Source organism: Pseudomonas frederiksbergensis, assembly GCF_003732665.1.
GTDB classification, from domain to species: Bacteria; Pseudomonadota; Gammaproteobacteria; order Pseudomonadales; family Pseudomonadaceae; genus Aquipseudomonas; species Aquipseudomonas frederiksbergensis_G.
Genome location: NZ_MOBP01000027.1, coordinates 1 through 57,671 on the forward strand (window position 1 = coordinate 1; position 57,671 = coordinate 57,671).

53 protein-coding genes (1 of these 53 running past the window's edge) are annotated in these 57,671 nt (G+C 59.7%); 28 read left to right on the top strand and 25 right to left on the bottom strand.

Translation table 11 applies throughout. The features are described from left to right. Positions 1-211 precede the first annotated feature (211 nt). The gene (tyrS, locus tag BK665_RS32230) at positions 212-1,411 is read right to left on the bottom strand and encodes a tyrosine--tRNA ligase (RefSeq protein ID WP_123410505.1); all 1,200 of its coding nucleotides are present in this window, start codon (positions 1,409-1,411) and stop codon (positions 212-214) included. Positions 1,412-1,621: 210 nt separating this feature from the next. Between tyrS and BK665_RS32235 the strand changes: the two genes are divergently transcribed. Beyond that, a complete protein-coding gene (locus tag BK665_RS32235) occupies positions 1,622-3,040 on the top strand; it encodes a peptidoglycan DD-metalloendopeptidase family protein (RefSeq protein ID WP_123410580.1) in 1,419 nt (472 codons plus the stop codon). A gap of 3 nt (positions 3,041-3,043) precedes the next feature. Further along, positions 3,044-4,135, top strand: a complete 1,092-nt coding sequence (locus tag BK665_RS32240; RefSeq protein ID WP_123410506.1) for an anhydro-N-acetylmuramic acid kinase — start codon at positions 3,044-3,046, stop codon at positions 4,133-4,135. A gap of 67 nt (positions 4,136-4,202) precedes the next feature. Here BK665_RS32240 and erpA read toward each other — a convergent pair whose 3' ends face one another. Then, positions 4,203-4,553, bottom strand: a complete 351-nt coding sequence (erpA, locus tag BK665_RS32245) for an iron-sulfur cluster insertion protein ErpA (RefSeq protein WP_007947969.1) — start codon at positions 4,551-4,553, stop codon at positions 4,203-4,205. Positions 4,554-4,721: 168 nt separating this feature from the next. After that, positions 4,722-5,756, bottom strand: coding sequence for an N-acetyl-gamma-glutamyl-phosphate reductase (gene argC, locus BK665_RS32250; RefSeq protein WP_123410507.1), 1,035 nt, complete (start codon positions 5,754-5,756; stop codon positions 4,722-4,724). 135 nt (positions 5,757-5,891) lie between these two features. Between argC and hemJ the strand changes: the two genes are divergently transcribed. From hemJ to coq7, 6 genes are all read left to right on the top strand, one after another. Beyond that, positions 5,892-6,320, top strand: coding sequence for a protoporphyrinogen oxidase HemJ (gene hemJ / locus BK665_RS32255; RefSeq protein ID WP_123410508.1), 429 nt, complete (start codon positions 5,892-5,894; stop codon positions 6,318-6,320). Positions 6,321-6,353: 33 nt separating this feature from the next. Further along, positions 6,354-7,322, top strand: a complete 969-nt coding sequence (locus tag BK665_RS32260; protein ID WP_123410509.1) for an NAD(P)H-dependent flavin oxidoreductase — start codon at positions 6,354-6,356, stop codon at positions 7,320-7,322. Between the two features lie 92 nt (positions 7,323-7,414). After that, positions 7,415-8,398: a DUF805 domain-containing protein gene (locus BK665_RS32265; protein ID WP_123410510.1), complete on the top strand. Its 984-nt coding sequence runs from the start codon at positions 7,415-7,417 to the stop codon at positions 8,396-8,398. A gap of 62 nt (positions 8,399-8,460) precedes the next feature. Then, a complete protein-coding gene (locus BK665_RS32270) occupies positions 8,461-9,249 on the top strand; it encodes an SDR family NAD(P)-dependent oxidoreductase (RefSeq protein ID WP_123410511.1) in 789 nt (262 codons plus the stop codon). A gap of 81 nt (positions 9,250-9,330) precedes the next feature. Continuing rightward, a complete protein-coding gene (locus BK665_RS32275; RefSeq protein ID WP_053162884.1) occupies positions 9,331-9,669 on the top strand; it encodes a histidine triad nucleotide-binding protein in 339 nt (112 codons plus the stop codon). A 198-nt stretch (positions 9,670-9,867) separates the two neighbouring features. Further along, complete coding sequence (coq7, locus tag BK665_RS32280) at positions 9,868-10,515, top strand: 2-polyprenyl-3-methyl-6-methoxy-1,4-benzoquinone monooxygenase (protein ID WP_123410512.1); 648 nt, start codon at positions 9,868-9,870, stop codon at positions 10,513-10,515. A gap of 179 nt (positions 10,516-10,694) precedes the next feature. Here the strand turns inward: coq7 and speD are convergent, their stop codons facing one another. Both speD and BK665_RS32290 read right to left on the bottom strand, forming a co-directional pair. After that, positions 10,695-11,489, bottom strand: a complete 795-nt coding sequence (speD, locus tag BK665_RS32285) for an adenosylmethionine decarboxylase (protein ID WP_123410513.1) — start codon at positions 11,487-11,489, stop codon at positions 10,695-10,697. A 239-nt stretch (positions 11,490-11,728) separates the two neighbouring features. After that, positions 11,729-12,151: an OsmC family protein gene (locus BK665_RS32290; RefSeq protein ID WP_007941657.1), complete on the bottom strand. Its 423-nt coding sequence runs from the start codon at positions 12,149-12,151 to the stop codon at positions 11,729-11,731. 249 nt (positions 12,152-12,400) lie between these two features. Here BK665_RS32290 and crp point away from each other — a divergent pair, with 249 nt between their 5' ends. Continuing rightward, positions 12,401-13,045 (top strand): cAMP-activated global transcriptional regulator CRP, encoded by a 645-nt coding sequence (crp, locus tag BK665_RS32295; RefSeq protein WP_123410514.1) that lies wholly within the window; start codon positions 12,401-12,403, stop codon positions 13,043-13,045. Here crp and BK665_RS32300 read toward each other — a convergent pair. The 4 genes from BK665_RS32300 to BK665_RS32315 all read right to left on the bottom strand — a co-directional run bounded on the left by BK665_RS32300 (position 13,042) and on the right by BK665_RS32315 (position 16,368). Beyond that, positions 13,042-13,743 carry a lipoate--protein ligase family protein gene (locus tag BK665_RS32300; RefSeq protein ID WP_123410515.1) on the bottom strand — a complete coding sequence of 234 codons (702 nt, stop codon included), beginning with the start codon at positions 13,741-13,743 and terminating at the stop codon, positions 13,042-13,044. The genes crp and BK665_RS32300 overlap by 4 nt on opposite strands. Positions 13,744-13,882: 139 nt before the next feature. Continuing rightward, positions 13,883-14,719 carry an indole-3-glycerol phosphate synthase TrpC gene (gene trpC / locus BK665_RS32305; protein ID WP_123410516.1) on the bottom strand — a complete coding sequence of 279 codons (837 nt, stop codon included), beginning with the start codon at positions 14,717-14,719 and terminating at the stop codon, positions 13,883-13,885. Further along, positions 14,716-15,765 (bottom strand): anthranilate phosphoribosyltransferase, encoded by a 1,050-nt coding sequence (trpD, locus tag BK665_RS32310; protein WP_123410517.1) that lies wholly within the window; start codon positions 15,763-15,765, stop codon positions 14,716-14,718. The genes trpC and trpD overlap by 4 nt, the downstream gene beginning before the upstream one ends. A 9-nt stretch (positions 15,766-15,774) precedes the next feature. Continuing rightward, positions 15,775-16,368, bottom strand: a complete 594-nt coding sequence (locus BK665_RS32315; protein ID WP_123410518.1) for an aminodeoxychorismate/anthranilate synthase component II — start codon at positions 16,366-16,368, stop codon at positions 15,775-15,777. A 47-nt stretch (positions 16,369-16,415) separates the two neighbouring features. On the opposite strand from BK665_RS32315, the gene BK665_RS34565 reads away from it, so the two are divergent. Together BK665_RS34565 and estP are read left to right on the top strand one after the other, a co-directional pair. Beyond that, entirely contained in the window at positions 16,416-16,691 is a 276-nt protein-coding gene (locus BK665_RS34565; RefSeq protein ID WP_185076716.1) for a hypothetical protein, read from the top strand. Between the two features lie 84 nt (positions 16,692-16,775). Next, a complete protein-coding gene (gene estP, locus BK665_RS32320) occupies positions 16,776-18,686 on the top strand; it encodes an esterase EstP (protein ID WP_123410519.1) in 1,911 nt (636 codons plus the stop codon). A gap of 169 nt (positions 18,687-18,855) precedes the next feature. Here the strand turns inward: estP and trpE are convergent, their stop codons facing one another. The 10 genes from trpE to BK665_RS32375 form a co-directional block, all read right to left on the bottom strand. Further along, complete coding sequence (trpE, locus tag BK665_RS32325; protein ID WP_123410520.1) at positions 18,856-20,337, bottom strand: anthranilate synthase component I; 1,482 nt, start codon at positions 20,335-20,337, stop codon at positions 18,856-18,858. A gap of 71 nt (positions 20,338-20,408) precedes the next feature. After that, entirely contained in the window at positions 20,409-21,227 is an 819-nt protein-coding gene (locus BK665_RS32330; protein ID WP_123410521.1) for a phosphoglycolate phosphatase, read from the bottom strand. Continuing rightward, the gene (rpe, locus tag BK665_RS32335) at positions 21,224-21,898 is read right to left on the bottom strand and encodes a ribulose-phosphate 3-epimerase (protein ID WP_123410522.1); all 675 of its coding nucleotides are present in this window, start codon (positions 21,896-21,898) and stop codon (positions 21,224-21,226) included. Before rpe ends, BK665_RS32330 begins: the two co-directional genes overlap by 4 nt. Before the next feature lie 116 nt (positions 21,899-22,014). Continuing rightward, positions 22,015-23,163, bottom strand: a complete 1,149-nt coding sequence (locus tag BK665_RS32340) for an iron-containing alcohol dehydrogenase (RefSeq protein WP_123410523.1) — start codon at positions 23,161-23,163, stop codon at positions 22,015-22,017. A gap of 245 nt (positions 23,164-23,408) precedes the next feature. Next, positions 23,409-24,233: an ABC transporter permease gene (locus BK665_RS32345; protein WP_123410524.1), complete on the bottom strand. Its 825-nt coding sequence runs from the start codon at positions 24,231-24,233 to the stop codon at positions 23,409-23,411. 12 nt (positions 24,234-24,245) lie between these two features. Beyond that, entirely contained in the window at positions 24,246-25,493 is a 1,248-nt protein-coding gene (locus BK665_RS32350) for an ABC transporter permease (RefSeq protein WP_123410525.1), read from the bottom strand. A 181-nt stretch (positions 25,494-25,674) separates the two neighbouring features. Next, positions 25,675-26,718, bottom strand: coding sequence for an ABC transporter substrate-binding protein (locus BK665_RS32355; RefSeq protein WP_123410526.1), 1,044 nt, complete (start codon positions 26,716-26,718; stop codon positions 25,675-25,677). A gap of 49 nt (positions 26,719-26,767) precedes the next feature. Next, positions 26,768-27,892 (bottom strand): ABC transporter ATP-binding protein, encoded by a 1,125-nt coding sequence (locus BK665_RS32360; protein WP_123410527.1) that lies wholly within the window; start codon positions 27,890-27,892, stop codon positions 26,768-26,770. A gap of 447 nt (positions 27,893-28,339) precedes the next feature. Continuing rightward, positions 28,340-28,969: a response regulator gene (locus BK665_RS32365; protein ID WP_123410528.1), complete on the bottom strand. Its 630-nt coding sequence runs from the start codon at positions 28,967-28,969 to the stop codon at positions 28,340-28,342. A gap of 198 nt (positions 28,970-29,167) precedes the next feature. Further along, a complete protein-coding gene (locus BK665_RS32375) occupies positions 29,168-31,564 on the bottom strand; it encodes a PAS domain-containing sensor histidine kinase (protein WP_123410530.1) in 2,397 nt (798 codons plus the stop codon). Positions 31,565-31,637: 73 nt separating this feature from the next. Here BK665_RS32375 and BK665_RS32380 point away from each other — a divergent pair, with 73 nt between their 5' ends. Then, positions 31,638-32,630 carry an alpha/beta hydrolase family protein gene (locus BK665_RS32380; protein ID WP_123410531.1) on the top strand — a complete coding sequence of 331 codons (993 nt, stop codon included), beginning with the start codon at positions 31,638-31,640 and terminating at the stop codon, positions 32,628-32,630. Between the two features lie 142 nt (positions 32,631-32,772). On the opposite strand, the gene BK665_RS32385 is transcribed toward BK665_RS32380, so the two are convergent. Genes BK665_RS32385 through BK665_RS32395 form a run of 3 tightly spaced genes read right to left on the bottom strand, consistent with a single transcriptional unit; the run spans position 32,773 to position 35,229 of the window. Continuing rightward, on the bottom strand, positions 32,773-33,540 hold the full coding sequence (locus tag BK665_RS32385) for a DnaJ domain-containing protein (RefSeq protein ID WP_123410532.1): 768 nt from the start codon (positions 33,538-33,540) through the stop codon (positions 32,773-32,775). 1 nt (position 33,541) lies between these two features. Then, positions 33,542-34,213 carry an N-acetylmuramate alpha-1-phosphate uridylyltransferase MurU gene (gene murU / locus BK665_RS32390; RefSeq protein ID WP_123410533.1) on the bottom strand — a complete coding sequence of 224 codons (672 nt, stop codon included), beginning with the start codon at positions 34,211-34,213 and terminating at the stop codon, positions 33,542-33,544. After that, the gene (locus BK665_RS32395; protein ID WP_123410534.1) at positions 34,210-35,229 is read right to left on the bottom strand and encodes an aminoglycoside phosphotransferase family protein; all 1,020 of its coding nucleotides are present in this window, start codon (positions 35,227-35,229) and stop codon (positions 34,210-34,212) included. The genes murU and BK665_RS32395 overlap by 4 nt, the downstream gene beginning before the upstream one ends. 131 nt (positions 35,230-35,360) lie before the next feature. Between BK665_RS32395 and BK665_RS32400 the strand changes: the two genes are divergently transcribed. From BK665_RS32400 to BK665_RS32450, 11 genes are all read left to right on the top strand, one after another. After that, positions 35,361-38,201: an LPS-assembly protein LptD gene (locus BK665_RS32400; protein WP_123410535.1), complete on the top strand. Its 2,841-nt coding sequence runs from the start codon at positions 35,361-35,363 to the stop codon at positions 38,199-38,201. Continuing rightward, complete coding sequence (surA, locus tag BK665_RS32405) at positions 38,176-39,498, top strand: peptidylprolyl isomerase SurA (protein ID WP_185076718.1); 1,323 nt, start codon at positions 38,176-38,178, stop codon at positions 39,496-39,498. Before BK665_RS32400 ends, surA begins: the two co-directional genes overlap by 26 nt. Beyond that, positions 39,495-40,484 carry a 4-hydroxythreonine-4-phosphate dehydrogenase PdxA gene (gene pdxA / locus BK665_RS32410; protein WP_123410537.1) on the top strand — a complete coding sequence of 330 codons (990 nt, stop codon included), beginning with the start codon at positions 39,495-39,497 and terminating at the stop codon, positions 40,482-40,484. Before surA ends, pdxA begins: the two co-directional genes overlap by 4 nt. Then, positions 40,481-41,299, top strand: coding sequence for a 16S rRNA (adenine(1518)-N(6)/adenine(1519)-N(6))-dimethyltransferase RsmA (rsmA, locus tag BK665_RS32415; RefSeq protein WP_123410538.1), 819 nt, complete (start codon positions 40,481-40,483; stop codon positions 41,297-41,299). The genes pdxA and rsmA overlap by 4 nt, the downstream gene beginning before the upstream one ends. 123 nt (positions 41,300-41,422) lie before the next feature. Beyond that, positions 41,423-41,803: a Co2+/Mg2+ efflux facilitator ApaG/CorD gene (gene apaG / locus BK665_RS32420; protein ID WP_123410539.1), complete on the top strand. Its 381-nt coding sequence runs from the start codon at positions 41,423-41,425 to the stop codon at positions 41,801-41,803. Then, positions 41,803-42,684: a symmetrical bis(5'-nucleosyl)-tetraphosphatase gene (locus BK665_RS32425; protein WP_123410540.1), complete on the top strand. Its 882-nt coding sequence runs from the start codon at positions 41,803-41,805 to the stop codon at positions 42,682-42,684. Before apaG ends, BK665_RS32425 begins: the two co-directional genes overlap by 1 nt. A gap of 33 nt (positions 42,685-42,717) precedes the next feature. Beyond that, positions 42,718-43,047 carry a thiosulfate sulfurtransferase GlpE gene (glpE, locus tag BK665_RS32430; RefSeq protein WP_123410541.1) on the top strand — a complete coding sequence of 110 codons (330 nt, stop codon included), beginning with the start codon at positions 42,718-42,720 and terminating at the stop codon, positions 43,045-43,047. Between the two features lie 296 nt (positions 43,048-43,343). Continuing rightward, positions 43,344-45,266, top strand: coding sequence for a PrkA family serine protein kinase (locus tag BK665_RS32435; RefSeq protein ID WP_123410542.1), 1,923 nt, complete (start codon positions 43,344-43,346; stop codon positions 45,264-45,266). 118 nt (positions 45,267-45,384) lie between these two features. After that, positions 45,385-46,656, top strand: a complete 1,272-nt coding sequence (locus BK665_RS32440) for a YeaH/YhbH family protein (protein ID WP_123410543.1) — start codon at positions 45,385-45,387, stop codon at positions 46,654-46,656. Next, positions 46,653-48,215 carry a SpoVR family protein gene (locus BK665_RS32445; RefSeq protein ID WP_123410544.1) on the top strand — a complete coding sequence of 521 codons (1,563 nt, stop codon included), beginning with the start codon at positions 46,653-46,655 and terminating at the stop codon, positions 48,213-48,215. The genes BK665_RS32440 and BK665_RS32445 overlap by 4 nt, the downstream gene beginning before the upstream one ends. A gap of 65 nt (positions 48,216-48,280) precedes the next feature. Beyond that, a complete protein-coding gene (locus tag BK665_RS32450) occupies positions 48,281-49,510 on the top strand; it encodes a multifunctional CCA addition/repair protein (protein WP_123410545.1) in 1,230 nt (409 codons plus the stop codon). A 94-nt stretch (positions 49,511-49,604) separates the two neighbouring features. On the opposite strand, the gene folK is transcribed toward BK665_RS32450, so the two are convergent. Beyond that, positions 49,605-50,123, bottom strand: coding sequence for a 2-amino-4-hydroxy-6-hydroxymethyldihydropteridine diphosphokinase (gene folK / locus BK665_RS32455; protein ID WP_123410546.1), 519 nt, complete (start codon positions 50,121-50,123; stop codon positions 49,605-49,607). Next, entirely contained in the window at positions 50,114-50,470 is a 357-nt protein-coding gene (gene folB / locus BK665_RS32460) for a dihydroneopterin aldolase (RefSeq protein WP_008051601.1), read from the bottom strand. The genes folK and folB overlap by 10 nt, the downstream gene beginning before the upstream one ends. Positions 50,471-50,544: 74 nt before the next feature. On the opposite strand from folB, the gene plsY reads away from it, so the two are divergent. Then, the gene (gene plsY, locus BK665_RS32465) at positions 50,545-51,114 is read left to right on the top strand and encodes a glycerol-3-phosphate 1-O-acyltransferase PlsY (RefSeq protein WP_123410547.1); all 570 of its coding nucleotides are present in this window, start codon (positions 50,545-50,547) and stop codon (positions 51,112-51,114) included. A 35-nt stretch (positions 51,115-51,149) separates the two neighbouring features. Here the strand turns inward: plsY and tsaD are convergent, their stop codons facing one another. Further along, positions 51,150-52,175: a tRNA (adenosine(37)-N6)-threonylcarbamoyltransferase complex transferase subunit TsaD gene (gene tsaD / locus BK665_RS32470; RefSeq protein ID WP_123410548.1), complete on the bottom strand. Its 1,026-nt coding sequence runs from the start codon at positions 52,173-52,175 to the stop codon at positions 51,150-51,152. A gap of 199 nt (positions 52,176-52,374) precedes the next feature. Here tsaD and rpsU point away from each other — a divergent pair, with 199 nt between their 5' ends. The 4 genes from rpsU to BK665_RS32490 form a co-directional block, all read left to right on the top strand. Then, positions 52,375-52,590, top strand: a complete 216-nt coding sequence (rpsU, locus tag BK665_RS32475; protein ID WP_002551877.1) for a 30S ribosomal protein S21 — start codon at positions 52,375-52,377, stop codon at positions 52,588-52,590. Positions 52,591-53,066: 476 nt separating this feature from the next. Then, on the top strand, positions 53,067-55,043 hold the full coding sequence (dnaG, locus tag BK665_RS32480; protein WP_123410549.1) for a DNA primase: 1,977 nt from the start codon (positions 53,067-53,069) through the stop codon (positions 55,041-55,043). Positions 55,044-55,110: 67 nt separating this feature from the next. Next, positions 55,111-56,961 carry an RNA polymerase sigma factor RpoD gene (gene rpoD / locus BK665_RS32485; protein WP_123410550.1) on the top strand — a complete coding sequence of 617 codons (1,851 nt, stop codon included), beginning with the start codon at positions 55,111-55,113 and terminating at the stop codon, positions 56,959-56,961. Between the two features lie 123 nt (positions 56,962-57,084). Beyond that, a protein-coding gene (locus BK665_RS32490; protein ID WP_123410551.1) for a bifunctional diguanylate cyclase/phosphodiesterase crosses the window boundary here: on the top strand, positions 57,085-57,671 show its 5' portion. 3,160 nt of this gene lie beyond the right edge of the window; the window shows 587 of its 3,747 coding nt (coding positions 1-587); its start codon is at positions 57,085-57,087; its stop codon lies beyond the right edge, outside the window.

The window sequence follows — 57,671 nt, forward strand, 5'->3', positions numbered from 1 at the left end:
ATCTCTCGTTAGCGGGAGGCGAATTCTACAGCGTTACTCGCTGCTGTCAACACCTCTTTTTCAACCCCCTTTGCGCTTCGATGACCTGAAGCAACTCGCTGCCGAAACCTGCGTAACTCTTTGTTTACCAAGGAGTTTTCCGTTTCGACTGCGCCGGAAGTGGGGCGAATTATAGACTTCCAGAATCTGCCGTCAAGCCCTGATTTCAGCTTTATTCGGATTTGAGCGTAATACGCGCAAATGCCTTCTTCCCGGCCTGGCAAACGTGGGTCGCACCAAGTACGTATATAAAGGTGCGATCGACAACCTCACCATCTATACGCACACCACCAGAATTCAGAAGATCGCGGGCCACTGCCGAATTCTTCACCAGACCAGCCTTATTAAGGACGGCGGCGATTGGCATATCTTCAGTAGCGGTCAATTCGATCTCTGGCAGATCATCTGGCAGCTCGCCGTCCTTCATACGGTTACCTGCTGCACGGTGAGCATTGGCCGCAGCCTCTTCACCATGAAAGCGCGCAACGATCTCTTCAGCCAGCTTGATTTTGATGTCCCGCGGATTGGCGCCGGCTTCGACATCAGCCCGGAACGCATTGATCTCATCCATGGAACGGAAGCTAAGCAATTCGAAGTAACGCCACATCAGCGCATCCGGAATGGAAACCAGCTTGCTGTACATCACACCCGGCGCTTCCTGGATACCGACGTAATTGCCCAACGATTTGGACATCTTCTTCACGCCGTCCAGACCTTCGAGCAGCGGCATGGTCAGAATGCACTGAGGCTCCTGGCCATAACCCCGCTGCAGCTCACGCCCCATCAGCAGGTTGAACTTCTGGTCCGTACCGCCCAACTCGACATCCGCACGCAAAGCTACCGAGTCATAGCCCTGAACCAGCGGATAGAGGAACTCATGAATGGCGATGGGCTGATTGGTCGTGTAGCGCTTATCGAAGTCGTCACGCTCAAGCATACGAGCGACGGTGTACTGCGAAGTCAGGCGAATGAAATCGGCCGGACCCATTTGATCCATCCAGGTGGAGTTAAAGGCCACCTCGGTCTTGGCCGGATCCAGAATCTTGAAGACCTGAGTCTTGTAGGTCTCGGCGTTTTCGAGAACCTGCTCACGGGTCAGCGGAGGACGGGTAGCACTCTTGCCACTCGGATCGCCGATCATCCCGGTGAAGTCGCCAATCAGGAAGATCACCTGGTGACCCAGCTCCTGGAACTGGCGCAGCTTATTAATAAGCACCGTATGACCCAGGTGCAAATCCGGCGCAGTTGGATCGAAGCCCGCCTTAATACGTAGCGGCTGGCCACGCTTGAGCTTTTCGATCAGCTCGGACTCGACCAACAGTTCTTCCGCACCACGTTTGATCAGCGCTAGCTGCTCTTCAACCGACTTCATAACAGACCCGCAAGGCTCAGATTCAAAGGGAACCAACCATACAAGATCGCGCACCAAATACAAGTTTTGCCCGGCGCACGCACGCCAATCCACGGACAGAGCATCCGCGGCTTGCTTCAGAGATGATTTGGTTATATTTTATACAGTTATTTCATCTTCATCATGTCATTCATCTTTTCCAATTCATCTTTTTCAAAGTCAAAATTACCTATGACCACAGAACCGTCTAAAGCGCCGCCGCTTTACCCGAAGACCCACCTGCTTGCCGCAAGTGGTATCGCCGCCCTTCTCAGTCTGGCTCTCCTGGTATTTCCTTCCAGTGATGTTGAAGCCAAAAAGACAACCCTGAGCCTTGAACTGGAAAGTCCTGCTGAACAACTGACACAAGATCAAGACGCTGCTGACGCCGTCCAAGCCACAAATGAACCCGCAGCTTCCCCTTTCGCGCAGATCGAAGACAGCGCCGAAGACACCCAGGAAACCGCCCAGGCAGCCCCTGAGCCAGTGGTCGAACCGAAGAAGGCCCCCAACCACAAGGAAGTGATCGTTGGCAAAGGCGACACCCTCTCGACCCTGTTCGAAAAAGTCGGCCTTCCAGCCGCATCGGTGCACGAAATCCTGGCGAGCGACAAACAGGCCAAGCAGTTCAGCCAGCTCAAGCACGGCCAGAAGCTCGAGTTCGAACTGAACCCTGAAGGCCAGCTGACTAACCTGCACAGCAAGGTCAGCGACCTCGAAAGCATTACCCTGACCAAAAACGATAAGGGTTATGTCTTCAACCGCATTACCGCCAAACCGACCGTGCGCTCCGCCTATGTTCATGGCGTGATCAACAGCTCGCTGTCGCAGTCCGCTGCGCGCGCGGGCCTGTCCCACAGCCTGACCATGGACATGGCCAGCGTGTTTGGCTACGACGTCGACTTCGCCCAGGACATTCGTCAAGGTGACGAATTCGACGTGATTTATGAGCAGAAAGTCGTCAATGGCAAGGCGGTCGGCAATGGCCCGATCCTTTCCGCACGCTTCACCAACCGCGGCAAAACTTACACCGCCGTGCGTTACACCAACAAACAAGGCAATAGCAGCTACTACACTGCTGACGGCAACAGCATGCGCAAGGCGTTCATCCGCACCCCGGTGGACTTCGCCCGCATCAGCTCGAAATTCTCCATGGGCCGCAAACACCCGATCCTGAACAAGATCCGCGCCCACAAAGGCGTCGATTATGCGGCGCCACGCGGCACGCCGATCAAGGCTACCGGCGACGGTAAAGTGCTGCTGGCCGGTCGCCGCGGTGGCTACGGCAACACCATCATCATCCAGCACGGCAACACCTACCGTACGCTGTATGGCCACATGCAAGGCTTCGCCAAAGGCGTGCAGACCGGCGGCAGCGTCAAGCAAGGCCAGGTGATTGGCTACATTGGCACCACCGGCCTGTCCACCGGCCCGCATTTGCACTATGAGTTCCAGGTCAATGGGGTGCATGTCGACCCGCTGGGCCAGAAGCTGCCGATGGCTGATCCGATCGCCAAGGCCGAGCGCGCACGCTTCCTCGCGCAAAGCCAGCCGCTGATGGCGCGGATGGATCAAGAGAAGGCCACCATGCTCGCTTCGAGCAAACGCTAAGTAATGGCGCTCTATATAGGTGTGATGTCCGGGACCAGCCTCGATGGCCTGGACATTGCGCTGATCGAGCAAGCCCCGGCGATCAAGCTGATCGCCACTCACTACATCCCCATGCCTGAATCCCTGCGCGCCGAGCTGCTTGGGTTGTGCGCCAGCGGCCCGGACGAGATTGCCCGCTCCGCCATTGCCCAGCAGAACTGGGTGACACTGGCGGCACAGGGCATTCACACCCTCCTTGATCAACAAAACCTGAAAGCCGAAGACATTCGCGCGATTGGCAGCCACGGCCAGACCATTCGCCACGAACCGGCACGCGGGTTCACCGTGCAAATCGGCAACCCTGCCCTGCTGACCGAGCTGACCGGCATCACCGTGGTCGGTGATTTCCGCAGTCGCGACGTCGCTGCTGGCGGTCAGGGCGCACCACTGGTTCCGGCCTTCCACGAGGCTTTGTTTGAAGAACAGCCTGGCAACCGCGCGGTGTTGAACATTGGCGGTTTCAGCAACCTGAGCCTGATCGAACCTGGCAAGGCTGTTGCTGGTTTCGACTGCGGCCCGGGGAATGTGCTGCTGGATGCCTGGATTCACCAGCAACGAGGCGATAATTTCGACCGCAACGGCCAATGGGCGGCCAGCGGCAAGGTTGAGCCGACCTTGTTGAGCGAACTGCTCAGCGATCCCTTCTTCGTGACCCAAGGCCCCAAGAGCACCGGCCGTGAAGTGTTCAATCTGCCCTGGCTAATGCAACACCTGTCGCACCTGCCTGCCTTCGCTCCTGAAGACATACAGGCGACCCTGCTCGAACTGACTGCCCTGACCATTGTTGAGTCACTGCAAAGTGCCCAATCAGATACCCGTGAACTACTGGTCTGCGGCGGCGGCGCCCACAACGCTACGCTGATGGCCCGCTTGGCGAGCCTGCTACCGAACGCCAACGTCAGCAGCACCGCCGCTTACGGTGTCGACCCAGACTGGGTCGAAGCCATGGCCTTCGCCTGGCTGGCCCATTGTTGCCTCGAAGGCATCCCGGCCAATCGCCCAAGCGTCACCGGCGCCCGCGGCTTGCGCGTACTCGGCGCCATCTACCCCGCTTAAAGGCCAGACAGCAAAACGCCGCAGGATCATGAAACCCTGCGGCGCCTTGTAATTCGGTGATGCGCGATCAGATCGAGAACGAAGAACCGCAGCCACAAGTGGTGCTGGCGTTCGGATTCTTGATCACGAAGCGCGAACCTTCCAGACCTTCCTGGTAATCCACCTCGGCACCTGCCAGGTACTGGAAGCTCATTGGATCAACCACCAGACTCACACCTTCGCGCTCGACGATGGTGTCGTCATCGGCCACTTCTTCATCGAAGGTAAAGCCGTACTGAAAACCTGAACAACCACCGCCCGTAACGAATACGCGCAGCTTCAAGCGATCATTCCCCTCTTCATCGACCAGGCTCTTCACCTTGTGCGCGGCACCGTGGGTGAATTGCAAAGCCGTGGGGGTGAAGGATTCGACGCTCATGCTAACTATCTCCCGGCGTTACGCCGCCATAATGCGTGATGACGGGCATTATCCGCTTCTCCTAGAAAATTGGTCAACTATTGTTACGGTATATCAATCGAACCAATTGCCCATCTGGAATGCAAAAAGGCCCTTGCGAAGGGCCTTTTTGCTGAGCGGGATAAAGCCTTACGGCAGCATGCCCGCGTGGGACAGGCCCAGACGCTCATCCAGCCCGAACAGGATGTTCAGGTTCTGCACCGCCTGGCCCGACGCGCCCTTGACCAGGTTATCGATCACCGACAACACCACCACCAGGTCACCATCCTGTGGACGATGCACGGCGATACGGCAAACGTTGGCACCACGCACGCTGCGGGTTTCCGGGTGGCTGCCGGCGGGCATCACATCGACGAACGGTTCGTTGGCATAGCGCTTTTCAAACAATGCCTGCAGATCCACCGAGCGATCGACGACGGTCGCATACAGCGTCGAGTGAATGCCGCGAATCATCGGCGTCAGGTGCGGAACGAAGGTCAGGCCAACGTCCTTGCCCGAGGCGCGACGCAGGCCCTGGCGAATTTCTGGCAGGTGACGGTGACCTTTGACGGCGTAGGCCTTCATGCTTTCTGACGTCTCGGAGTACAGCGAACCGACCGCCGCACCGCGACCAGCGCCGCTGACACCGGATTTGCAGTCAGCGATCAGGCGAGAAGTATCCGCCAGACCTGCTTCAAGCAATGGCAGGAAACCCAATTGGGTTGCGGTTGGATAGCAACCCGGCACAGCAATCAGGCGCGCTTGCTTGATTTGCTCGCGATTCACTTCCGGCAGACCGTAGACCGCCTCTTCCAGCAGCTGCGGCGCACCGTGCGGCTGGCCGTACCACTTGGCCCACTCATCGGCGTCTTGCAGGCGGAAGTCCGCCGACAGGTCGATGACCTTGGTCCCGGCGGCCAGCAACTCCCCGGCCAGGGCATGAGCAACACCGTGCGGCGTGGCGAAAAACACTACGTCGCAGGCGCCCAGAGTCTTGATGTCCGGAACGCTGAACGCCAGGCCGTCGTAGTGGCCTCGCAGGTTCGGGTACATGTCAGCCACGGCCAGACCGGCCTCGGATCGGGAAGTGATCACAACCACTTCCGCTTGCGGATGCTGTGCCAACAGACGCAGCAGTTCGACACCGGTGTAACCCGTGCCGCCGACGATACCGACCTTGACCATAAACCTGCCCTCAACGAACCCACTGGAAAGCCGTCGATAATAGGGCCCGTATCGCCCTGCGACAACCGGCAAGGTGACGTGCGGAGCTTCTAGCCTCTACTATCCGGGCTACTGTGAACCTGGGAATAACTAAAAATGCTCTATCTGTGGCTCAAAGCGTTTCATATCGTCAGCATGGTCTGCTGGTTTGCCGGCCTGTTTTACCTGCCGCGCCTGTTCGTCTATCACGCACAAAGCGAAGACACCGTCAGCAAGGAACGCTTCAGCGTCATGGAGCGCAAGTTGTACCGGGGCATCATGGGCCCGGCGATGATCGCCACCCTGATCTTCGGCATTGCCCTGATCTACCTCAATCCGAGCATCTTCAGCCAGGGCGCGTGGATCCACGCCAAGTTGACCCTCGTAGTGATCCTGATCGGCTACCACCACATGTGCGGCGCCCAGGTAAAACGCTTTGCCCGTGGCGAAAACACCCGCAGCCATGTCTTTTATCGCTGGTTCAATGAAGTGCCGGTTCTGATATTGCTGGCTATCGTAATTCTGGTCGTCGTTCGGCCGTTCTAATCCAATAAGCACACATCTATCGGGGTACTTCCAATGTCGCTGCCCGCTCTGCTTGAACAACGTTTGCGTCTGCCCGTGGTGGCAGCGCCGATGTTCCTGATTTCCAATCCTCAGTTGGTGCTGGCCTGCTGCCGTAATGGCGTGGTGGGCAGCTTCCCCGCGTTGAACCAGCGCGAGAGCAGCGGCTTCAAGGCCTGGCTGGAAGAGATCGAAGCAGGGCTGGCGGCACTGGAGAACCCGGCGCCTTATGCGGTGAACCTGATCGTCCACAACAGCAACCCGCGCCTGCAAGCGGACCTGGAGATTTGCATCGAACACAAAGTGCCGATCGTGATCACCAGCCTCGGCGCGGTGAAAGAGCTGGTCGATGCAGTGCACAGCTATGGCGGCCTGGTGTTCCACGACGTGACAACCCGTCGCCATGCCGAGAAAGCCGCCGAAGCAGGTGTGGACGGTTTGATCGCCGTGGCTGCCGGCGCCGGTGGTCACGCCGGGACCTGGAGCCCGTTTTCGCTGATCGCCGAGATCCGCCAGTTCTTCGACAAGACCCTGCTGCTGGCCGGTTGCCTGAACCATGGCCACGAAATTCTGGCCGCGCAATTGCTCGGTGCGGATTTGGCCTACTTCGGAACGCGATTTATCGGCACCACTGAAAGTCATGCGCCTGACGCCTACAAGCAGATGTTGCTGACTTCCAGAGCGGCGGACATCGTGCATACTCCAGCGGTGTCGGGCGTGCCGGCGAGTTTCATGCGCCAGAGCCTGGAGGCGGCCGGTTTCGACACGGCGGCGCTGCAAGGCAAAGGCGAAGTGAACTTCGGCGCCAAGCTCAAGCCTATAAGTGATGAAGCCAAGGCCTGGAAAACCGTGTGGTCTGCCGGCCAGGGCGTGGGGGAAATCGATGACTTGCCAAGTGTCGATCAATTAGTCGCACGGCTCGACGCGGAATACCGTAAGGCTCTGGAACTGGCGGCACAGTTGCCCAAGCGCTGGCCACGCTGACCGTATAACGTGGCCGGCCTCTTGCGGCGGGCCTTCACTGCTTCATCGCAACACCCCTTTTTCAAAACCTGCGCGACAAGGATGCCTCGGATATGAGCGAAAACCGTTTCAAGATTGTCTTCGACGGCGCTCTGCTGCCAGGTGTCGACGCTACCACTGCCAAACTCAACCTTGCCGAGCTGTTCAAAAGCGACGTCGCGGCGATCGAACGGCTGTTCGGTGGCCGTCCGGTTACGCTCAAGCGGGACTTGTCACAGCTTGATGCACAGTCCTACCTCCAGGCACTGACAAAAACCGGTATTGACGCCCGCATCGAAGCCGAACCTTCGATCGAGCTGAACCTGTCCGATGTCCACGATCACGCCCCCGCCCCCGTTAATTACCAAACGGTAACGGCAGATCCTGAATCGCCGTATGCCCCGCCACGGGCAAGCGTCGGCGAAACCTTGCCGGCGTTCGCCACCCTCAAACCCTTCAGCTTCGCCGGGCGTATCGGTCGCTTGCGGTTCCTGGCCTGGACCATGGCCCTGACGCTGGTGACGTTGGCCGTGGGTTCGGTGCTGGCGATTTTCGGTCTGGCCTTGATCAGCGCAGACTCGACTGCGGGACTGATTCTCGGTGGCCTGGTGGCTTTTATTCTTTTCGTCGCGCTGGGGTTCGTCAGTATTCAGTTCAGCGTCCAGCGCCTGCACGACTGCGGCTGGTCCGGTTGGCTGTGGCTGTTGAACCTTGTGCCGTTCGTGGGCGGCTTCTTCCCGTTTGTGATCATGGTGGTTCCGGGTAACGACACCGCCAATCAGTACGGCGCACCGCCTCCGCCCAACAGCACGGCAGTCAAGGTACTGGCCTGGCTCTGGGTCGTGTTTATCGCGCTGATCTTCATCGGTGCGTTGGCCGGCGGCATCACCGCCATCCAGCAAGAATACGAGAACGCTGCCGAAACCAGCTATGACAGCGGCTCGGTGACGACCGACGAAGTCGAAGCCGAACCCGCCGAAGAAGCTGAGCAAGTACCAAATTCAACGGACGATGCAGCCGAAGAAGCCCAGCCCCCTGTAGACTCTGCGAAAGAATGAACAGCGCTCCCCGCCCGTGACACCTGCGTCGCCGGCGCGGAGCTGTTGCGATGGAGAACTGCATGACCCGTTACGCTCTGATCACTGGCGCTTCCAGCGGCATCGGCCTGGCGATGGCCGAAGCGCTGGCCCGGCGCGGCCGCAGCTTGATCCTGGTGGCCCGACAACGTGATCAGCTGGAAAGTATTGCGATTGAACTGACTCAGCGTTTTGGCGTGGAAGTGCTATTCCGCGCCTGTGACCTGGGTGAGCCGTTAAGGCTGTCCGGGTTCCTGCTGGAACTGGAAGAAGGCGACCGCCAGATAGACCTGCTGGTCAACTGCGCCGGCATCGGCACCTGCGGACCGTTCCTGGCCCAGGACTGGATGACCGAACAAGACCTGATCGAGGTGAACATCCTGGCCCTCACCCGCCTGTGCCACGCCATCGGTAACAGCATGGCGCTGCAGGGCGGCGGGCAGATTTTGAATGTCGCCTCGGTGGCGGCCTTCCATCCCGGCCCGTGGATGAGCACTTACTTTGCGAGCAAAGCCTATGTGCTGCACTTTTCCGAAGGGTTGCGCGTCGAGCTGAAGAAATGCGCGGTCAAGGTGTCGGTGCTATGCCCAGGCCCGACGCGCACAGGATTTTTCCACACCGCGCAACTGGACACCGCAAAAGTGAAGGACAGCAGACTGCTGATGAGCCCGGAAGAAGTTGCGCTGTACACCGTGCGCGCCCTGGAAAAAAATCGCGCCATCATTATTCCCGGAAGGTTGAATCGCTGGTTCGCCTTCCTGCCGCGAGTCGGCTCGCGCTGGCTCAACCGGACAATCTCCGGCATGGTCAACAAGGCCTATTGCCCGCGCTAAATACCACTGAAGGTAAAAGGCTGGGCTCGGGTCTGCCCCCATGGGTACACTCAGGCCAGCCCAAACAACGGAGAAACAGCTGTGGATACTCTGTTCACCAAGATCATCAACCGGGAGATCCCGGCCAAGATCATCTACGAGGACGACCAGGTACTGGCCTTCCACGACATCGCTCCACAGGCACCGGTGCATTTCCTGGTGATCCCGAAGAAAGCGGTGCGCACCCTCAATGACCTGACCGAGGACGACAAGGCATTGGCCGGGCACATCCTGTTCACCGCCCAACGCCTAGCGCTGGAACTGGGTTGCGAAAAAGGTTTCCGCGTTGTCATGAACTGCAATGAAGAAGGTGGGCAGACTGTCTATCACATTCATATGCATGTGCTCGGTCAACGCCAGATGCACTGGCCGCCGGGTTGATTCTCTACCCGTCCCTGTAGGAGCGAGGCTTGCCCGCGAAATGGTCGACGCGGTCATTCAGATAGAACGCGTTATCGTTCTTCGCGGGCAAGCCTCGCTCCTACAGGTTCAGTGGTGATCCCGCCACAATGACCCAGCGCAAACCTTCCCCGGCCGATTCGGTTAAACTGGCCGCCGAGATTCCTCCCGGAGGTCAGCATGACTACCCAACGTCACTACTCGCCGATTGACCGTCTTCTGCTGCAAGCCGATGCCGCGATGCGTACCCTGCTGCCGTTCAGTGGCCAGCCGTACCGTCCGTCGCCAGCCATCGTGCAGCCGGAAACGCAAATGAGCGACGAAGACACCCGGCACGTTGCCGGCCTGATGCGCATCAACCATACCGGCGAAGTCTGCGCCCAGGCGCTGTATCAGGGCCAGGCCCTGACCGCCAAGCTGCCACACGTGCGTGCGGCCATGGAACATGCGGCTGAAGAAGAAATCGATCATCTGGTGTGGTGCGAACAGCGCATCCACCAGTTGGGCAGTCACACCAGCATTCTCAATCCGCTGTTTTATGGCATGTCGTTCGGGATTGGCGCAGTTGCCGGCTTGATCAGCGACAAGGTCAGCCTGGGGTTTGTGGCGGCGACCGAGCATCAGGTGTGCAAGCACTTGAATGAACATCTTGAGCAACTGCCGGCCGAGGACGAAAAGTCCCGGGCGATTCTTGAGCAGATGCGCATTGATGAAGAACACCATGCGGAAAGTGCGCTGGATGCGGGCGGTTTCCGTTTCCCGGCGCCGGTGAAGTTCGGGATGAGCCTGCTGGCCAAGGTGATGACCAAGAGTACTTACCGGATCTGAGTTCTCGATTGCCTGATCGGGCCTCTTCGCGAGCAAGCCCGCTCCCACATTGGTCCTGCGAACACAGGTCCATTGTGGGAGCGGGCTTGCTCGCGAAGGCCATCGCACGGTCTGTCCGACCAACAGCAATAAAAAAGGCGACTGCCGTGAGGTAGTCGCCTTTTTTGTGCTCGAAAATCTTAGGTCGGCATGTTGCGCGCGTAGAAGATTTCCAGCATTTCGTGTTTCACACGGTCGGTCACTTGGGCGCGTTGCTCAGTGGACAGGCTGTTGGTGGCATCGCCGAACAGGTAGTTATCCAGTTCGAAGTTCTTCAGCAGCATTTTGGTGTGGAACAGGTTTTCCTGGTACACGTTCACGTCAGTCATCTGGTAACTGTCGCGAGTGTCTTCCGAGAGGTAGTTCTGGATCGAATTGATCTCGTGGTCGATGAAGTGCTTTTTGCCTTCAACGTCACGGGTGAAACCGCGCACGCGATAATCCACGGTCACGATGTCCGAATCGAACTGGTGAATCAGGAAGTTGAGCGCTTTAAGCGGTGAAATGACCCCACAGGTCGACACGTCAATGTCCACACGGAATGTTGCAATACCGTCCACCGGATGGATTTCCGGGTAGGTGTGCACCGTGATGTGGCTCTTGTCGAGGTGGGCCAGGATGATCTCGGGCAACGGGCCCGGGGACTCTTCGATCTGACTGTCGGTCGGGGTTACCGGCTCCTCAGAGATCAGAATCGTGACGCTGGCACCCTGTGGATCGTAATCCTGACTGGCGATGTTCAGGATGTTGGCACCAATGATATCGACAACTTCTGTGAGGATCTGCGTCAGGCGCTTCGCGTTGTACTCTTCATTGATGTACTCGACGTAGGCCTGCTGGTCTTGCGGGGTTTCCGCGTAGCAGATGTCATAGATGTTGAAGCTCAAGGTCTTTGTCAGGTTATTGAACCCGTGGAGCTTGAGTTTGCTTTTCACCGTTAAAAACTCTCTATGTATTGCGGCCCGGGCCGCGTGATCAAGCATGCCCGTCAGATGCGAACAACGCAGCTGCGTAGGACGGTTAACACCTCTTCGCGATGGCGATTTTGGTTGTCAGTTCGGGTGCACGGCCTGTCGGATGACGGGCCACGACCCTGAAAAAAGTGGCGCATTATGCAGACGTCAGCTATGGATCGCCAGAGTCTGCACTGCTTTTATGATAGTTGAATGTCGGATCAACCGAGTTCGATGATCTCGTAGTCGTGGGTAATGGCCACGCCAGCGGCGCCGAGCATGATCGAGGCCGAGCAATACTTCTCGGCGGACAGTTCGATGGCGCGTTTGACCTGGGCTTCTTTCAGGCCACGGCCCTTGACCACGAAATGCATGTGTATCTTGGTGAACACCTTCGGGTCTTCGGTCGCACGCTCGGCTTCGAGGAAGGCTTCGCAGCTCTCGACGGCCTGGCGGGACTTCTTGAGGATGCTGACCACATCGAAATTGCTGCAACCGCCGACACCCAGCAGGAGCATTTCCATCGGGCGAACACCCAGGTTACGGCCACCGGCGTCCGGCGGACCGTCCATGACCACGACATGGCCGCTGCCGGATTCACCGAGGAACATGGCTTCGCCAGCCCATTGGATGCGTGCCTTCATCGCCAAGACTCCACTGTCTAAAAAAGGGTCGCCAGCTTAGCACAGGGCCCCGCAATCACAGCGCCCCGCCTTTATGGGACGGACGTGCCAATCTCCTACACAAATTCTCGAATCTTGTAGGAATGTGTCTGTTAAGCTGGCGCCAATTCACTGGCGCATAGTCAGTTATCAAGCGAATGTAAAAATCGCAGCTTCGCCAGCTCTTACAAAAAAACCAACCACACCGTGCAGTCTTTTCGGGATACAACCATGGTTGCTATTACCCCCACACCCAAAATCAAGAACCTCGACAAGCTGTTGATGCATTGCCAGCGCCGCCGTTACGCGGCCAAGAGCAACATCATCTGCGCCGGCGACAGCTCGGACACGCTGTTCTTCATCATCAAGGGTTCGGTCACGATCCTGATCGAGGACGACGACGGCCGCGAGATGATCATCTCGTACTTGAACGCCGGGGATTTCTTCGGTGAGCTCGGACTGTTTGAACAGGCCGGCCTGGAGCAGGAACGCAGCGCCTGGGTGCGGGCCAAGGTCGAATGCGAGGTCGCGGAAATCAGCTACGCGAAGTTCCGCGAACTGTCCCTGCAAGATCCAGACATTCTTTACGTGCTTAGCGGACAAATCGCACAACGCCTGCGCAATACCACGCGCAAGGTTGGCGACCTCGCCTTCTTTGACGTGACCGGTCGCGTCGCTCGTTGCCTGTTGGAACTGTGCAAGCAGCCGGACGCCATGACCCACCCGGACGGCATGCAGATCAAGGTAACCCGCCAGGAAATCGGGCGGATTGTCGGGTGTTCCCGGGAGATGGTCGGTCGCGTGCTCAAGGACCTTGAGGAACGCAACCTGGTGGATGTCAAAGGCAAGACCATGGTGGTCTTCGGCACGCGTTAAACCGCGAACATACCTGCCAGCAACTGGCGGTACAACGCGTCGAGGCGCTCCAGCGCGTCCGGCGCGGCGAATTTTTCATGCAGGGCGATGTGGCTTTCGGCGCGAACCCGCTGTTCCAGGCCGCACGCCTCATTGAAGCGATTGACCGCCGCGACCATCGACTCCCGCTCGTTATCCAGCAACAACGCCCCGTGCACCAACCCGACCGGACGCGTACCGCCCTTGCTCTGGCGCCAGCGTTGGGCGGTGCCAACCATTTTGCGACCATCGAGATTGACGTTGAAACGGCCATCGCAGAACGCGCCCTCGACTTCGCCCAGTGACGAGACGCCGCCCAATTCATCCAGTAGCTGACAAATCGGATCGCAGAGACGGCGGTAGGCCGTTTCGATGCGGTTTTGGTCACCTTCGCTGCGCGGCGCGGCGTAGACCAGGGCGATGTTGATGGTCGAGGCTGATTGCGGGACCGGTTCACCGCCGGTTTCGCGCAGCAGCACTGGCCAGCCAGCGGCGGCGGAGACTTCGCAGGCGGATTCGAATTGAGGAAGGCGATTCAAGCGTCGAGGCATGACCAGTGCGCGGTCGCTGGGTTGCCAGAACAGCAGGCCGAATTCTGCAGCGCCGGTGCAGACATGGGCCAATAGATCCTGTTCGGCGAGCAGGCCGGCTTCGGTGGTCAGGGAGGTAATCAGGGTCATAAGGTATTCCGTCAGGCTCGAAGTCTGTGGTGCTTCTTATGTCGCCTTCGCGAGCAAGCCCGCTCCCACATTGGAATGCATTTCAAATGTGGGAGCGGGCTTGCTCGCGAAGGGCGCACCTCGGTTTGCCTGCCTGTACTCAGTCGAGTGTCGAACCACTCACCACAGAGCCACGCTCCGGGAAGAACAAGCGCTGCAGTTCCGTGCCCGGGCTTTCGGCGCGCATAAATGCTTCGCCAACCAGAAACGCGTAAACGTCGCTGATTTCCATCAGCTCGACATCGGCGCGGTTGAAAATGCCGCTCTCGGTAATCACCAGGCGATCCCGGGGGATGCGTGGCAACAGGTCGAGGGTGGTTTCCAGGTTGACGTCGAAGGTGTGCAGGTTGCGGTTGTTCACACCCACCAGCGGTGTATCGAGGGTTTTCAACGCCCGATCCAGCTCGTTGCCGTCATGAACTTCCACCAGCACATCGAGGCCGACGCTTTTGGCCACGGCGGCCAGTTCGGCCATTTTCACGTCATCCAGGGCGGAGACGATCAACAGCACGCAATCAGCGCCCAGGGCACGGGCTTCAACGATCTGGTACGGATCGATCATGAAGTCCTTGCGGATCACCGGCAGCTTGCACGCCGCACGCGCCTGTTGCAGATACGCATCGGCGCCCTGGAAGAAATCGATATCGGTGAGCACGGAGAGGCACGTGGCACCGCCCTTCTCGTAGCTCTTGGCGATGTCGGCCGGAACGAAGTTCTCGCGGATCACGCCTTTACTCGGCGAGGCCTTTTTGATTTCGGCAATCACCGCCGGCTGCTTGAGCTTGGCCTGGGCGATCAGTGCCTGGGCAAAACCACGGGGTGCATCGGCTGCCTTGGCCAGACTTTCCAGCTCAGCCAGGCTGACACGGGCGCTACGCTCGGCAACTTCCTGGACCTTGCGGGCCAGAATGTTTTCCAGAACCGTCGGTACACTCATCCCTCATTCTCCACTCGAAATACCGCGGTAAACGCACCCAACTCCTCGAGTTTCTCCCGAGCGAGGCCGGTGTGCAGCGCGTCGTGCGCCAGGGCAACGCCCTCTTTCAAACTTGTTGCGTGGTCAGCGGCATACAGTGCGGCACCGGCATTGAGCACAATCATCTCGGCGGCTTTCTGGCCATTCTCGGTCTTGCGCTTGCCGAGGGCATCGCGGATCAGTTCGAGGGACGCGGCCGGGCTATCCACCGCCAGGCCATGCAGGCTCTGGCTCTTCATGCCCAGGTCTTCCGGCTCGACCCAATATTCGGTGATCTGATCGTTCTTCAATTCGGCGACAAAAGTCGGCGCTGCCAGGCTGAATTCGTCCAGGCCATCCTTCGAGTGCACCACCAGCACATGTTTGCTGCCCAGACGCTGCAAGACTTCGGCCAATGGCCGGCACAGCGCCGGGTTGAATACGCCCACAACCTGATGTTTCACGCCGGCCGGATTCGTAAGCGGGCCGAGCATGTTGAACAGGGTGCGCAGGCCAAGGTCCTTGCGCGGACCGGCGGCGTACTTCATGGCACTGTGGTGAGTCTGGGCGAACATGAAACCGATGCCGACATTATCGATGCAGCGTGCCACCTGGACTGGCGTCAGGTTCAGGTAGATCCCGGCCGCCTCCAGCAAGTCAGCGCTGCCGCTTTTGCCCGATACCGCACGGTTACCGTGCTTGGCCACGGTGCACCCGGCCGCCGCGACCACGAAAGACGAAGCGGTGGAAACGTTGAAAATATTCGCGCCGTCACCGCCGGTGCCGACCACATCGACCACACCGTCGAGGGTCTTGAGTTCAACCTTGTCCGCCAGCTCACGCATGACCGACACCGCGCCGACGATTTCGTCGATGCTTTCGCTCTTCATGCGCATGGCCATCATGAACGCGCCGATCTGCGCGTCCGAGCATTGCCCGGTCATGATTTCGCGCATCACATCGCGCATTTCATCGGTGCTGAGGTCGAGGTGATCGACGATACGGCTCAGGGCTGTCTTGATGTTCATGAAAGGTCCTTAGCGCGTGCCGCCGGTTTGTTTGAGGAAGTTAGCGAACAGCTCGTGGCCCTGCTCGGTGAGGATCGACTCAGGGTGAAATTGCACCCCCTCGATGTTCAATGTCTTGTGGCGCAGGCCCATGATTTCGTCGACCGAGCCGTCGTCGAGCTGGGTCCAGGCGGTCAGCTCCAGGCAATCGGGCAGGGTTTCGCGCTCGACGATCAACGAGTGATAACGGGTGACGGTCAACGGGCGGTTCAGCCCTGCGAAAACACCCTTGTCCTCGTGGAATACCGGACTAGTCTTACCGTGCATCACCTGTCGGGCGCGAACGACATCACCGCCAAAGGCCTGGCCGATGGATTGGTGACCGAGGCAGACACCGAGGATCGGCAGTTTGCCAGCGAAGTGTTTGATCGCTTCGATGGAGATGCCGGCTTCGGTGGGCGTGCAAGGACCGGGGGACACGACGATGCGCTCAGGGTTGAGGGCTTCGATTTCGGCAATGGTGAGTTCATCGTTGCGCACGACTTTGACCTGGGAGCCGAGCTCACCGAGGTACTGCACAACGTTGTAGGTAAAAGAGTCGTAGTTATCGATCATCAGCAACATGGCGATGGAAACCTCTTGAATTCACTGACTTTTAAGACAGCCTTCGAATGAATACCCGCAGTGTGCTGCGCTTTGTCAGGTGCTGGAGTGGCGCCAGCAAAGCGGCATTTCAAACAGGTAAAGAAGGCGAAGCGGTACAGGTCCGGCGGGGCCGGCAAAAGAATTCAGGCGCGCCAACGCCAGCGGGCGTGTGCCTTGATGACTTGATCCAGGAGTTTGCTGATGATCAACACGGGAAAGGTCTCATTCATACGTCTTGGCACAGTAACTTAGCTGGGCAGAGCGTGCAATATGGCGCACGCCAAGGCTGGCGAAACAAATGAAGGCTGCGCGACAGATGGCAAAAGGCCGGAAGTTTTTGGTACTGTCGTTTCGTTCTCTACAACAATAATTAAACGGACTTGCACATGATCAAACAGACGTTGTTTGTACCGCTCGCCAGTTGCCTGCTCGCCATGGCCTGCGCCCAGGCGAACGCGGCGCCCAACCCTTACACGAGCTTCATTGTCTTCGGCGACAGCCTCAACGACGCGGGGACCTTTGCCGACACCGGCGGGCCTGCCGGGTCGACCCAGCGCTTCACCAACCGCACCGGCCCGGTCTATCTGGACGGCAGCGGTGAGGAGCGCTCGCTCAACGCCACGCAAATCCTTGGGGGGAAACTGGGGTACTCAGCGGACCAGACAGCGTCCTCGTCTTCGGCGGTACGCGCCAACGAAGGCCTGCCCGATGGCAACAACTGGGCGGTCGGCGGTTATCGTACCGACCAGATCCTCGACTCGATCACCAGCACCTCCGCCACCGGCGAACGCACCCGGGCGGGTTATCTGCCGTCGAACGGCTTTCGCGCCGACCCGAATGCGCTGTATTACCTTTCGGGCGGTGGTAACGATTTCCTGCAAGGTCGCGTAACCAGCCTGCCCCAGGCCAGCGCCGCCGCCGATCGCCTGGCCAGCAGCGCGCAAGCCCTGCAACAGGCCGGGGCTCGTTACATCATGGTCTGGTTGCTACCGGATATCGGCTTTACCCCGGCGTTCAACGGCTCGCCGCTGCAAGGCTTCACCTCCCAGCTCAGCAACCAGTTCAACACTGAACTGGTGAGCCAACTGCAGGGCATCAACGCCAACATCATTCCACTGAACATCCCGGTGCTGCTCAAAGAGACGTTCGCCAACCCTGGGCAGTTCGGCCTGGCCACCGACCAGAACCTGAGTGCTACCTGCTTCAGCGGCAACAGTTGCACAGAGAACGCCCGCTACGGGATCAACAGTGCGACGCCGGACCCGACCAAGCTGATCTACAACGATTCGGTGCACCCGACCGAAGCCGGGCAACGCCTGATTGCCGATTACGCCTACTCGCTGTTGTCCGCTCCCTGGGAGGCGACCCTGCTGCCGCAAATGGCCCAGGGCACTTTGCGCTCCCATCAGGATGAATTGCGTAACCAGTGGCTGGCGGATTGGGAAAACTGGCAAGGCGTGGGTCAATGGCGGGCGATTGTCGCCGCTGGCGGCCAACACCAGGATTTCGACAGCCAGCGCAGCGGCGCCAGTGCTGACGGCAATGGCGCTAACCTGAACATCGGTGGCAGCTATCGGTTGAATGACGCATGGCGCGTGGGCCTGGCCGCTGGTTTCTACAACCAGAAACTTGAAGCCGGCGACAACGATTCGGACTACAAGCTCAATACCTACATGGGCACCGCGTTCGCTCAGTATCAGCAGAATCGCTGGTGGGGTGATGCAGCCGTGACGGCCGGGCATCTGGACTACGACAGCCTCAAACGCAAATTCCAATTGGGGGTCAACGAACGCGGAGAGAAAGGCGATACCGACGGTTACCTGGTGGCCTTCAGCGGCCGCATCGGTTACGACATCGCCCCGTTGGCGAGCAGCCCGTGGCACCTGTCGCCGTTCGTCAGCGCTGACTTCGCCAAGGTTGAAGTCGACGGCTACTCGGAAGATGGCGCCGACTCTACTGCGTTGACCTTCGATGACCAGTCGCGCATCTCCCGGCGTCTTGGCCTCGGGATCCAGGGCAAGTACCAGATCACTTCGCAGACCCAGGTGTTTGGCGAACTCGCTCATGAGCGCGAGTACAACGACGACACCCAGGACGTGACCATGAACCTCAACAGCCTGCCGGGCAACCGCTACACCCTGGCCGGCTACACCCCGCAAACCAACCTGAACCGTTTGAACCTGGGGGTGAGCCACAACCTCACCAAGGATTTGGCGTTGCGGGCGAGCTACGACATTCGCAAGGATGATGACTTTACCCAGCAAGGGGTCAACCTGGGCGTTAGCCTGGACTTCTAAACCCCTGGCCATAAAAAACGCGGCGCCCTCACAGGCGCCGCGTTTTTTTTGTGCTGGTGATATTCCTGTGGGAGCGGGCTTGCTCGCGAAAGCGGTGTGTCATTCAACAATGATGTCGACTGACGGGCCTCTTCGCGAGCAAGCCCGCTCCCACAGGTTTTGTGTGAACTCAAGCGTCCGGGGTTTGCTCGGCCAACGCCACCGCACGGAACATCGCCCGACGCTTGTTCAGGGTTTCTTCCCATTCCAGCGCCGGCACCGAGTCAGCGACGATGCCGCCACCGGCCTGCACATGCAGCTCGCCGTCCTTGATCACCGCGGTGCGGATCGCAATCGCAGTGTCCATGTTACCGTTCCAGGCGAAGTAACCCACCGCCCCGCCGTAGACGCCACGCTTGACCGGTTCCAGCTCATCGATGATTTCCATCGCCCGAATCTTCGGCGCGCCAGACAAGGTGCCCGCCGGCAGAATCGCCCGCAGCGCATCCATGGCCGTCAGCCCGGCCTTCAATTGCCCGGTGACGTTGGAGACGATGTGCATCACGTTGGAATAACGTTCGATCACCATCTTCTCAGTCAGCTTCACCGAACCGATTTCCGAAACCCGGCCGGTGTCGTTGCGCCCAAGGTCAATCAGCATCAAGTGCTCGGCGATTTCCTTGTCGTCGGACAGCAGGTCTTTTTCCAGCGCCAGATCCGCTTCTTCGTTGGCCCCGCGTGGGCGGGTGCCGGCAATCGGGCGCACGGTGATCAGGTTGTCTTCGACCCGCACCAGCACTTCCGGCGAACTGCCGACGACGTGGAAATCGCCGAAGTTGAAGAAGTACATGTAAGGCGTCGGGTTGAAGCAGCGCAGCGCCCGGTACAGATCGATGGGAGCAGCCTTGAAGTCGATGGACATGCGCTGGGACGGCACAACCTGCATGCAGTCACCGGCCAGGATGTATTCCTTGATGGTGTCGACGGCTTTTTCGTAATCGTCCTGGGTGAAGCTCGAACGGAACACCGGGTCAGCCGACTGTTGCTTGCTAAAATCCAGGCCACGACGCGGGGTGATCGGCTGGCGCAGTTTCTCCAGCAGCTCTTCCAGGCGCGCCTGACCTTGCTCGAAGGCATCGGCCTGCGCCGGGTCGGCGAGGACAATCGCGTGCATCTTGCCGGCGAGGTTGTCGAACACCACCACCGCGTCGGACACCATCAGCAGAATGTCCGGCACGCCCAGTGGATCAGGGTTCGGGCATTTGCCCAGACGCTTCTCCACATAACGCACGCAGTCATAACCGAAGTAACCCACCAGGCCGCCGTTGAAGCGCGGCAAGCCAGGGATGGTCGGAACGTTGTAGCGCGCCTTGAATTCTTCGACGAAGGCCAGTGGGTCTTCGGCCTCAAGGCTTTCGATCTCGACGCCGTCGTGGGTCACGCTCACGTGGTGATCGTGAACCCGCAGCACGGTGCGGCACGGCAGGCCGATGATCGAATAACGGCCCCACTTCTCCCCGCCCTGCACCGACTCCAGCAGGTAGGAGTTAGGCTCGTCGGCCAGTTTCAGGTAGATCGACAGCGGCGTGTCGAAGTCGGCCAGGGTTTCGCAGGCCATCGGGATACGGTTGTAGCCAGCAGCGGCCAAACGCAGGAATTCTTCGCGGATCATGGGGTAGCCTCGTGGCTTGAGGGTCTATCAGTCAGGTATGCAAACGCGCCGGTATGCCGGCCAGGAACAAGTCAGGCGCGCCAACGCCAGCGGGCCAGGGCCTTGATGACTTTCATCCAGAGTTTGCGAGTGACCACCACGATGGCGTTTCCACAAGGGGGTTGAGCAGCGTCGGGCAACGTTATCTCAGCCGTCAGATCCAGGCAACCGGGAATTAGCTTGCGCAGATCGTCGATCACCAGTGCCGGCGACTCTTCGGCAATCGGCCGGCCATGGTTGTAGCCATAACTGAGCGCCACACACTTGACCCCGGCCGCTTTCGCCGCCAAGACATCACTACGCGAATCGCCGACGAACAACGACTGCGACGCCGGAATGTTGGCCATTTTCATCACGAAAAACAGCGCCGCCGGGTCGGGCTTCTTCTGCGGCAAGGTATCGCCGCCGATGATCCACTTGAAATAGCGGCCGATTTTCATCTGATCCAGCAGCGGCGCGACAAAACGCTCCGGCTTGTTGGTGATCAGCGCCATGGCCACGCCCTGCTTGTGCAACCACTTCAACGTGTCGCGCACGCCGGGGTAGACCACGGTCAGCTCATGGCTTTCGCTATAAGCCTGCATGAAAATCTCCAGCGCGCCTTCGGCCTCGCCGTCGTCGACCGCCGAATGGTCGATACCACCGGCCAGCGCACGGCGCACCAGCACCGGCGCGCCGTTGCCGACCCACTCGCGCACCGACTCAATGCCCGCCGGTTCGCGGCCCATCCTGAGCAGCATGTTATCCACGGCAACCGCGAGGTCGGGGACCGAATCGATCAGCGTGCCATCCAGATCGAACATCACCAGCCGCGGCAGACGCCCCGGGAACAGTTGCTCAAAGCCACTCATGGACGAGCCAGCGCCAGTTCGGCGCGCATCTTCTCGATCACTTCCTGGTAGTTCGGCGCGTTGAAGATCGCCGAGCCGGCCACGAAGGTGTCGGCACCAGCGGCGGCGATTTCACGGATGTTGTTCACATTCACCCCGCCGTCGATTTCCAGGCGAATGTCGCGCCCGGAGGCATCGATCAGTGCACGGGCCTGACGCAGTTTGTCGAGGGTGCCGGGAATGAACTTCTGCCCGCCAAAGCCCGGGTTGACGCTCATCAGCAAGATCATGTCGACCTTGTCCATCACGTATTCGAGCACGCTCAACGGGGTCGCCGGGTTGAACACCAAACCTGCCTTGCAGCCGCCCTCGCGGATCAGTTGCAGGGAACGGTCGACGTGCTGGGTGGCTTCCGGGTGGAAGGTGATGTAGGTCGCGCCGGCCTCGATGAAATCACCGACGATGCGATCCACCGGGCTGACCATCAAATGGGCGTCGATCGGCGCAGTCACGCCGTACTTGCGCAGTGCCGCGCAGACCATCGGGCCGATGGTCAGGTTGGGCACGTAGTGATTGTCCATGACATCGAAGTGCACGAAATCGGCGCCAGCGGCCAGGACGTTGTCCACTTCTTCACCCAGGCGGGCGAAGTCGGCGGAGAGAATCGACGGAGCAATTACGAAGGGCTGCATGACGCACCTTTTCTGAGCAAAATCACGATGGCGCGCATTGTATACCTCATGCTTTGACGCGCGCACTGTGACCGCGATGATTGGGGCTGCCTTCGATCAATAAGCGGCCACAGGCTCTAGTACGCCGCCCGGTAGATCTTTTCGATATCGACGGCGCTCAACTTGCGTGGATTGTTGCGCATCAGGCGCTCGATCCCCGCCGCTTCCACGGCCATGGCCGGAATCGCGTCCTCGGGCACGCCGAAGCTGCGCAGGCCCAGGGGAATCTCCACCGCCAGGCACAACGCGGTCATCGCTTCCACGGCTTTATCCGCCGCATCGGTGGCGCTCAGGTGCGCGGTTTTCACGCCCATGGCCTCGGCAATATCCTGCATGCGCTCGACGCAGGCCAACTTGTTCCAGGTCATGACGTACGGCAGCAGCAAGGCGTTGCTGACGCCATGGGCAATGTTGTAGCGCCCGCCCAGGGGATACGCCAACGCATGCACCGCGCCGACCCCGGCATTGCCGAACGCCATGCCGGCCATCAGGCTGGCGGTGGCCATGTCTTCCCGGGCTTGCAGGTTGGCCGGGTTGGCGTAGGCCTTGGGCAGCGCTTGGGTAATCAGCTTGATCGCGCCAATCGCCAGGGCATCGGTGATCGCCGAGGCATTCAGCGACAGGTAGGACTCGACCGCATGCACCAGCGCATCGACGCCACTGGCGGCGGTGACACTGCGCGGGCAGGTCAGGGTCATTTGCGGGCTGACCAAGGCCACGTCCGGCAATAGATAGTCGCTGACGATGCCTTTCTTCAGTTGCGCGACTTTGTCGGAGAGGATCGCCACGTTGGTGACTTCCGAACCGGTGCCGGCGGTGGTCGGGATGGCGATCAGCGGCGGGCCTTTGCGTGGCACTTGATCGACGCCGAACAAATCTTCCAGCGCACCGTGGTAACCGGCATAGGCTGCCACACTTTTGGCGATGTCGATGGCACTGCCGCCACCGAGGCCGATCAAGCCGTCATGCCCGCCTTCACGGTAGACGCGCATGCAGTCTTCGACGATGGCGATTTCCGGGTCGGGCAGCACGCGGTCGAAGATTTCGTAAGTACGATCACCCAAGTGCGCCAGCGCCAGCTCCACCGTGCCGGACTTGACCAGGGCGGCATCGGTGACGATCAGCGGGTTGTCGACATCCAGGCGTCTCAGCTCGGCGGCCAATTGCTCGATGGCGCCGGCGCCGGTGATCAGTTTGTGGGCAATCTTGAAAGAGGAAAGACTCATGTGCGCAGCCTCTTATCGTTGTGAGAGCTGGGCACAATAGTAGCTGGGGATTGGGGTTTGTCTGTTATTCAGGCAATGAATGATCAGAGATCTCGAACACCGCACAAAACCCCTGTGGGATCTGGTAGGAGCTGTGTAGGAGCTGACGAGTGAAACGAGGCTGCGATCTTTTGATCTTGATCTTTAAAAGCAAGATCAAAAGATCGCAGCCTCGTTTCACTTGGCAGCTCCTACGGGGGATCGCGTTAAACTTGGGCTGTGCGCAGTTTCTCGCTACGCCCACGCAGCCATTCCAGGGTCAGCAGCAGGATCACCGAGAAGGCAATCAGCAACGTCGCTGCAGCCGCAATCGTCGGGCTGAGGTTTTCGCGGATGCCGCTGAACATCTGCCGAGGCAAGGTCGCTTGTTCGGGGCCGGCGAGGAACAGCGTCACCACCACTTCATCGAACGACGTCGCAAAGGCAAACAGCGCCCCGGAGATCACGCCCGGCGCGATCAACGGCAAGGTCACCCGGCGGAACGCGGTCAGCGGCGAAGCCCCGAGGCTCGCAGCGGCGCGCACCAGGTTGTGGTTAAACCCCTGCAACGTCGCCGACACCGTGATGATCACGAACGGCACGCCCAACACCGCGTGCACCACGATCAGCGAAAAGAAACTGTTGCCCAGGCCCAGCGGCGCGAAGAACAGATAACTCGCCACCCCGATGATCACCACCGGCACCACCATCGGCGAGATCACCAATGCCATCACCAGCGCCTTGCCCGGGAAATCACCGCGAGTCAGGCCAATCGCCGCCAGCGTACCGAACACCATCGCCAGCACCGTGGCCGCCGGGGCGACGATGATGCTGTTCTTCAGCGAGCGCATCCATTCGGCTGAGGCGAAGAAGTCCTGATACCAGTGCAGCGAAAAGCCCTGCAACGGGTACACCAGGAAACTGCCCGAGTTGAAGGACAGCGGAATGATCACCAGCACCGGCAGAATCAGGAACAGCAAAATCAAGCCGCAGAGAATCCGCAAGCTGTAGAACCACACCCGCTCGACGGGCGACATATAAGGACTCAGCATTTCGTTCTCCCCTTAGCTCAGGCGCAGGCGACTGGCGCCCACCAGCCAGCTGTAAATCAGATAAAGCACCACGGTCGCCAACAGCAGCAGCCCACCGAGCGCGGTCGCCATGCCCCAGTTGATGCTGGTGTTGGTGTAGAAGGCGACGAAGTAGCTGACCATCTGATCGTTCGGGCTGCCCAGCAGCGCCGGGGTGATGTAGTAGCCGATGGCGAGGATGAAGACCAACAGGCAACCGGCGCCGACACCGGCATAGGTCTGCGGGAAGTACACCCGCCAGAAACTGGCGAACGGATGGCAGCCGAGGGAAATCGCGGCGCGCATGTAGGTCGGCGAGATGCCTTTCATCACGCTGTAGATCGGCAGGATCATGAACGGCAGCAGGATGTGCACCATGGAGATGTAGACCCCGGTGCGGTTGAACACCAGCTCCAGCGGCTTATCGATAATGCCCATGGCCATCAGGCCACTGTTGATCAACCCGCCGGATTGCAGCAACACGATCCACGCGGCGACCCGCACCAGGATCGAGGTCCAGAACGGCAGCAGCACCAGGATCATCAGCAGGTTGCTTTGGCGTGATGGCAGGTTCGCCAGCAGATAGGCCAACGGGTAGGCCAGGAACAGGCAGATCACGGTGATGACCAGGCCCATCCAGAAGGTGCGGGCGAAGATGTCGAGGTAGATCGCCTGGTCCGGGGTGGCCGGGGCCACTTCGCCGAGGTCGTCGATCCGGTGATCGACCGCCGCCAGCAAGTAGTAAGGGGTGATGCTGCTGGTATTGCGGCGCACGGCCTGCCAATAGGCCGGATCGCCCCAGCGTTCATCGAGCCCTTCCAGCGCTTCTTTATAAGAGGCCGGTTCGGTGGCGAACGGCAATGCGCGGGCGGTTTTGGTCAGCAGGCTGCGGTAGCCGGCCAGTTCCATGTTCAAGCGCTTGGACAAGTCGCCCAAGGTCTGGTTTTTGCGCGCTTCAGCGAGGTCTTCGCTGGCAGCCTTGTAGACCGGTTCAGCGGGCAGGCCACGGCCGTCCCAACTGGCGATAGCCGTCACGGTGCGCGGCATGCCGCCGACCACTTCCGGGTTACCGACACTTTTGTAGAGCAGCGCCGCGATCGGCACCAGGAACACCAGCAGCAGAAACAGCACCAGCGGCGCAATCAAGGCTTGGGCCTTCCAGCGATTGATCCGCTCGGCGTGCTTGAGCCGCTGCTTCAAGGTGGGGTCAGTGCCCGCGTTCAGGGGAACGGCGATAGCCATGGCGTACTCCGGAAATCTTTGATCGTTACAGAGGCGGGAAACCACCTCGATCGTTTAAATGTGGGAGCGGGCTTGCTCGCGAAGGCGTCGGTACATCCAGCATCAATGCCGACTGATCTACCGCTTTCGCGAGCAAGCCCGCTCCCACAGGGTGGGCAAGCCCACCGTCACTAGGTCGTTGTTATTTGGCAGCCCAGGAGTTGAAGCGCTGTTCCAGTTGCTCGCCGTTGTCAGCCCAGAAGCTGACGTCGATCTGCACCTGGTTGGCGATGTTTTCCGGGGTGGTCGGCATGTCTTTCAACACATCCTTGGCCAGCAACGGTACGGCTTGGGTGTTGGCCGGGCCGTAGGCGATGTTTTCCGAGTAGGTCTTCTGCTGCTGCGGCATGACCGAGTAAGCGATGAATTTCTTCGCCGCTTCGGCACGGGTTTTATCCAGGCCTTTTGGAATCGCCCACGCGTCGAAGTCGTAGATGCCGCCGTTCCACACCACTTTCAGGTTGCTTTCTTTCTGCACGGCTGCGATCCGGCCGTTGTAGGCCGAGCTCATGACCACGTCGCCGGAAGCGAGGTATTGCGGCGGTTGTGCGCCGGCTTCCCACCACTGGATGTTCGGCTTGAGTTCATCGAGTTTCTTGAACGCGCGGTCCTGGCCATCTTTACCGGCCAGCACTTTATAGACGTCTTTCGGCGCAACGCCGTCGGCCATCAGAGCGAATTCCAGGGTGTACTTGGCGCCTTTACGCAGGCCACGCTTGCCCGGGAATTTCTTGGTGTCCCAGAAATCGACCCAGCTAGTCGGTGCGGAGGCCAGTTTGTCGGCGTTGTAGGCCAACACGGTCGACCACACGAAGAAGCCCACGCCGCATGGCTGGATCGCGCCTTTGACGTAGTCTTCAGTCTTGCCGAACAACTTCGGATCAAGCTGCTCGAACATGTCTTCGTCGCAACCACGGGACAGTTCTGGCGATTCAACTTCTACCAGGTCCCAGGACACGCTCTTGGTGTCGACCATGGCTTTGACCTTGGCCATCTCACCGTTGTATTCGCCCGCAACGATCTTGCCGTTGCCCGCCGCTTCCCACGGTGCGTAGAAAGCCTTGGTCTGCGCGGCCTTGTTCGCCCCGCCGAAAGACACCACGGTCAGGTCCGGGCCCGCCGCCATCGCGTGTGCCGCACCGATCATGCCCATGACCAAAGCGGTTAATTTCAGGGATCTCAACATTTATTGTTCTCTCCACGTGCAGGGTTGGTGTTGGTATTGCGGGGGGCGATCAATGCGCCTCTAAAAGAGGATCGAGCGCGCGAACGTGCTCGACCTGCCAGCCAAGCGGTACTACGTCGCCAACCGCCAGCTCGGGATCGAGCTCGGCAATCGGTTGTTTTACGAAGAAGTCGGTCTTGCCGCAGACTTCCAGGCGCACCCGGACGTGGTCGCCCAGATAGATGAATTCCGCCACCCGCCCTGAGAAGCGGTTGACGCAGGACTCGCTCGAACCATTGAGGCTCACGCGTTCCGGGCGAATCGACAGGGTGACGGGCTCGCCGGTCTGGCCGACGTTGACCGCCAGGGCTTCAACTTTTTCACCGCGACCCAATTCGACGATGCAGCGGTCGCCGGTGTGGCTGTGCAAGCGGCCATTGAGGCGGTTGTTCTCGCCGATGAAGTTGGCGACGAAGGTGTTCTTCGGTTCTTCGTAGAGCGTACGTGGCGGGGCGATTTGCTGGATTTCGCCCTGGTGGAACACCGCCACACGGTCGGACATGGTCAGGGCTTCGCCCTGGTCGTGGGTCACGTAGACCACGGTCACGCCGAGGCGTTGGTGAAGGTGTTTGATTTCCATCTGCATGTGTTCGCGCAGCTGTTTATCCAGGGCGCCGAGGGGTTCGTCCATCAGCACCAGTTGCGGTTCGAACACCAGGGCACGGGCCAGGGCCACACGCTGCTGCTGACCACCGGACAATTGCGCCGGGTAACGCTGGGCGAACGCATCGAGCTGGACCATGCTCAGGACTTTCTTGACCTTGTCGCTGACGTCGCTCTTGTTCAAGCCGCGCACGGTCAGCGGGAACGCCAGGTTCTCGGCCACGGTCATGTGCGGGAACAGCGCGTAGTTCTGGAACACCATGCCGATGTCGCGTTTGTGCGGCGGCACGTTGTTGATGGAACGCCCGGCCAGCAGGATTTCCCCGGCGGTCGGGGTTTCGAAACCGGCGAGCATCATCAGGCTGGTGGTCTTGCCGGAACCGGACGGCCCGAGCAAGGTGAGGAATTCGCCTTTGCGAATGTCCAGGTTGAGGTCTTTGACGATCAGGTTCTCGCCGTCGTAGCTTTTCTGCACTCCACGAAAGCTGACCAGAATGTCATTGGCCCCTGCACTTGAATCGACCTGGCTCATACCCACACCTTTGTTGTTGATGACTGCTTGTGGTCTAAGCCTAGTGGACGCTGGGGACCGCGCAAATCGGGGCGCAGGAGAGAATCGCCTCAGCCGGATGGAAGGTTGGGGGTAGGGATTGCCCTACAAGGATGGCGCGTTTGGGCAAACGCAGCGGCAAGCGGTCAGCTACAAGCAGCAAGAACAGGCAAAAGCAGGTTTACGGGGTGTCGCAAATGGACATGCCACCAAGATCCCTGTGGGAGCGGGCTTGCTCGCGAAAGCGGCGTGCCAGGCAATATTGATACGACTGACACGCCCCCTTATTGATACGCCTGACACGCCCTCCCTTTATTGATACGACTGACACGCCTCCCTGTAGGAGCGAGGCTTGCCCGCGAAGCTTTTAGCGCCAGTGAGGACGCCTTCGCGGGCAAGCCTCGCTCCTACAGGGGATCGCATTCAGATTTAGAGGAGTTTGTGTTCCATCGCGTACTTCACCAGCTCCGCCAAGGAGCTGATGTTGAGTTTCTGCATCAGCCGCGCCTTGTGGGTGCTGATGGTTTTGCTGCTCAGGGCCAGTTGCTGGGCGATGTCGTTGACGTTGGCGCCCTGGGCCAGGCGCTCGAACACCGAAAACTCCCGTTCCGACAATAAAGAGTGCAACGGCCGGGAATCGGTCAGGCCGACTTCGAAGACCATGCGGTCGGCCAGGTCCGGGTCGATGTAGCGCCCGCCCGCCGCGACTTTGCGGATTGCCGTCAGCAGCAACGCCGGATCGCTGTCCTTGGTGGCATAACCGGCGGCACCGACCTTCAACGCACGGGCGGCCATTTGCGCTTCATCATGCATCGACAACACCAGGATCGCCGGTGGATTGTTCAACGCGCGAATCCGTGGAATCGCCTCCAGGCCGTTGACGCCGGGCATGGAGATGTCCAGCAGTACCACTTCGCAGGGCACATGCCGCAACGTCTCGAGCAACTGCTCGCCATTGCTCGCCTCCCCCACCACCAGCAAATCCTTGGCCAGGCCAATCAATTGCTTGATGCCTTCACGGACGATGGTGTGGTCTTCGGCTACCAGTACACGGATCACAAGCTTCTCCCAATTAAATACGTTGCCTCCTGTGGGAGCGGGCTTGCTCGCGAAGGCATCCGGTCAGTCGACATCAATGTTGAATGATCGACCGCTTTCGCGAGCAAGCCCGCTCCCACAAGGCTTTTGTGAACGCCGTCGAACCCAAGTGGGAGCGAGCCTGCTCGCGAAGGGGCCAGCCCAATCACCACAAAACCATCAAGCCTCACTCACTGGCACCCGCACACTCAGCGTAGTGCCCTCCCCCGGCTCGCTCTCAAGCGACAACTGCCCGCCCATGATCAATACCCGCTCACGCATGCCCACCACGCCAAACGATGTCGGCCGACCCGTAGCGGCGACAAATCCTACGCCATCATCGCTGACGGTCAGACACAACTCGTCGCCTTCCAGCGCCAGTGTCAGTTCGACAGTATGCGCCTGGGCATGGCGCATGACATTGGTCAGCGCTTCCTGAAGGATGCGGAACAAGCCAATCGCCTTGGCATCGCTGAGCACCGGCAGGTTCTCCGGCACCTGTACCAGACACGGAATCTGCGTGCGCGCTTCGAAACGCCGGGCCTGCCACTCAATGGCCGAGGCGATCCCTGCATCGAGAATCGGTGGCCGCAGCGCCGTGGCCACATCCCGCACCAATTGGAATAGCTGGGCGATCAGCCGCTTCATGCTGTTCAAGCGCTGGTTCAGACCGGGGTCAAGCTGGGCGTAGGCCAATTCGCACATGGACGTTTCCAGTTTCAACACGGTCAGCATCTGCCCCAGTTCGTCGTGCACCTCCCGGGCGATGCGGGCCTTTTCCTCTTCCCGCACGCTCTCCAGGTGCGCCGACAACTCCCGCAGTTGCTCCCGGGAGCTGGCCAGTTCCAGTTCGATGCGCTTGCTTTCGCTGATGTCCCAGACGATCCCGTCCCACACATACGCGCCATCCTCCAGCCGCCGGGTGATGGCCTTGATCTCGGCCCAGCGCTGCTCCCCCGAACGGGTGAGGATTCGGCCCTGCCACGACCAGTCACTGTCGGTGTCCAGCGCCTGATCCTGAGTCTGGTGATAACTGGCCTTGTCGTCCGGGTGCACCAGGCTGCGCAGGCCTTTGTCCCGATGGGCCAGGGTCGCCGGCGAATAACCGACCAGGCTCTCGCTGCCTTCACTGATGTAGGCAAAGTCGATTTGCCCGGTCACCGGCGCCCGTTCAAGACGAAAGACCAGTCCCGGCACGTTGGCGGCAATCCCCTGCAACCGCGCCTCGCTTTCCTGCAACGCGGCCAGGGCACGACGGCGTTCGGTGACGTCATTGAGGTACACCACCAAGTATTCGCCGTCGCGAAAACGCAGGAAGCTCAACGAAACATCCGCTGGCAAAACACTGCCGTCGGCCCGTACGCAATTGGTTTCGAAACTTTGCGGCCCTTCTTCGCTGGCCCGGGCGCGCTTCCACAGGTTCAGCCAGCGGTCCATGTGCAGCCCGGGCTCGAAGTCGATCAACGGCCGGTCGATGATGCCGCCGGACGCATAGCCGAGCATGGTTTCGGCAGCGCGGTTGGCGTAGCGCACGTGGCTGTCCCAGTTGACCCAAAGGATGCCGACGGTGCTTTGATCGATGGAAAACTGGGTCAGGCGCAGGGCTTCCTCACTGGCCTGGCGCAGGGCGATGTCTTCCCGCGCCGCCAGCAGCCGTTGCTCCAGACTGTGTTGCTGGCGTCGCTGCCAGAACACGATGGCGGCACTGCTCAGCAACAGCAACGCCAGCAGCAGGCACAGGTTCTGCCAGAACCCCGGTGATTCGGACAACCGCGGGTATTTGGGTTGCAGCCATTGGGTGTGCAGTTGTTCCAGGTCCTTGGCCGGGATCGCCCTTAGCGCGTTTTCGATGATGCCCGCCAGCTCCGGCCAGTCCCGGCGCGTGGCCACTCGCAGCAATTGCGGCAGGCCGATATCGCCCACCACCACCAGCCCGGCGAATTCGGGTTCGGCGGACAAACGGCCCAACTGCGCTTCATCAACCACCGCGTAACCGGCCTGCTGACTCAACAGCAACTGCAACGCCTGGCGCTCGATGGGCACGCCTTGCAGGTTCAAGTGGGGGAAGTTACTGCGCAGATAATCGGCGGTGGCGCTGGGCATGCGTACGGCGACGCGGGTCTGGCTGTCGAGTTTTTCCAGCTCCACCACGCCGGCGCCCTTCTGGTCGCTGACCACCAGTTGCGGTACACGCATGTACGGGTCGGAAAACTGCCAGAGCTTCAGCCCGCCAGGGGTCTGGGTCAGGCCCGGGGCGATATCGACTTCACCGTCGCGCACAGCTTGTTCCAACTGTTCGACGTCGGGGAAGTTGCGCCAGCTCAGCTCGACCTTGAGCGACTTGGCCAGCCACTTCATCAGTTCGACGTTAACCCCGGACAAACGCTGCAAGCGCCGATCGTATTGCGCATACGGCGCTTGCAACACCACGCCAACACGCAGTTCGCCATGCTCGGCCAGCCATTGCTGCTGGGCCGTCGACAACGGTGCAACGTGGGTCGCAGGCGCGGGCGCGGCCCAGCTCATCAAGGGAAACCACAAACAGCCGATAACCCACAGGCAGCGAAAACGCATCATTGAAGTCTCACACACTGACAAATACTGACCAACCCATTAGGCTGCCGGAATAACTTCTGGCCTGGAATATCCGATGCCCCCTGTCTACCGCCTGGCACTGCCAGCATTGTGCCTGTCGCTGATCCTGCCTTGCGCCTTTTCCGTCGAGGCCGCAGCCCCTGCTCCCGCCACGGAAAAACCGGCCGAAGCCAAACCGGTCGAGCGCCAGCCGCTGCTTGAGCGTAGTCAGGAAGACGCCACCGCACTCGAGCGCCAAGTCCCTGTCCAGGAACAGCAACAGCTCCAGGCCGGCGCCGATACGTTTCTCGCCTTGTGGAAACCGGCCAACACCGCCGAACCCAGGGGCGCGGTGATTATCATCCCCGGCGCTGGCGAGACCGTTGACTGGCCGCAAGCAATCAGCCCTTTGCGCAACAAACTGCCGGACGCCGAGTGGAGCAGCCTGAGTATCACCTTGCCGGACCTGCAAAGCGATGCCATTGCGCCACGCGTCGCCGAAGTCCCGCCGACGATCAAAGCCCCTGAGACCGGCAGCAAAGACTCGACCACCGCAACGCCCATCGAGCAGGCGGCCAGTGGTGAGGCGGATGTCGCGGACAAAGCCATCGCCGAAACCACCGAGGAACAGACCAAGGCCGATGCCGAGCGAATTTTCGCCCGTATCGATGCCGCCATTGCCTTCGCCGAACAGCAAAGTGCTCGGCGCATCGTGGTGTTGGGGCATGGCACCGGGGCGTACTGGGCCGCGCGTTACCTGAGCGAGAAACAGCCTTCGCAAGTGGAGAAATTCGTGATGGTCGCGGCGCAGACACCGGTGACGGGCAACCCCGCACTGGCCGAATTGACGCCCACCCTGAAGCTGCCGACCGCCGATCTGTTCTATATGGATAAGCCGCTGGACCGCAATGCAGCGCTGGAGCGTTTGCAGGCGAGCAAACGTTTGAAGACTTCGGCGTTCAGCCAGGTGTCGCTCAAGGCGTTGCCGGGCAATACCAAGGCTGAACAGGAACAACTGTTTCGCCGGGTGCGGGGGTGGTTGAATCCGCAGCCAGTGGCCGAGCAATAGTTCGGCGTTGCGCCCATTCGCGAGCAAGCCCGCTCCCACATGGGATCTTCAGTGTGTCACAGACAGTGTGAACACCAGAGATCCCATGTGGGAGCGGGCTTGCTCGCGAAAGCGGCATCACTGACAACACAACTATGTGCCGCTAACGAAAATCCCGCCGCGCCTTGATCAAGGTATAAGCGGTATGCAATTCACGGGTCTTGTCCGTCGCTTCGCGCACCTGCATTGCCGTCGCCCCCGAACCGGCAATCTTGTCCGGATGATGACGACTGAGCAGGCGCCGATAGGCCCGTTTGATCTGCGCCGGTTCACTGGTGGCCGACACGCCCAATAGCCGCATGGCATCCTGGTACGTCACGGCGCTGCTGACCTGCGGTCGCTTCTGCGGCTCGTAGTCGTGGGCCAGCGCCAGTACTTGCTGGGGTGTCCAGCCCAACCACTTGCCCCATTGCGCCAACAGTTCGCGCTCACCGTTCCCCGCACGGCCATCGGCCCAGACCATCCGCCAACAGGCGCGCAGCACGCCTTCGGCGGCATGTGGCTGGGCGCTCAAGCGCCGCAGATAACCGCGCAAGCGGTCATGCCCGGACTTGCCGCGATTGAAGGCGGCAATCGCCCGACGCTGCGCCGACTCGGTCATGTCCAATGAGCGCATTTCCAGTCGGGCCTGCTGGATATGCCCATCCACTACCCGCCCATCGCACTTGGCCAACCGGCCGAGCAACACGAACAACAGTTCATCGTTGCGCAGCGCCGGCCGCCCGCCGAGTTTTTCCCGCAAATGCGCCCAGCTCTGCAAGTGCAGGCGCCGGTCCAGCGCCTGCCCCAACAACGCGCCGAGCATGGCCCCCGGAATGCTGGCTATGGCAAAGCCTGCTCCGGCTCCAATCAGAGTCCCTGGCCACAACATATCAGCGGCTCGCTTCTATCAGGGTTTCGGCTTCGGCCAGGCGCTCGTAAGTGCCGACATCCACCCACTGCCCTTCCAGCCGTTCCCCGGATACTTGCCCCGCAGCCATCGCCTGGCGAAACAACGGCGCCAGTTTGAATGCGCCCGCCGTGCATCCCTCGAACAGCTTCGGGTGCAACACGGCGATGCCGCTGTAGGTCAGGGTCTTGGCGTCCGGTTGCCCGTCGCGCACCTGGCTATCGACCAGAACAAAATCCCCGGCCGGGTGGTGGGCCGGGTTATCCACCAGCACCAGATGAGCCAGTCCGGCAAGGGGTTGGCGCAGGGCGTTGAAGTCGTAATCGGTCCAGATATCACCGTTGACCACCACAAACGCCCCGTCACCCAGCAACGGCAAGGCGCGGAAAATCCCGCCACCGGTTTCCAGCGGTTCGCCTTCGGGCGAATACTGGATGCTGAGGCCATAACGCGAGCCATCGCCCAGGTAATCTTCGATCTGCTGACCGAGCCAGGCATGGTTGATCACGATCTCGGTAAACCCGGCAGCCGCCAGGGCCTGCAGGTGATACTCGATCAACGGCACGCCGCCGGCACGCACCAGCGGTTTTGGCGTAGTCAGGGTCAGCGGGCGCATGCGCTCGCCTTTGCCCGCCGCGAGAATCATTGCCTTCATGCCGCCGCTCCAGCACGCAGACTGGCCAGCAGCACATCCAGCTCCGCCAACTCCGGACGACGGGCCAGCACCGCTTCTATATAAGCAAAGAAGCGCGGCACGTCGGCGAGGTAGCGTGGCTTGCCGTCGCGGTGGCAGATACGGGCGAAAATGCCGATCACTTTCAGATGACGCTGCACGCCCATCAGGTCGCTGGCACGGTGAAACTCTTCAAAGTCAGGTTGCACCGGGATACCCAGCGCGCCGGCCTGCTGCCAGTAGTCCTGCAACCAGCCGTGTACACGTTCTTCGGGCCAACTGAGGAACGCGTCCTTGAACAGGCACGTCACGTCGTAGGTCACCGGGCCATACACCGCATCCTGGAAATCCAGCACGCCGGGATTTGGCTCGCTGAACATCAGGTTGCGCGGCATGTAGTCGCGATGCACCAATACTTTAGGCTGGGCCAGGGCACTGTCGATCAACAACTCAGTGACCTGCTGCCAGAGCATTTGCTGCGCGGCGTCAAACTCGATGCCCAGCTCATGCTTCACGTACCACTCGGGGAACAGTTCCAGCTCGCGACGCAGCAGTGCCACGTCGTAACTTGGCAGCGGCGCCACCATCGGCAATTGCTGAAAAGCCAGTAACGCCTGCAAGGCATCCTTGAACAAATCGTCGGCGTTTTCGCTATCGATCACGTCCAGATAGGTCTTGTTGCCCAGGTCATTGAGCAAAAGAAATCCGCGTTCGAGGTCTTCGGCATAAATTTTCGGCACATTTATTCCGGATTTCGCCAGCAGAAAAGCGATATCCACGAAGGGTTTGCAGTTTTCCTGGGGTGGCGGAGCGTCCATTACGATGAAACTTTTGCCCTCGCCTTCCCAACGGAAATAGCGCCGGAAACTCGCGTCGCTACTGGCCGCGGTCAACGTGGCCGGGGGCACGGCGCCCCAGCCTTGCGCTGCAAAGAGGGTTGCCAATTGTTCATCGAGCCAAACTTTCAGGTGTTGCAAGCGTACATCTTGGTCAGGCATTACAAGGGTCTCCGACGGCGCTAGCCGTCAAGCGGGTCATGCTTTATTATCCAGCATCTTTTTCAGACCATCGAGAGGCGTGCGGCCCACCACCGCGGGCAGATGGCACGCAGGAAGCCCGGACTAATAAGATGGCATTGAAATCCCCCGCGTTTCGTAAAAAATTTCCGTTGTTGGTTACCGGCAGTCTGCTGGCCCTGCAACCCCTAGCCACTTCCTACGTGGTCGCCGCGGAACAGTATGACTGCTCAGTCTCTGCTTCGGGTGCCTGGGACTGTGCGCCCAAGTCGCCGGCAGCCGCATTGCCGCCGCGACCCGTCCATGACGGCAGCGCAGCAGTCACCGCGAACGGCGAAGCTGTGGCCCCGAACGGCTCCAGCGAAGACACCGGCGCCAAGCCTGTGCTGGTCACTGAGTCCAAGGGCCGCGGGCTGAAGTCCCGTAGCGCAGACTACAGTCACCTCGACTGGGTTCCGCGCGAGAAGCTCACTGCTGCGCAGTTGGCCGAAACCGGTCCTTACTGCTCTGGTTCCTATATCGAACCAATTCGTCCTGGCATGAATGACAAGACGAATAAAAGTGACGCACCGACCTTTATCGGCGCAAAGGCTTCGCGCTATAACACCGAAGATCAGATCGGCACCCTGGCCGGTGACGTCGTCTTGCGCCAGGGCAGCATGCAGGTCGAAGCCGACGAAGCGAGCCTGTACCAGGCCGAGAGCCGTGGCGAACTGAACGGCAACGTCCGGGTTCGCGACAATGGCGCGCTGATCGTGGGCGACCACGCTGACGTGCAGCTCGACACCGGTGAAGCCAAGGTCGATAACGCCGAATACGTGATGCACAAGTCCCGTATCCGCGGTAACGCGCTGTACGCCAAACGTGCTGAAAACGCGATCATCCGCCTCAAGGATGGTACGTACACCACGTGCGAACCGAACAGCAACGCCTGGCAGCTCAAGGGCAACAACATCACCTTGAACCCGGCCACCGGTTTCGGTACTGCGACCAACGTGACACTGCGGGTCAAGGACATTCCAGTCCTGTACACGCCGTACATCTACTTCCCGATCGACGACCGTCGCCAATCCGGTTTCCTGCCGCCGACTATCGGCACCGGCAGCGATACCGGCTTCATGCTGGTCACGCCGTACTACTTCAACCTGGCACCGAACTACGATGCCACGTTGTATCCGCGTTACATGAGCAAGCACGGCATGTTGGTGGAAGGCGAGTTCCGTTACCTGACCAAGTCCAGCGAAGGTCAGTTCGGCGCGGCGTACCTCAACGACGAGTCCAACGATCGCGACAAGCAGACCGATTCCGCAAAAACCCGCTACATGTACAACTGGCAGCACAAGGGTGGCCTCGACTCGCGTGTATTCACGCAGGTCGACTACACCAAGATCAGCGATCCGTTTTACTTCCAGGATCTGCAGACTGACCAGATTGGCGTGAAAAGCGCGGATTACGTGAACCAGCAAGGTTCCGTTACCTACCGTGGTGACAACTACACCGCAGCGGTCAATGCTCAGTCATACCAACTGGCGACGATAGCTGCTATCACACCGTATGATCGTTTGCCGCAGATCACCTTTAATGGTGCGTTGCCGTATCATCCGGGCGGTCTGGATTTTTCGTATAACACCGAAATCGTACGGTTTGACCGGGATTTGAGAAACGGTCAGGTCTTTGACGAAGACGGTGGTCCATTTGTTAATGGCGTCGCTGTCGGTACTCCTCGACTTGATGAAAACGTACAGGGTTTGGCTCGCGCTACCGGCGACCGCATGAACCTGGCGCCGTCCGTCAGCCTGCCTCTGAACTGGACTTATGGCTTCCTCAAGCCAACGCTCAAGTATCAATACACCCAGTATCAACTGGATCTTGATGGCACCGGCAAAGGTCAGATCGCGGACCAGGAAGCAGCAGCCGCATTGGCCGGGACCAAATACATCGGCGGCAAGTTCGGAAGCAACCAGAACCGTGGAGTTCCGATTGCAAGTATCGACAGCGGCCTGTACTTCGATCGCAATACCACATGGTTCGGCAAAAACTATCGCCAAACCCTCGAACCGCGCCTGTTCTACCTCTATGTTCCCGAGGAAGACCAGAAAGATATTCCGGTATTCGATACCAGCGAATCTACATTCAACTATGCGTCGCTGTTCCGTGACAACCGCTTTACCGGCTCCGACCGTGTCGGCGACGAGAACAAGTTGTCCCTGGGCGTGACCAACCGCTGGATCGAAGAAAACGGTTTCGAACGTCAACGCATCAGTGTCGGTCAGGCCTTGTATTTCAAGGACCGTGAAGTTCAGCTGCCAGGTATCGACGCGAAAACCCGCGACGATGCGCACTCCAACGTTTCGCCTTACGCACTGGAATATGAATATCGCTGGAACCGCGATTGGCGCACCACGGCCGACTACAACTGGGATCCGGACAGCCGCAGCCCGCGCTCGGGTAGCGCGATGTTCCACTACCAGCCTGAAGACAACCCGAACAAGGTTATCAACGCCGGTTACCGCTATCGCAATGACCAGGTCCGTTACGACCAGAACACGGGTAAGTGGACCGTGGGTGGTGGTGACTATGGCACCCCGGGCACTCCTGGCTTCGTGAAGGACTACTACAAGATCCAACAGCACGACTTCTCGGTGATCTGGCCGATCGTGCCGCAATGGAACGCCATCAGCCGCTGGCAGTATGACTACAACCGCAACCGTACCCTGGAAGCCTTCGGTGGTTTCGAGTACGACAACTGCTGCTGGAAACTGCGCCTGATCAACCGTTACTGGGTTTCCTACGACGAGTTCAGTCAAGAAGCTCCGCAAAACGAAAAAGGCGACCATGGCGTCTTCCTCCAAATTGTTCTGAAGGGACTCGGCGGCCTGACTGGCGCCAAAGTAGAGAGCTTCCTCGACAAAGGCATTCAAGGTTATCGTGAACGTGAAGACCAAGCTTTCTGATTGTCTGCGCCCGCTAGTGCTGGGCGCACTGTTCCTGGGTACTGCGGCTAACGCCGCGGTGCAGTCCATCGACAAAGTGGTGGCCATCGTCGATAACGACGTGGTCATGCAGAGCCAACTGGACCAACGGGTCCACGAAGTTCAGCAAACCATCGCCAAGCGCGGCTCTGCCGTGCCGCCGGCCAACGTGCTGGACCAGCAGGTGCTGGAGCGCCTGATCGTCGAAAACCTGCAATTGCAGATTGGCGAACGCTCGGGCATCCGCATTACCGATGAAGAACTGAACCAGGCCGTCGGCACCATTGCCCAGCGCAATAACATGTCGATCGATCAATTCCGCGCCGCCCTGGCCCACGACGGTCTGTCTTACGACGACGCCCGTGACCAGATCCGTCGCGAAATGGTCATCAGCCGTGTGCGTCAACGTCGTGTGGCCGAGCGCATCCAGGTATCCGAGCAGGAAGTGAAGAACTTCCTTGCGTCCGACCTGGGCAAAATGCAGCTGTCCGAAGAGTTTCGTCTGGCCAACATCCTGATTCCTACGCCGGAAAGCGCCAACTCCGAAGCGATTCAGGCTGCTGCCAAACAAGCGGATGCGGTGTACCAGCAACTCAAGCAAGGCGCTGACTTCGCGCAGTTGGCCATCGCCAAATCCGCCAGCGAAACCGCACTGGAAGGCGGCGACATGGGCTTCCGCAAAGCGGCTCAATTGCCACCTCCGTTTGATCGCATGCTGAGCACGATGGCTGTCGGCGACATCACTCAGCCAATGCGTACTCCAGGCGGCTTCATTATCTTGAAGATCCTCGAGAAACGTGGCGGCGAGACCCAGATGCGTGACGAAGTGCATGTCCGTCACATCCTGGTCAAACCGAGCCCGATTCGCGACGAAGAGAAGACCAAGGCCCTCGCCCAGTCGCTCTACACCCGTATAGAAGCGGGCGAAGATTTCGGTGAGCTGGCGAAAAACTTCTCGGAAGACCCGGGTTCCGCCCTCAACGGCGGCGACATGAACTGGATCGACCCGAATGCTGTGGTTCCTGAGTTCCGCGAAGTGATGGCCAAGACCCCACAAGGTCAGCTGTCCAAGCCGTTCAAGACCCAATATGGCTGGCACGTTCTGGAAGTCCTTGGCCGTCGCGCCACTGACAGCACCACTCAGGCCCGTGAGCAGCAAGCGATGACCGTACTGCGTAACCGCAAATACGACGAAGAGCTGCAAACCTGGCTGCGTCAGATCCGTGACGAAGCGTATGTAGAGATCAAACTCCCTGGTGCAGACCAGGCAGCGCAGTGAAACCCAAGCGTTTCGCGCTGACACCCGGTGAACCGGCCGGCATAGGTCCTGACCTGTGCCTGCTGCTCGCCTCGCAAGCCCAGCCACACCCCCTGATTGCCATTACCAGCCGCGACCTGCTCATCGAGCGGGCCGCGCAGCTGGGCGTGGTCGTCGATCTGCTGGCGGTTACCCCGGACCACTGGCCGGATGTTCCTGCGCCGGCCAACAGCTTGTACGTCTGGGATACGCCGCTCAGCGCACCGGTTACCGCCGGGCAACTGGACAAGGCCAACGCGGCATTTGTCCTGGAAACCCTGACCCGTGCCGGCCAAGGCTGCATGGACGGGCATTTCGCCGGGATGATCACCGCGCCGGTGCACAAGGGCGTGATCAATGAGTCCGGGATCGCTTTTTCCGGACACACGGAATTCCTCGCCGACCTGACCCATACCGCGCAAGTGGTGATGATGCTCGCCACCCGCGGCTTGCGCGTGGCCCTGGTCACCACTCACCTGCCCCTGCGCGAGATTGCCGATGCAATCACCCCGGAGCGTCTGGAACGGGTCACGCGGATTCTGCACGCCGACCTGCAACAAAAATTCGGCATTGCCCAGCCGCGTATCCTGGTCTGTGGGCTCAACCCCCACGCCGGTGAAGGCGGACACCTGGGCCATGAAGAAATCGACATTATCGAACCCACATTAGAGCGCCTGCGCGGCGAGGGCATGGACCTTCGCGGTCCCCTGCCCGCCGACACTCTGTTTACCCCCAAATATCTGGAGCACTGCGACGCGGTGCTGGCGATGTACCACGACCAGGGCCTGCCGGTGCTGAAGTACAAAGGCTTCGGCGCGGCAGTCAACGTGACCCTCGGCTTGCCAATCATCCGCACATCGGTGGACCACGGCACTGCCCTGGACCTGGCCGGCAGCGGCAAGATTGACACCGGCAGCCTGCAAGTCGCCCTGGAAACCGCCTACCAGATGGCCGAGACCCGTTTATGACCGAGCACTACCAACACAAGGCGCGCAAACGCTTTGGCCAAAACTTCCTGCACGATGCCGGCGTTATCGACCGCATCCTGCGTGCCATCCGTGCCAAGCCTGAAGACCGCCTGCTGGAAATCGGCCCGGGCCAGGGTGCTCTGACCCAAGGCCTGCTCAACAGCGGCGCGCAACTGGACGTGGTGGAGCTGGACAAGGACCTGATCCCGATCCTCAACCAGCAGTTTGCCGACAAGAGCAACTTCAGCCTGCACCAGGGCGACGCGCTGAAGTTCGACTTCAACAGCCTGAACGCCGCGCCCAACAGCCTGCGCGTGGTCGGCAACCTGCCGTACAACATCTCCACGCCGCTGATTTTCCACCTGCTGAACAACGCCGGCATCATTCGCGACATGCACTTCATGCTGCAAAAGGAAGTGGTCGAGCGTCTGGCGGCGGGTCCTGGCGGTGGTGACTGGGGTCGTCTGTCGATCATGGTTCAGTACCATTGCCGGGTCGAACATCTGTTCAACGTCGGCCCTGGCGCGTTCAATCCGCCGCCGAAAGTTGATTCGGCCATCGTGCGCCTGGTGCCCCACGACGTACTGCCGCACCCGGCCAAGGATCACAAGCTGCTGGAGCGCGTCGTGCGCGAAGCCTTCAACCAGCGCCGCAAGACCCTGCGCAACACCCTCAAATTGCTACTGAGCAATGACGAGATCGAAGCCGCCGGCGTCGATGGCAGCCTGCGTCCAGAACAACTCGACCTGGCCGCCTTCGTGCGCCTGGCCGACAAGCTCAGCGAACAAGTCTTGCCGGCCCCCGTTGCCGACTGACAGGCGATGAGCGTGATCGGGTAGGACGCCGGACGCGATGTCTGGTTTACTACCCGATACTTGGCCTAGACTGAATCCCATCAGCTACGCCCCGCGTCCCGCTTCGTTTTTAAGGCCTCTTGCATGTCCGATCCCCGTTATCAGGTCGACGTCAGCGTCGTCACTCGCTATCTGGCAGAACAATCGCAACCCGAGCACAACCGCTTTGCCTTCGCCTACACCATCACCGTGCACAACAATGGCGAGCTACCGGCCAAGTTGCTGTCGCGGCACTGGGTAATCACCGACGGTGACGGGCATGTGGAAGAGGTTCGCGGCGCTGGCGTCGTGGGTTTGCAGCCGCTGATCCCGGCCGGTGAAGACCACACCTACAGCAGCGGCACGGTGATGACCACCAAGGTCGGCACCATGCAAGGCACCTATCAGATGATCGCCGATGACGGTAAGCACTTCGATGCCGTCATCGCGCCATTTCGCCTGGCGGTGCCCGGAGCCCTGCACTGATGGCGACGTATGCTGTCGGCGACCTGCAAGGCTGCCTCGAACCGCTGCAATGTCTGCTCAAGCAAGTAGCCTTCGACCCTGCCCGGGACAAACTGTGGCTGGTGGGCGATCTGGTCAACCGCGGCCCGCAGTCCCTGGAAACCCTGCGCTTCCTCTATAGCATCCGCGAATCGCTGGTGTGCGTGCTCGGCAACCACGATCTGCACTTGCTGGCCGCCGGGCATAACATCGAACGCCTGAAGAAAAACGACACCCTGCGCGAAATCCTCGAAGCGCCTGATCGCGCGGAACTGCTGGAGTGGCTGCGTCAGCAAAAACTCATGCACTACGACGAACAGCGCGACATCGCCCTGGTGCATGCCGGCATACCACCGCAATGGTCGCTGCGCAAAGCCTTGAAGTGCGCCGGCGAAGTCGAAGCCGCCCTGCGCGACGACAACCTGCTCCCGCCTTATCTGGATGGCATGTACGGCAATGAGCCGGCCAAATGGAACAGCGACCTCACCGGCGTGGAACGCTTGCGGGTGATCACCAACTATTTCACCCGCATGCGCTTCTGCACCAGCGAGGGCAAGCTTGACCTCAAGGGCAAGGAAGGCGCCGACACCGCGCCACCGGGTTACGCCCCGTGGTTCAAGTACAAGGAGCGCAAGACCAAGGGCCTGAAGATCATCTTCGGTCATTGGGCAGCCCTTGAAGGCAAATGCGACGAGCCGGGCATCTTCGCCCTCGACACTGGTTGTGTCTGGGGCGGCGCCATGACCCTGATGAACGTCGACACCTTCGAGCGCTTGAGCTGCAAATGCGACGAGCAAGGCCACAGCAAGCCGTCAGTCGCCCCACTTATTTCCGAACAAACGTCAGCCAGCGCCCAGCGCTAGACTGCGCTTTCAGCCGAGCCACAGGAGCCCGCCATGAGCGAATTCAAACGTATCCACCCAGAACAGGCCCAAGCCCTGCGCGAGCAAGGTGCAGTGGTAGTCGATGTCCGCGATCCGCAAACTTACGCCGCGCTGCACATCGCCGGCTCCAAGCATCTGGACAACGTATCCATCTCCGATTTCATCCGTGCCGCCGACCTCGATGCACCAACCGTTGTGGTCTGCTATCACGGTAATTCCAGCCAGAGCGCGGCGGCGTACCTGATCAGTCAGGGCTTCTCCGACGTCTACAGCATGGATGGCGGTTTTGAGCTGTGGCGCACCACTTACCCGGCGGAAACTGCGCAAGGCACTTCCGAATAATTTTTTTGTAACGTGCAAACCCCGGCCACCGTGGGCTCGGGCGGTGGCAGACGAACGGTCTGCCACAACTAATTACGTATCTCGCCTTTACCTCCCGAATAAGCAACTATCCTTAAGCGCAGGCCATCCAAAACAGGGGAGAGCCGGTACACCGGCGCGCGGGTCATCGGGAGTAGCTTTCGGGGTAGTCAGCTCTGAAAGGGTTCTGGGGGGTAAACAGCAACTGACTATTCGGTTGCTGCCAGCATCGACTGAGTGATCCGGCGTCGGCTCCACGTATCGAGCGAGGTGACGTCATGAGTATCTTTAGCCACTTCCAACAACGCTTCGAGTCCACACGCCAGGAAGAACTCTCGCTGCAAGAGTACCTGGAGCTGTGTAAAAAGGACCGCAGCGCCTACGTTTCCGCCGCCGAGCGTCTATTGCTGGCCATCGGTGAACCGGAGCTGCTCGACACCTCGGCCAACTCGAGACTGTCGCGAATCTTTTCCAACAAGGTGATCCGTCGCTATCCGGCCTTTGAAGACTTCCACGGGATGGAAGAATGCATCGACCAGATCGTGTCGTATTTCCGCCATGCCGCTCAGGGCCTGGAGGAGAAGAAACAAATCCTCTACCTGCTCGGTCCCGTCGGCGGCGGTAAATCGTCCCTGGCCGAAAAGCTCAAACAGCTGATCGAGAAAGTGCCCTTCTACGCGATCAAGGGCTCCCCGGTTTTCGAATCGCCCCTGGGTCTGTTCAACGCCACTGAAGATGGCGCGATCCTCGAGGAAGACTTCGGCATTCCACGGCGCTACGTCAACACCATCATGTCGCCATGGGCCACAAAACGCCTGGCCGAATTCGGCGGTGACATCAGCCAGTTCCGGGTGGTGAAACTGTATCCGTCGATCCTCAACCAGATCGCCGTGGCCAAAACCGAACCGGGTGATGAAAACAACCAGGACATCTCGGCGCTGGTAGGTAAGGTCGATATCCGCAAACTCGAAGAGTACCCACAGAACGACGCCGACGCTTATAGCTACTCCGGTGCGCTGTGCCGGGCCAACCAGGGCCTGATGGAATTCGTCGAAATGTTCAAGGCGCCGATCAAGGTGCTGCACCCACTGCTGACCGCCACTCAGGAAGGTAACTACAACAGTACCGAAGGCCTGGGCGCGATTCCGTTCACCGGGATCCTGCTGGCTCACTCCAACGAATCGGAGTGGCACACCTTCCGCAACAACAAGAACAACGAAGCCTTCATCGACCGGATCTACATCGTCAAAGTGCCGTACTGCCTGCGGGTCAGCGACGAAGTGAAGATCTACGACAAGCTGCTGTTCAACAGCTCGCTGGCCAAGGCCCATTGCGCCCCCGACACCCTGAAAATGCTCGCCCAGTTCACCGTGCTCTCGCGTCTCAAAGAGCCGGAAAACTCGAACATCTACTCCAAGATGCGCGTGTATGACGGCGAGAACCTCAAGGACACCGATCCAAAAGCCAAGTCGATCCAGGAATACCGCGACAACGCCGGTGTGGACGAAGGCATGAACGGCCTGTCGACCCGGTTTGCGTTCAAAATCCTGTCGAAGGTCTTCAACTTCGATCCGCACGAAATCGCCGCCAACCCGGTGCACTTGCTCTACGTGCTGGAACAGCAGATCGAACAGGAACAATTCCAGGCCGAGACCCGCGAACGCTACCTGCGCTTCCTCAAGGAATACCTGGCGCCGCGTTATATCGAATTCATCGGCAAGGAGATCCAGACCGCCTACCTCGAGTCTTACAGCGAGTACGGCCAGAACATCTTCGATCGCTACGTGCTGTACGCCGACTTCTGGATCCAGGACCAGGAATACCGCGACCCGGAAACCGGCGAAATCCTCAACCGCGTGGCATTGAACGAAGAACTGGAGAAAATCGAAAAACCGGCCGGCATCAGCAATCCGAAGGATTTCCGCAACGAAATCGTCAACTTCGTGTTGCGCGCCCGGGCCAACAACAACGGCAAGAACCCAACCTGGCTCAGCTACGAAAAACTGCGGGTGGTTATCGAGAAGAAAATGTTCTCCAACACCGAGGACCTGCTGCCGGTCATCAGCTTCAATGCCAAGGCCAGCAAAGAGGACCAGCAGAAGCACAACGACTTTGTCACAAGGATGGTGGAGCGCGGCTACACCGACAAACAGGTACGGCTTCTTTCAGAATGGTACCTACGGGTCCGGAAATCGCAGTGACGCAGCGGCAAGCTCCAAGCTGCAAGCGACAAGAGAGAAGCGCATAAGCCCTGATATCCGGGCAACTGCTTCTTCTTGCAGCTTGCAGCTCACAACTTGAAGCTGCCCGGAGGGCCCTATGAGCTATGTGATCGACCGACGTCTCAATGGCAAGAACAAGAGCACGGTGAACCGCCAGCGGTTCCTGCGGCGTTACCGTGATCACATCAAAAAGGCCGTCGAAGAGGCGGTCAGCCGGCGTTCCATTACCGATATGGAACATGGCGAGCAGATCAGCATTCCCGGTCGCGACATCGACGAACCGGTGCTCCACCACGGGCGTGGTGGCAAGCAGACCGTCGTGCACCCCGGCAACAAGGAATTCACCAGCGGCGAACACATCGCCCGGCCACCCGGAGGTGGCGGCGGCAGGGGGCCCGGCAAGGCTGGCAACTCTGGCGAAGGGATGGACGAGTTCGTCTTCCAGATCACCCAGGAGGAATTCCTCGAATTCATGTTCGAGGACCTCGAACTGCCGAACCTGGTCAAGCGCAACCTGACCGGCACCGACACCTTCAAAACCGTGCGCGCCGGCATCAGTAACGAGGGCAACCCGTCGCGGATCAACATCATCCGCACCCTGCGCTCAGCTCATGCCCGACGCATAGCCCTCTCCGGCAGCAGCCGCAAGCGCTTACGCGACGCCAAAGAGGAACTGGCCCGACTGAAACGGGAAGAGCCGGACAACTTCGGCGATATCCAGGAAATCGAAGCGGAAATCGAGAAGCTCAGCGCGCGGATTCACCGGGTGCCGTTCCTCGATACCTTCGACCTCAAGTACAACTTGCTCATCAAGCAGCCCAACCCCAGCTCCAAAGCGGTGATGTTCTGCCTGATGGACGTGTCCGGCTCGATGACCCAGGCGACCAAGGACATCGCCAAGCGCTTCTTCATCCTGCTGTATCTATTTCTCAAGCGTAACTACGACAAGATCGACGTCGTGTTCATCCGCCACCACACCAGCGCCCGGGAAGTGGATGAGGAAGAGTTTTTCTACTCACGGGAAACCGGCGGCACCATCGTTTCCAGCGCCTTGAAACTGATGCAGGAGATCATGGCCGAGCGTTATCCGAGCAACGAGTGGAATATCTATGCCGCCCAGGCTTCCGATGGCGACAACTGGAACGATGATTCGCCGATCTGCCGCGACATCCTGATCAACCAGATCATGCCGTTTGTGCAGTACTACACTTACGTCGAGATCACCCCACGCGAACACCAGGCCCTGTGGTTCGAATACGAACGCATCGCCGAAGCCTTCTCTGACACTTTTGCCCAGCAGCAACTGGTCTCGGCCGGAGATATCTATCCGGTCTTCCGTGAACTCTTCCAGCGCAGGTTAGTGACATGACCGCCAAAGAGCAGAAGCGCCAACCCATTTCCACCGGCTCCGAATGGACATTCGAGCTGATCCAGGCGTACGACAAGGAAATCAGTCGCCTGGCGGCCCGCTATGCCTTGGATACTTACCCCAACCAGATCGAAGTGATCACCGCCGAGCAAATGATGGACGCCTATGCGTCTGTCGGCATGCCGCTGGGTTATCACCATTGGTCCTACGGCAAGCACTTCCTCAGCACCGAGAAATCCTACTCTCGCGGGCAGATGGGCCTGGCCTACGAGATCGTGATCAACTCGGACCCGTGCATCGCCTACCTGATGGAAGAAAACACCATCTGTATGCAGGCGCTGGTAGTGGCTCACGCGTGCTATGGCCACAACAGCTTCTTCAAGGGCAACTACCTGTTCCGCACCTGGACCGATGCCAGTTCGATCATCGATTACCTGGTGTTCGCCAAGCAGTACATCATGCAGTGCGAGGAGCGCCACGGCATCGACGCGGTGGAAGACCTGCTCGATTCCTGCCATGCCCTGATGAACTACGGCGTTGACCGTTACAAACGTCCGTATCCGATTTCCGCCGAGGAAGAACGCCGGCGGCAGAAGGACCGTGAAGAGCATCTGCAGAAACAGATCAACGACCTGTGGCGCACCATTCCCAAAGGCGCGGACAAGTACAGCGACAAGGACAACGCGCGCTTCCCCGCTGAACCTCAGGAAAACATCCTGTACTTCATCGAAAAACACGCGCCGCTACTGGAGCCTTGGCAGCGGGAAATCGTGCGGATCGTGCGCAAGATTGCCCAGTATTTCTACCCGCAACGCCAGACCCAGGTGATGAACGAAGGCTGGGCGACGTTCTGGCACTACACGCTGATGAACGACCTGTACGACGAAGGCCTGGTCACCGACGGCTTCATGATGGAGTTCCTGACGTCCCACACCAGTGTGGTCATGCAGCCCGGCTTCGACAGCCCCTACTACAGCGGCATCAACCCCTACGCCTTGGGATTCGCCATGTACCGGGACATCCGGCGCATGTGTGAACATCCAACCGAGGAGGATTACCGCTGGTTCCCGGAAATCGCTGGCACCGACTGGCTGTCGAGCATCAAGTTCGCCATGAGCAGCTTCAAGGATGAGAGCTTCATCCTGCAGTACTTGTCGCCCCAGGTGATCCGCGACTTGAAACTGTTCAGCATTCTCGATGACGACCAGAAGGACGATCTGCTGGTCCCAGCCATTCACGATGAACCTGGCTACCGGATCATCCGCGAAACCCTGGCGGCCCAGTACAACCTGGGCAACCGTGAACCTAACGTGCAGATCTACAGCATCGATCGGCGCGGCGACCGCTCCCTGACCCTGCGTCACCAGCAACACGACCGTAAACCGTTGGGCGAATCCACCGAGGAAGTGCTCAAGCACTTGCACCGGCTGTGGGGCTTCGACATTCATCTGGAAACCCTGCAAGGCGACCAGGTAATGAAAGTCCATCACGTTCCACCCAGAAGTGAGCACGCCGAGGGGGATTACGGTCGGCTCGACCTGGCTGTCATTCACCTGTGATTTTTGGTTTCTGCCTCCGGAAGTTCGACGCAACGGTTATTCTGTCGAGCTAACGGAGGTTTTTTATGCAGATTTATAAAGTTGGCGGCGCCGTACGCGATCGCCTGCTGGGCATACCGGTCACTGACATCGACCGGGTTGTGGTCGGCGCGACCACAGAGGAAATGCTCGCCAAGGGTTTTCGCCCGGTAGGTGCGGACTTCCCGGTGTTTCTTCACCCCAAAACCGGCGAGGAATACGCCCTCGCCCGCACCGAACGCAAAAGCGGTCGCGGGTACGGCGGTTTCACCTTCCATGCCAGCCCCGAAGTCACCCTCGAAGAAGACCTGATCCGTCGCGACCTGACCATCAACGCCATGGCTGAAGACGATCAGCAGAACCTGACCGACCCCTATCACGGTCAGCGAGATCTTGAGGCGCGCCTGCTTCGCCACGTTTCCCCCGCTTTCGCCGAAGATCCGCTCCGAGTCTTGCGCGTTGCCCGCTTCGCTGCGCGCTATGCCGGGCTGGGTTTCAGCGTCGCGCCTGAGACGCTGGAGCTGATGCGTCAGCTCAGCGAATCCGGCGAACTGGAAGCGTTGACCGCCGAGCGCAGCTGGAAGGAAATATCCCGCGCCCTGATGGAAGACCAGCCTCAAGTATTTATCGAAGTGTTGCGGGCGTGCGATGCGCTCAAGGTGCTGATGCCGGAAGTCGATGCGTTGTTCGGCGTCCCGCAACCTGAAGCCCATCACCCGGAAATCGATACTGGCGTGCATACCTTGAGCGTGCTCGAACAATCGGCGCTGCACAAACAACCGCTGACCGTGCGCTGGGCCTGCCTGCTGCATGATTTGGGCAAGGGCCTGACTCCGGAAGAGGAATGGCCTCGGCACATCGCCCACGAGCACACAGGCCTTAAGCTGATTAAAGCGGTGAACGAACGATTCAAGGCGCCGAAAGACTGCCAGGAATTGGCATTGTTGGTCGGCCAATATCACACCCACGGGCATCGGGCGCTTGAGCTGAAGCCATCGACGTTGCTGGAGTTGTTGCAGAGTTTTGACGTGTACCGGCGACCGCAGCGATTCGAGGAGTTTATTGCGGCGTGCGAGATGGATGCTCGGGGGCGTAAGGGCCTGGAACAGCGGAGTTATCCACAGGCGGATTATTTGCGCGGGGCGGCAACTGCGGCGCGGGGTGTGGCGGTTCAGCCGTTACTGGAGAAGGGATTCAAGGGGCCTGAGTTGGGTGAAGCAATCAAGCGTGAGCGGCTTAAGGCGCTGAAAGCCTACAAAGAGGCTGCATCTGCCTGAAAAGCTTCGCGAGCAAGCCCGCTCCCACATTGGATCTCTGGCGTTCGCACAATCCAATGTGGGAGCGGGCTTGCTCGCGAAGGCGTCATCCGCCTCACAACAAATCAGAAGGCGTCAGTTGCCGCCCACGCCACTCAAACGCCACCGGCGCCAACACCTGGTCAATCTGCGCCTCAGCCCACAACGTAGCGAAACTTTTGCCCACCCCCGGATGCACCCGGTCCGGCGCAATCAGCGACAACGGCCACAACACAAAGGCGTTTTTCAGGATTTCGGCCCGGGGCAGAATCAACCCATCGAAGTTGCCCACCAGGTCGCCGAACAACAGCACGTCGATATCCAGCGGCAAACCCTTGCGATCCGGCGCGTAACGGCCGTTATCCGCTTCGATGAATTTCAACCGGCGGTCCAGTTCCATCAGCGGCAGATCGGTGAAGGCCGACACCACGAAATTGAAGAACGGACCGCTCTTGATCCCCACCGGCTGGCTTTCGAACACCGCCGAACAGCGGATATCTACCAGGAAACCCGCCAGGGCCTCCAGGCCAGCCTGCAAATGGGATTCGCGCTCGATATTGCTACCAAGCCCGAGGTACACCTGGGTCAGCGACATCCGCGCTCGATCTCCACGCCGACGCCACCGGTGGCCGCCGGGACCGCGCCGGGCTTGGTCAGCTTGAGGCGCATCCAGGTGATCTTGAATTCGCTCATCAGGACTTCCACCAAACGCTCGGCAAAGGTTTCGACGAGTTGGAACTGCGCCTGCTCGGCAAATGCCTGGATACGCGAGGAAACACTCGCGTAGTCGAGCGCCAGGGTCAGGTCGTCACCCGCGGCTGCCGGGCGATTGTCCCAAGCGAAGCTCAGATCAAGTCGCAGGCATTGTCGGATGCCGCGCTCCCAGTCGTAGGCACCGATCACGGTGTCGACTTCCAGGCCCTCGATAAACACTCTGTCCAAGCACTTTTCTCCGCTGCACGACAAGGGCGCAATGCGCCGTTAGAATCAGGGCGTCCTCGCCCGGAATAGTTAGCATGTTTTGGTTATTGGCGACCTTCGCCTACCTGCTCGGCTCTCTGTCCTTCGCCATTTTGCTCAGCCGCCTGACCGGTAACCCCGATCCGCGAATGAGTGGCTCGGGCAATGCCGGCGCCACCAACATGTTGCGCCTGGCCGGCAAGAAACTCGCCGTCCTGACCCTGCTCGGCGATTTATGCAAAGGCTTGGTGCCCGTGCTGATCGCCGGTTTTGCCGGCCTTTCGCTGCAAGAACAGGCGTGGATCGGCGTATGCGCCGTGATCGGTCACCTGTTCCCGCTGTATTTCCGCTTTCGCGGCGGCAAGGGTGTCGCCACCGCTGCCGGCATGTTGCTCGGCCTCTACCCGCCCGCAGCCCTGCTGGCGGTTTGCGCCTGGCTGCTGACGTTCTACCTGACCCGCACCAGCTCACTGGCGGCGCTGATCGCCACGCCGCTGACCCTGCCACTGCTCGCCTGGCAAGAGCCGGCGGCACTGCTGCCCATGAGCGCGCTCACGGCACTGATCGTCTGGCGCCATCGCGGCAATCTACGCGACCTGTTTGCCGGGCGCGAACGGCATTTTTAAATACCGCACATGAGCGCCGCTCATCGCGCACGTCATCAAAGTGCCGACAACTGCTCCATCGGCCAGCGCGCCTGCACGCTGATCGCCAGGCTTTCGTGCTGACCCGCCTGCAAACGCTGGCAACCGGCAAACGCAATCATCGCGCCGTTATCGGTGCAGAATTCCGGGCGCGCATAAAACACATCGCCCTTCATATCGCCGAGCATTTTTTCCAGGGAGGTGCGCAGTGCCTTGTTGGCGCTGACGCCCCCAGCGATCACCAGACGCTTCATGCCCGCTGCTTTCAGGGCACGCTTGCACTTGATGGTTAAAGTCTCCACCACGGCCTGCTGGAACGCCAGCGCGATGTCGCAACGGGCTTGCTCTCCGTCGTCTCCGGCGCTGACGCACTGCTGCCAGGTGTTCAGGGCTGAGGTTTTCAAGCCGCTGAAGCTGAAGGCCAGGCCCGGGCGGTCGCACATCGGACGCGGGAACGTGAAACGCCCTGCAACTCCCTGCTCCGCCAGGCGGGCGATTTCCGGACCGCCCGGATAATTAAGACCCATCATCTTCGCGGTCTTGTCGAACGCTTCTCCGGCGGCATCGTCGAGGGTCTCGCCCAACAACGTGTATTGGCCGATCCCGTCGACCTGAACCAGCTGCGTATGACCGCCCGACACTAACAAAGCGACGAACGGAAATTGTGGCGGTTGCGGCTCCAGCATCGGCGCCAGCAAATGGCCTTCCATGTGGTGCACGCCGAGGGCTGGAATGCCCCAGGCAAAGGCCAGCGCCTGGGCGCAGGAAGCCCCCACCAGCAGCGCACCCACCAAGCCGGGACCGGCGGTGTAAGCGATGGCGTCGATCTCGGTCGGTACGCAGCCGGCTTCGGCCAACACCTGACGGATCAAGGGCAGCATGCGTTTGACGTGATCACGGGAGGCCAACTCCGGCACCACACCGCCATAGGCGCGATGCAGGTCGATCTGGCTGAACAGCGCGTCGGCCAGCAGGCCGCGTTCACTGTCATACAATGCGACACCGGTTTCGTCGCAGGAGGTTTCTAATCCCAGTACTAGCATGGGTTTGCGCCTTGTTTAGGCTGAATTCGAAGGCGCGCATAATAGTCGCCATGGGATGCCCCGACTAGCGGTTTTCGATCAGAGGCTTTGCATTCCGGTCGATGAGGGGTTAACATCCGCAACCCTTAAAAACCGACGTCTTCAAGTGCTCTTTTGCCGCGAGGATGTTGACCCCGGTAATGAATGAAGGTAGCTCTGGATGCCAGCCGTCAAAGTAAAAGAGAACGAACCCTTCGACGTAGCTCTGCGTCGTTTCAAGCGCTCCTGCGAAAAAGCCGGTGTACTGGCTGAAGTTCGTAGCCGCGAATTTTACGAGAAGCCAACTTCTGAGCGTAAGCGCAAAGCAGCAGCCGCTGTTAAGCGTCACGCCAAGAAAGTACAGCGCGAACAGCGCCGCGCCGTTCGTCTGTACTAATACACAGACGTTCGTAGCAAGCTTCTGCCAAGCCCGGCCCTCAGCCGGGCTTATGGCATTTGCGTAAAACGCTTGATGCTTTACCGTCAACGCCGCAGACGCGACCGAGACAAACCTGCTTCACAGCGTCAGACCTGGCTCTTTTGCCAGCGGTGCACGTCTTTTCTGACGAGCCTTCCAAGGCTACTGACGAGCACACCCACTGATTCCTCTTACGACGATCAGCCCAAGGCACCTGCTTGCGTGCCCGCTTATGAGCTATCCGAGGCCATCAACTGGCCGTAGCGGATTTCAGCGCAACACTTTCAAATAGTCGAATACTGATTGGTACTAACGTCAGTGGATTTTCGGCAGATACACTTCCCGATAGCGATGACGCAGACGACACCGGTCGAGCCGCATATTTTGCGCGCCTCAAACAATGACCCGCGGTCGCCAGCCTTTGTTTTGGGTCCATTTCAGATGACGAGAACGCCATGGCCGGGCTAATTCCCCAGAGCTTCATTGACGACCTTCTGAACCGCACCGACATCGTCGATGTGGTCAGCTCGCGCCTGCAAATGAAAAAAGCCGGCAAGAACTACACCGCCTGCTGCCCTTTCCACAAAGAGAAAACCCCGTCCTTCAGCGTCAGCCCCGACAAACAGTTCTATTACTGCTTCGGCTGCGGCGCTGGCGGCAACGCCCTCGGCTTCATGATGGACCACGACAACCTGGATTTCGTCCAGGCTGTCGAGGAACTGGCCAAAGCCGCTGGCATGGAAATCCCCCGCGAAGAAAGCGGCCGGCCGCACAAGCCGCGGCAGCCGACCGATTCGCCGCTGTACCCGCTGCTCAACGCTGCCGCCGAGTTTTACCGGCAGGCGCTGAAAAGCCATCCATCGCGCAAAGCCGCCGTGGATTACTTGAAAGGTCGCGGCCTGACCGGCGAAATTGCCCGGGACTTCGGCCTCGGCTTCGCCCCGCCGGGCTGGGACAATCTGTTCAAGCATTTGAGCAGCGATACCCTGCAACAGAAAGCCATGGTCGATGCCGGCCTGCTGATCGAGAACGCCGAGACCGGCAAACGCTATGACCGCTTCCGCGATCGCGTGATGTTCCCGATCCGCGACAGTCGCGGGCGCATCATTGCCTTCGGTGGCCGCGTGCTGGGCGACGACAAGCCCAAATACCTGAACTCACCGGAAACCCCGGTCTTCCATAAAGGCCAAGAGCTTTACGGCCTTTACGAAGCGCGCAAGAACAACCGCAACCTCGACGAAATCATCGTCGTCGAAGGCTACATGGACGTCATCGCCCTCGCCCAACAAGGCCTGCGCAATGCCGTCGCGACCCTGGGCACCGCCACCAGCGAAGAGCACTTGAAGCGACTGTTTCGCGTCGTGCCTAACGTTTTGTTCTGTTTCGATGGCGACCAGGCTGGCCGAAATGCTGCATGGCGCGCACTGGAAGCAGCACTGCCCTGCTTGCAGGACGGGCGACGGGCACGTTTCCTGTTCCTGCCCGAGGGTGAAGACCCGGATACGTTGGTGCGCTCCGAGGGCACTGACGCCTTCCGGGCGCGGATCAATCAGCACGCCCAGCCCCTGGCGGATTATTTCTTCCAGCAACTGACCGAAGAATCGGACCCGCGCTCGCTCGAAGGCAAGGCCCATATGGCCACCCTCGCGGCACCGCTGATCGATAAAGTACCGGGGGCCAACCTGCGCATCCTGATGCGCCAGCGACTGACCGAAATCACCGGCCTGACGGGGGAAGCCATGAGTCAGCTGGTGCAAAGCGCTCCTCAGGACGCGCCGCCCGCCTACGATCCAGGCATCGATTACGACGCCATGCCGGATTACAGCGACTACCATCAGCCGCAGGCACAAGACACGTACGCGCCGCAGCAGGAATGGACGCCGAAGAAACCCGGTGCCGGCGGCAAGAAGTGGGACAAGAAACCCTGGGACAAGAACGGCAAGCGAGGCGATCGCGATCAACCGAGCGCACCTCGCACACCGATTGCGGTGGAAGCGCCGACACTGATCGCCCTGCGCACGCTCATTCATCACCCGGATCTGGCCGGCAAGGTAGAAACCGCCGACCACTTCGCCAATGAAAGCAACACCTATGCGCAACTGCTCGTCGCCCTGATCGAGGCGGTGCAAAAAAATCCTAAGCTAAACTCAATCCAACTGATGGCCCGCTGGCACGGGACCGAACAGGGACGATTGCTCAAGGCTTTGGCGGAAAAGGAATGGCTGATTGACGGTGACAACCTTGAACAACAGTTTTTAGACACCATTACTAGGCTATCGGCAACGCAACACACGGATAGCCTGGAAGCACTAATCAGGAAAGCAAGGCAGCCAGGATTGACCGCGGAGGAAGCAAATCAGATCGCAAATCAGATGCGCGACCTATTAAAACGCAATATGGCTGTATCAACCCCGACCTCAACTGGCGCGTGAGGTCATAGCTCAGGTATAATCCTCGGCTTGTTTTTTGCCCGCCAAGACCTTCAGTGGATAGGGTGTTATGTCCGGAAAAGCGCAACAGCAGTCTCGTATCAAAGAGTTGATCACACTTGGTCGTGAGCAGGGTTACCTGACTTACGCGGAGGTCAACGACCACCTGCCGGAGGATATTTCAGATCCGGAACAGGTGGAAGACATCATCCGCATGATCAACGACATGGGGATCAACGTATTCGAGGTTGCGCCAGATAAGGATTCCCTTATGCTGGCCGACGCCGATACCGACGAAGCCGCGGCCGAAGAGGCAGCAGCAGCGTTGGCAGCGGTCGAGACCGACATTGGTCGCACCACCGACCCAGTGCGCATGTACATGCGTGAAATGGGTACGGTAGAGCTCCTCACTCGTGAAGGCGAAATTGAAATCGCCAAGCGTATTGAAGAGGGCATCCGCGAAGTGATGGGCGCAATTGCGCACTTCCCTGGCACGGTTGACCACATTCTGTCCGAATACACTCGCGTCACCACCGAAGGTGGCCGCCTGTCCGACGTCCTGAGCGGTTATATCGACCCGGACGACGGCATTGCGCCGCCTGCTGCAGAAGTGCCGCCGCCTGTCGATCCGAAAGCCGTGAAAGCGGATGACGACACCGACGACGACGAAGCTGAAGCCAGCACTGACGACGAAGAAGAAGCCGAAAGCGGTCCGGATCCGGTCATCGCGGCACAGCGTTTTGGCGCTGTCTCCGATCAGATGGAAATCACCCGCAAGGCGCTGAAGAAGCACGGTCGTGGCAACAAGGCGGCAATTGCCGAACTGGTGCTGCTGGCTGAGCTGTTCATGCCGATCAAACTGGTGCCGAAGCAATTCGAAGGCCTGGTCGAGCGTGTTCGCAGTGCCCTGGATCGTCTGCGTCAGCAAGAGCGTGCGATCATGCAGCTCTGTGTTCGTGATGCGCGCATGCCGCGTGCCGATTTCCTGCGCCAGTTCCCGGGCAACGAAGTCGACGAAAGCTGGTCCGATGGCTTGGCCAAGGGTAAAGGCAAATACGCCGAAGCCATTGGTCGCCTGCAACCGGACATCATTCGTTGCCAGCAGAAGCTGATCGCGCTGCAAACCGAAACCGGTTTGACGATTGCCGAGATCAAGGACATCAACCGTCGCATGTCGATCGGTGAGGCCAAGGCCCGCCGTGCGAAGAAAGAGATGGTTGAAGCGAACTTGCGTCTGGTGATCTCCATCGCCAAGAAGTACACCAACCGTGGCCTGCAATTCCTCGATCTGATCCAGGAAGGCAACATCGGTTTGATGAAAGCGGTAGACAAGTTCGAATACCGCCGCGGCTACAAATTCTCGACTTATGCCACCTGGTGGATCCGTCAGGCGATCACTCGCTCGATCGCCGACCAGGCCCGCACCATCCGTATTCCGGTGCACATGATCGAGACGATCAACAAGCTCAACCGTATTTCCCGGCAGATGTTGCAGGAAATGGGTCGCGAACCGACCCCGGAAGAGCTGGGCGAACGCATGGAAATGCCTGAGGACAAGATCCGCAAGGTATTGAAGATCGCTAAAGAGCCGATCTCCATGGAAACCCCGATCGGTGATGACGAAGACTCCCATCTGGGTGACTTCATCGAAGACTCGACCATGCAGTCGCCAATCGATGTTGCTACCGTTGAGAGCCTTAAAGAAGCGACTCGCGAAGTTCTCTCCGGCCTCACTGCCCGTGAAGCCAAGGTTCTGCGCATGCGCTTCGGTATCGACATGAATACCGACCACACCCTCGAGGAGGTTGGTAAGCAGTTCGACGTGACCCGTGAACGGATTCGCCAGATCGAAGCCAAGGCGCTGCGCAAGCTGCGCCACCCGACGAGAAGCGAGCATTTGCGCTCCTTCCTCGACGAGTGATCACAAAACCCCCGGCCCAGGCCGGGGGTTTTGCTTTATGCAGATTAAATCCCCCGCACTACCCACCCGCCGAATTGCCCGTCTACACTCGAAACATTCCCCCCGAGCCATAACGAGACCGTTATGCCCAGACTGCCGACCGTGCTTTTTTTGCTGTCGCTGATGACCTGGACCGCAACGGCTGGCGCGCTGACTCTGACCGACGAAGAACGTAGCTGGCTGGCGGCTCACCCGGACTTGCGTCTGGGCGTCGACGCGTCCTGGCCGCCCTTTGAGTTCCGCGACGAACAGGGCCGTTACCAGGGCCTTGCCGCAGATTACATCAACGTGATCCGCCAACGCCTGGGCATCAAGCTCACCCCCATCGAACCGGTGAGCTGGACGGTGGTTCTGGAGCAGGTCAAACAGGGCAAGCTCGATTTGTTGCCGGGCATCATGTCGACGCCGGAACGCCAGACCTACCTGTCATTCACCCGCCCCTATCTGGACTTTCCGATTGTCATCCTGGCCCATATCGGCGGCGCCCAGCCACGCAAAATCGAGGACCTGTACGGCCTCAAAATCGCCGTCGTGGAAAACTACGCCCCCCATGAGCTGCTGCGCACCCACCATCCGGACCTGAATCTGGTGGCGATGCCCAACGTCAGCTCGGCGTTGCAGGCGTTGGCGACCGATGAAGTGGACGCGGTGGTCGGTGATCTCGCCTCCAG

Coding starts and splice junctions, on each gene's coding strand:
- tyrS (WP_123410505.1), bottom strand. CDS start 1,411: ATGAAGTCGGTTGAAGAGCAGCTAGCGCTGATCAAACGTGGTGCGGAA.
- BK665_RS32235 (WP_123410580.1), top strand. CDS start 1,622: ATGACCACAGAACCGTCTAAAGCGCCGCCGCTTTACCCGAAGACCCAC.
- BK665_RS32240 (WP_123410506.1), top strand. CDS start 3,044: ATGGCGCTCTATATAGGTGTGATGTCCGGGACCAGCCTCGATGGCCTG.
- erpA (WP_007947969.1), bottom strand. CDS start 4,553: ATGAGCGTCGAATCCTTCACCCCCACGGCTTTGCAATTCACCCACGGT.
- argC (WP_123410507.1), bottom strand. CDS start 5,756: ATGGTCAAGGTCGGTATCGTCGGCGGCACGGGTTACACCGGTGTCGAA.
- hemJ (WP_123410508.1), top strand. CDS start 5,892: ATGCTCTATCTGTGGCTCAAAGCGTTTCATATCGTCAGCATGGTCTGC.
- BK665_RS32260 (WP_123410509.1), top strand. CDS start 6,354: ATGTCGCTGCCCGCTCTGCTTGAACAACGTTTGCGTCTGCCCGTGGTG.
- BK665_RS32265 (WP_123410510.1), top strand. CDS start 7,415: ATGAGCGAAAACCGTTTCAAGATTGTCTTCGACGGCGCTCTGCTGCCA.
- BK665_RS32270 (WP_123410511.1), top strand. CDS start 8,461: ATGACCCGTTACGCTCTGATCACTGGCGCTTCCAGCGGCATCGGCCTG.
- coq7 (WP_123410512.1), top strand. CDS start 9,868: ATGACTACCCAACGTCACTACTCGCCGATTGACCGTCTTCTGCTGCAA.
- BK665_RS32290 (WP_007941657.1), bottom strand. CDS start 12,151: ATGAAGGCACGCATCCAATGGGCTGGCGAAGCCATGTTCCTCGGTGAA.
- crp (WP_123410514.1), top strand. CDS start 12,401: ATGGTTGCTATTACCCCCACACCCAAAATCAAGAACCTCGACAAGCTG.
- BK665_RS32300 (WP_123410515.1), bottom strand. CDS start 13,743: ATGACCCTGATTACCTCCCTGACCACCGAAGCCGGCCTGCTCGCCGAA.
- trpC (WP_123410516.1), bottom strand. CDS start 14,719: ATGAGTGTACCGACGGTTCTGGAAAACATTCTGGCCCGCAAGGTCCAG.
- trpD (WP_123410517.1), bottom strand. CDS start 15,765: ATGAACATCAAGACAGCCCTGAGCCGTATCGTCGATCACCTCGACCTC.
- BK665_RS32315 (WP_123410518.1), bottom strand. CDS start 16,368: ATGTTGCTGATGATCGATAACTACGACTCTTTTACCTACAACGTTGTG.
- BK665_RS34565 (WP_185076716.1), top strand. CDS start 16,416: ATGAATACCCGCAGTGTGCTGCGCTTTGTCAGGTGCTGGAGTGGCGCC.
- estP (WP_123410519.1), top strand. CDS start 16,776: ATGATCAAACAGACGTTGTTTGTACCGCTCGCCAGTTGCCTGCTCGCC.
- trpE (WP_123410520.1), bottom strand. CDS start 20,337: ATGATCCGCGAAGAATTCCTGCGTTTGGCCGCTGCTGGCTACAACCGT.
- BK665_RS32330 (WP_123410521.1), bottom strand. CDS start 21,227: ATGAGTGGCTTTGAGCAACTGTTCCCGGGGCGTCTGCCGCGGCTGGTG.
- rpe (WP_123410522.1), bottom strand. CDS start 21,898: ATGCAGCCCTTCGTAATTGCTCCGTCGATTCTCTCCGCCGACTTCGCC.
- BK665_RS32340 (WP_123410523.1), bottom strand. CDS start 23,163: ATGAGTCTTTCCTCTTTCAAGATTGCCCACAAACTGATCACCGGCGCC.
- BK665_RS32345 (WP_123410524.1), bottom strand. CDS start 24,233: ATGCTGAGTCCTTATATGTCGCCCGTCGAGCGGGTGTGGTTCTACAGC.
- BK665_RS32350 (WP_123410525.1), bottom strand. CDS start 25,493: ATGGCTATCGCCGTTCCCCTGAACGCGGGCACTGACCCCACCTTGAAG.
- BK665_RS32355 (WP_123410526.1), bottom strand. CDS start 26,718: ATGTTGAGATCCCTGAAATTAACCGCTTTGGTCATGGGCATGATCGGT.
- BK665_RS32360 (WP_123410527.1), bottom strand. CDS start 27,892: ATGAGCCAGGTCGATTCAAGTGCAGGGGCCAATGACATTCTGGTCAGC.
- BK665_RS32375 (WP_123410530.1), bottom strand. CDS start 31,564: ATGATGCGTTTTCGCTGCCTGTGGGTTATCGGCTGTTTGTGGTTTCCC.
- BK665_RS32380 (WP_123410531.1), top strand. CDS start 31,638: ATGCCCCCTGTCTACCGCCTGGCACTGCCAGCATTGTGCCTGTCGCTG.
- BK665_RS32385 (WP_123410532.1), bottom strand. CDS start 33,540: ATGTTGTGGCCAGGGACTCTGATTGGAGCCGGAGCAGGCTTTGCCATA.
- murU (WP_123410533.1), bottom strand. CDS start 34,213: ATGAAGGCAATGATTCTCGCGGCGGGCAAAGGCGAGCGCATGCGCCCG.
- BK665_RS32395 (WP_123410534.1), bottom strand. CDS start 35,229: ATGCCTGACCAAGATGTACGCTTGCAACACCTGAAAGTTTGGCTCGAT.
- BK665_RS32400 (WP_123410535.1), top strand. CDS start 35,361: ATGGCATTGAAATCCCCCGCGTTTCGTAAAAAATTTCCGTTGTTGGTT.
- rsmA (WP_123410538.1), top strand. CDS start 40,481: ATGACCGAGCACTACCAACACAAGGCGCGCAAACGCTTTGGCCAAAAC.
- apaG (WP_123410539.1), top strand. CDS start 41,423: ATGTCCGATCCCCGTTATCAGGTCGACGTCAGCGTCGTCACTCGCTAT.
- BK665_RS32425 (WP_123410540.1), top strand. CDS start 41,803: ATGGCGACGTATGCTGTCGGCGACCTGCAAGGCTGCCTCGAACCGCTG.
- glpE (WP_123410541.1), top strand. CDS start 42,718: ATGAGCGAATTCAAACGTATCCACCCAGAACAGGCCCAAGCCCTGCGC.
- BK665_RS32435 (WP_123410542.1), top strand. CDS start 43,344: ATGAGTATCTTTAGCCACTTCCAACAACGCTTCGAGTCCACACGCCAG.
- BK665_RS32440 (WP_123410543.1), top strand. CDS start 45,385: ATGAGCTATGTGATCGACCGACGTCTCAATGGCAAGAACAAGAGCACG.
- BK665_RS32445 (WP_123410544.1), top strand. CDS start 46,653: ATGACCGCCAAAGAGCAGAAGCGCCAACCCATTTCCACCGGCTCCGAA.
- BK665_RS32450 (WP_123410545.1), top strand. CDS start 48,281: ATGCAGATTTATAAAGTTGGCGGCGCCGTACGCGATCGCCTGCTGGGC.
- folK (WP_123410546.1), bottom strand. CDS start 50,123: ATGTCGCTGACCCAGGTGTACCTCGGGCTTGGTAGCAATATCGAGCGC.
- plsY (WP_123410547.1), top strand. CDS start 50,545: ATGTTTTGGTTATTGGCGACCTTCGCCTACCTGCTCGGCTCTCTGTCC.
- tsaD (WP_123410548.1), bottom strand. CDS start 52,175: ATGCTAGTACTGGGATTAGAAACCTCCTGCGACGAAACCGGTGTCGCA.
- rpsU (WP_002551877.1), top strand. CDS start 52,375: ATGCCAGCCGTCAAAGTAAAAGAGAACGAACCCTTCGACGTAGCTCTG.
- dnaG (WP_123410549.1), top strand. CDS start 53,067: ATGGCCGGGCTAATTCCCCAGAGCTTCATTGACGACCTTCTGAACCGC.
- rpoD (WP_123410550.1), top strand. CDS start 55,111: ATGTCCGGAAAAGCGCAACAGCAGTCTCGTATCAAAGAGTTGATCACA.